The organism is Parendozoicomonas sp. Alg238-R29, from assembly GCF_947331445.1.
Classification (GTDB): domain Bacteria; phylum Pseudomonadota; class Gammaproteobacteria; order Pseudomonadales; family Endozoicomonadaceae; genus Sansalvadorimonas.
Genome location: NZ_CAMZOG010000018.1, coordinates 1 through 57,671 on the forward strand (window position 1 = coordinate 1; position 57,671 = coordinate 57,671).

The following is a 57,671-nucleotide window of genomic DNA, read 5'->3' on the forward strand; positions in this document are numbered from 1 at the left end:
TATCTGTATCTGAAAATTCGACAGGAGGCTCAGAAATGATCAGCCAACCTGCGAAAGAGCCTTATTTGATTGGTTTATAGCAATAGAATCAAGAGAAGGGAAAGCAGGAATAGCCAGGGAGAATAAAAGGGAGAATAAAAGGGAGAATAAAAGGGAGGAGCAGACACCCCTCCCAGACGAGCTTAGTTCTTGGCCTTATCAACAATCTTGTTGGCAGCGATCCAAGGCATCATTTCACGCAAACGGGAACCGACCTGCTCAATTGGGTGAGCAGCATTGTTACGACGGTAAGCAGTCATTGATGGGTAGTTCATTGCGCCTTCTGTGATGAACATCTTGGCGTATTCACCATTCTGGATACGCTTCAGGGCATTACGCATGGCCTGACGAGATTCGTCATTAATAACCTCTGGGCCAGTTACATACTCACCATACTCCGCATTATTAGAGATCGAGTAGTTCATGTTGGCGATGCCACCTTCGTACATCAGGTCAACAATCAACTTCAGTTCGTGCAGACATTCAAAGTAGGCCATTTCTGGCGCGTAACCAGCTTCAGTCAGAGTTTCGAAACCAGCCTTAACCAGTTCAACAGCACCACCACACAGAACAGCCTGCTCACCAAACAAATCTGTTTCTGTTTCATCTTTGAAGGTTGTTTCGATAATACCGGAGCGACCACCACCAACGCCGGAAGCGTATGACAGGCACAAATCTTTAGCTTTACCAGAGACGTCCTGGAATATAGCAATCAGGTCAGGAATACCGCCGCCTTTTACAAATTCAGAGCGAACAGTGTGGCCGGGAGCCTTAGGGGCGATCATAACTACGTCCAGGTCAGCACGAGGAACAACCTGATTGTAGTGAATAGCAAAGCCGTGAGCGAAAGCCAGAGTTGCCCCCTGCTTCAGATTTGGTTCAATTTCTGCTTTGTAAAGCTGAGACTGAAACTCATCAGGAGTCAGAATCATTACAACATCCGCTTCAGATACGGCATCAGCAACATCTTTAACCTTCAGGCCTGAAGCTTCAGCTTTAGCAACAGATGCAGAACCAGAGCGAAGACCTACAGTAACGTCAACGCCAGAGTCTTTCAGGTTGTTGGCATGAGCATGCCCCTGGGAACCGTAACCGATGATGGCAACTTTTTTGCCCTGAATGATGGAAAGATCACAATCCTTATCGTAATAAACCTGCATAACCCTGACTCCTGAGCGACGTAAACGCTTCTGCTTGTACCGCTGTTTTTTAGCGCAAAATGCTTTTTCGGAGCCAACAATAGCGAGACCAACCCATTTCGTAAAATGATATATTTGAAAAACTATATTTCACTTTGAGAAACACAATCAGAGACAGCGATCTCCAGACCTTTTCTCAACCTTCGCCTCACCACCTTTTTCAACCCAGGCACCAGAGACCCTTGAGTAAGTGACTTTACTAATGTAATCCCAGCCCACCTGCTTTGTGCTGCTGGGCATGGTATGACCACGATTCTGCTCACAGTCGATAGCCTTATGAAAACCACGATTTTCCATATAGAAGATTAACTTCTTACTCGTATCAGAGAATTCTACCAAAGGCACTTTATCCTGACCTTTCGTACCATAGGTTACAAAAGCAGGGTAATAATTGTTCGGCGCCCCTGTTGGCAGAAGCTTGAACCAAGGCAGCTGGCCACCAGAGTAACTGGCAATTGCAGCTATATAATTGGAGCGCATACGTCCCATGGCCGCACTTTGTATACCACCGGCACTGAAACCCATGCTGTAAATGCGCCGATCATTAATATCAAACTCTTCCTCAGCACAAGCCACCAGCTGGTCTGCCAGTTGGAAATCGTTGTGCTTCCATACCAAAGCAGGATTCATAACATGCCAGGGCAGCGCGTCGGGCGAACCTGCAAAAGGGGCGAACACCACACCACCTTCTTTCGTTATTTGATTGATAACACTCTCCCCAAGAACCCGGTAAACCTGCCCCCAATCTTCATTAGAACCATGCCAGAAGAAAACCACTGGCCCTTGCTTCTTTTTTGCCAGTTCCGGTTTTACAAAGACCTGCACCTTTCTCTCTTTGAAAAAGCCGTACTCCATGGAGATTTCACCTTCCACAATGGCAGCACAGCTATCCCTTCTATCCGGCATCATCGGTGAAGCTAACAAAGCAGCTTCAGTAACAGCTGACACAGGAGCACCAGCCCCTCCAAAATTTATTCCTCCGAGGTGACTTCCCTGCCACTTAAGTATCGCAGCAATGGCCTCTTCAAATGTTAACTGCCCGGGCTGACAATCAACCTGCTCACACTCCCGTAATACTTCGCGAACCAGCTCATCCCGGTAAGGCTTCAGCAAGCGTGCCAACTCTTTGTCCGAGAGGTTGTTAAGAATCAGGTCAACTTTCTCTTCTATAAGATCGCGGATGTAATTATCCGGCTGGGGAGGTACGGCATACTGAACACTTCCGTAAACACTTCCCGCTAGAAAAAGAAAGTTCCACGCAACACTTCGAACCCATTGATACACCACAACTCCGCACCCACCTATCTATTCTCTGACAGTGCAGCTATCGGCTGGAGTAGGGATTTTCTGGATTCCCAAAGAACTCTCGGGAGATAATCTCTGACAACATTATCAGGAGAGTCTTGCGGCCATGGACTTCCGCCCACTCAAGCACTTCCTTGCCCTGTCCGAAACACTGCACTTCGGGCGTGCCAGCGGGATTTGCCATATCAGCCCGCCGACCCTGAGTCGGAGCATAAAATCCCTCGAAGACTCTCTGGGAGCAATATTATTTGAGCGGGACAACCGCAGTGTTGTATTAACGGCAGAGGGCAAAGCGTTTCAGAAATATGCCCGGGAAACCATAAGCCAGTGGGAAAGTGTCAGCAGCAATCTGCGCTCTAGCACTCAAGAGCTTAAGGGGGAACTCAGCGTTTATTGTTCGGTGACTGCCAGTTACAGTTTTCTCTACGATATTCTCTATGAATTTCGCCAGCAGTATCCACGCATTGAGATCAAGCTCCACACGGGCGATCCGGAACTAGCCATCTCTCATATTCTTTCCGGTAAAGAAGATATCGCTATAGCCGCCCGGCCAAGCACCCTACCAACGAATCTGGCTTTTCAGGATATCGCCGTTTCACCCTTACTGTTTATTACTCCACTGGGAGACTTTAGCGCACCAAAAACACCTGATGAGTGGGCAAGCACGCCGATGATTCTTTCCGAAGAAGGTGTCGCCCGGCAACGAGTGAACAAATGGTTCGCTGACAAAAACATCAAGCCACACATCTACTCACAGGTTGCCGGCAATGAAGCTATCGTCAGCATGGTCAGTCTGGGGTTCGGTGTCGGCGTTGTGCCATTGATCGTTCTGGAGAACAGCCCTCTGGCAAACAAGGTTCAAATCCTTGATAGCAAACCAGAATTAAAATCTTATGACGTGGGGTTGTGCGCACAGGAGAAAAAACTGAAGAACCCTTTAATTCGCGCATTCTGGGAACAGGCTGCCAACCAGATTTAAAACATAAAAAAGCCGATTTTGCTTTAGAGCAAAAACGGCTTCTAATTACACCAATAAGATTAAAGGCTCAAGAGATTAAAGACTCAGTACCTTTTCACCTCTGGCAATACCGGTTACACCACTGCGAGCCACTTCCAACACAGAAGTTTCACCCACCGCATCAATAAAGGCATCCAGCTTTTCACCGGTTCCTGTTAACTGAACTGTGTAAACACCACTGGTGACATCAACAATCTGGCCCCGGAATATATCAGCAGTGCGCTTAATTTCCGCCCGCAGAGCTCCGTGAGCTTTCACCTTAATCAGCATCAGCTCACGCTCAACATGGGAACCTTCCGTCAGATCCACCAGCTTCACTACATCAATCAGTTTGTTCAGCTGTTTGGTGATCTGCTCAATGGTTTCCGGCTTGCCGTCTGTCACAACTGTAAGACGAGACAATGTTTCATCTTCAGTTGGGGCAACAGTCAAAGTTTCAATGTTGTAGTTACGCTGAGCAAATAGACCAACAATACGAGACAGGGCACCGGGTTCGTTTTCAACGAGTACAGAAATAATACGCCGCATCAGGTACGCTCCGTTTTGGTCAGCCACATATCCCGCATAGAACCATCCTTGATTTGCATCGGATAGACATGCTCATTGGTATCAACAGCCACATCGAGAAATACAAGGCGATCTTTCAAAGAGAAGGCTTCTTCCATGGCGGGAGCAAGATCCTTCACATCCGTGACCGTAATCCCAACATGACCATAAGCCTCTACCAGTTTCTTAAAATCTGGCAGTGATTCCATATAAGAATGGGAGTAACGGCTGCTGTACTGCATAGTCTGCCACTGCCGTACCATCCCCAGAGCCTGATTATTCAGGTTAATAATCTTCACATTCAGGTCATATTGCAGACAAGTAGACAACTCCTGAATATTCATCTGAATACTGCCTTCACCCGTCACACAGGCTACGTGGGCATCTGGGTTATGGAGTTTCACCCCCATAGCGGCAGGTAAACCAAAGCCCATGGTTCCTAAACCACCAGATGTAATCCAACGATTCGGCTTATCAAACAGATAGTGCTGAGCGGCAAACATCTGGTGCTGTCCGACATCTGTCGTTATGTAGGTGTCGTCATTCTTAGTGGCTTCATACAGAGCCTGAACAACCTGCTGGGGCTTAATGACACCTTCGGCAGTTTCGAACGGGAACAGGCTACCCTGCCCATCTCTCCACTCATTAACTTGCTTCCACCAGTTTCCTAAAGCTTCTTGATCCTGAGAAGCTTTAGTTGCAGCCACCAGGTCATTCATTTCTTTCAGGACACTGTTAACCGGCCCAACGATGGGAACATCAACAGGGATGTTTTTGGCAATACTGGCAGGATCAATATCGACATGTACGATTTTGGCTGTGGGGCAGAACTTGTTAGTACTGTTGGTCACACGATCATCAAATCGAACACCGACAGCCAGAACAAGATCACTATGGTGCATAGCCAAGTTGGCAGCATAACTACCATGCATACCCAGCATTCCCACAAACTGCTCATCAGTACCCGGATAAGATCCCAACCCCATCAGGGTATTGGTAACCGGAGCACCACTCTGCTTCACTAGTTTGGTCAACTCTTCCGAGCCATTTCCCATAACCACGCCACCGCCAGCATAAATAATCGGGCGGCGAGCCTTCATCAGCAGATCAACAGCCTTGCGAATCTGACCACTGTGTCCTTTCTGGGGGGGGCTGTAAGAACGAATCTTAACTTTGCCCGGATACTCATAGGGATACTTTTTAGTGAGATCAGTAATATCTTTTGGAAGGTCAACAACAACAGGACCAGGACGGCCTGTTTGAGCGATATAGAAGGCTTTCTTAATGATTTCCGGAATATCTTCGGCACGCTTCACCAGAAAGCTGTGTTTCACGATAGGACGGGAGATACCCACCATATCGGTTTCCTGAAACATGTCTGTACCAATAAACTGGGAAGGCACCTGACCTGACAGAACAACCATGGGAATGGAGTCCATATAGGCAGTTGCAATACCTGTTATTGTGTTAGTTGCCCCTGGCCCGGAAGTGACCAGAGCGACACCGGCTTTACCGCTGGAACGGGCATAACCGTCTGCCATGTGTGTGGCCGCCTGTTCATGGCGAACCAGTACGTGTGTAATTTTGTCCTGGCGGAAAATGGCATCATAAACGTGCAAAAGAGCACCGCCGGGATAACCGTAAATGTATTCGACACCCTCATCAGCGAGCGCCCTTACCACCATGTCCGCACCGGACAGAAGTTCGACCTGCTTACCCTCAGTCACGGAACCACCGTTATTTATTCTGCAACCCGATTAATCTGAGCCCTTAAAGAGCACCTGAAAAAACCCAGGTTGAATTGTTAGTACTTTTCTGGTGAAACGCTAGACATATGCATAAAAACATAGAGTCTGGCATTCACCATCTCGTAACACGTTCTTATTATGGTTAGCCAGTTTGTACCGACATATGCATTCCAGTGCAGATTCTGCCTTGAGGAATGGCTCCGGGCAGGGCGGATAATAATATCCCGGAGCGAAAGAGAGGTCGCGATCAATGCTCCCATCTCCAACATACAACTAAAATAAGCGCTCTGTTATGTGCGTTCCGGCTCATTGTTGACTTTCAACCCCGGTGAGTCAATAGCGCAGCAGCCCCGGCACTTCAAGCCAACCCCATATACATGTACAGTAGCCCTCAAGATAAATAAGAAAGATATGCCCGGGGCATAGATGAAAAAAATCACACACTTTCTTCTGGTGATGGCTATGGCGGCCACCTTTAATGCCAGCGCACAAGATACTGTATACAAATGGACCGACAGCAATGGCACTGTCCACTTCGGTAAACAGCCTCCGGAAGATGCTGAATTTACCCAGTTCAAAACAACAAAGGTAAATACTGCCGACGGACGACACACTGAACGCAGCGAGTCAGAGCGTGAGCCAAGATCAGCAGAGAGCAGTAAAACAGAAGAATACGATCAGCAACTCAGCAAGCTTGCCAAGCAACAACAGGAGGCCTGCCGTAAAGCGACTGAAAACAAAGAGCGACTGCTGAGCAGTCACCGTATTCAAATGAAAGATGCTGACGGCACAGTGCGCACACTTTCTCATGAAGAGAAACTGGAGCAGCTCAAGCGCGCAGATGAAGGAATTCAGGAATATTGTGAAAAATAAACCTTGAGACATGCCCGGCACACATTCGTGAACCGGGCATTAGCGCCTTAATAGCGCTTCACCTCACCTTTCGGCTCATAAGTGCTCACCTTGATGGGCGAAACTTTCTGAATATAATCCTTCAGAACCTCACCATCTATATAACCGGTATTCACATAACCGGGTTTATTATCGAGTTGAGGGTAACCATCACCCCCGGCTGCGGAGAAACTGTTTACTGCCATACGGTAGATTTTGCCGTCTTCAACTCTTTTACCACCAACAGTAATTTGCTTCAGCTTGCCACCTTCAATAACCATGGCAACGTTAGAGAAATGGGCAAAGGCACCACTGTCTGGAGGCATACTGCCAACAACCTGCAGATAGTTCTTTAGATCTCGACCACTGAGCTCCATATAAGCCACCTGATTACCAAATGGCTGCACAGTCAACACATCACGATATGTAATCTGCCCCGCAGGAATACTTGCCCGAATACCACCACTGTTCAAAACTGCCAGATCAGCCTTGGCTCTATCTCTCTGAGCTTCGGCAATTAAACGACCAAGAGCTGTTTCATGAAAGCGCACCTCCGACCGTTCACCAGGCAGGCGTTTATCAACAGAGCCCACTACAACATTAAGCAGAGCTTCACCTTCTTTTCTATATGGCTCCAGCAATTCCAACATGGCTTTATTTTCAGAAATAACCGGGCCAACGTTCACGTACTCCGATTTGCCACCGCGTATAACCTTCTCTTTCAGGTTTACAGGAATCAGCGCGTAGTTGGTCATTTTGAGGATGCCATCCTTGTAGATGAAATCTGCACGACCAACATACTTACCCCATTCAAAGGCCTGCATGATGTAGGTTGAGTTAATAATATCCGGGCGGAACAGAGGATCCTGAGAATGACCACCGGCAATGATATCAATACCATTTACCTTTCTGGCCAGATTCACATCCCCTGGAGCATTCACCCCATAGTTACCCCGGAAGTACCAGCCAAGGTGGGTAGCAGCAATAACAATGTCAGCCTTGCTGCGCATTTCCGGCATAAGTGCTTTGGCTTCTTTCACCGGATCGGTGAACTTCAGCCCACGGGTTACATCAGGATTTGATGTTTCCACTGTATCCAGTGTTGTTAAACCAATAATGGCAATTTTCAAACCGCCTGAGTCGACCACAATGTAAGGCTGAAACAAACGCTTGCCGGTTGATTTATCGTAAACATTAGCGGCAAGGAAGGGGAAGTTTGCCCAGCGAGCCTGCTTCATCAGTACAGGTAAAGGGTTATCGAACTCATGGTTACCTACAGCAGATGCAGTGTAACCAATCATGTTCATACCTTTAATATCAGGCATGGCATCCAACATGTCAGATGTGGGTGTACCCGTATTGATATCACCACCAGATAGCAAGATGACTGAGCCACCCTGCTTGGCAACCTCGCCTCTGATCTGGTCTATTAACGTTTTACGGGCAGCCATCCCCCCTTCGCCTTTTCTGTTTTTCCAGAAGTGGCCATGGTTATCGTTAGTATGCAGAACGGTTAACTTATAAGTCTTGTCATCTCTCGAATGATGTTTTGGAGGGGCGTGACACGCAACCAGAAAAATCGCGATGAACGACAGAAGCCAAAAACGGTGAAACAACCAGCCGCGGCAAACAAAAGAGTCAGACTGCATTACAAACCTCCGGGGAACCCGCAAAAACGCAGTCAAGCAATTCTAGACTCTGATTTCAGGCTCCGTTGCAGATTTCCCCCAAAAGGTAAGCGACGCTATATGTCTATTAACTCATAGCCTCATCAAGGCGACCAATAATCGGAAACAGGTTCACACCATCGATATGCATAGCGGCAAACGCCTCTTGTGCATAGGGTTGAATCTGCGACCCAGTAGGCAGAGGTGACTTGTGTTCGATCATAGCTCTGAGGCGTGGGATATAAATCCATTGCAACCACTGTGGAAACGACAATGTATCAATACAGAAAGGCTCATGACTGGACAATGCTTCAGCACTTGGGGGCGTAGCAACCCAGTGGCCTTCAGAACGTAAAGCCTTTTCCAGATCATTCAGCAGAGCGGAAACGTCGGCACTCAAAACCATACACTCCAAAAATAAAAGTCCGCCACACTATACCGGCATACCGAATGACTCAATATGAAATTAATCACCAAGAGATTTACTTTCGATATCACTCAGTAGCTTGCGCAATTGATTCTGTAACGAAGGATTTTTAGCAAAATACAGCCCTCTTCGTGCAAGAGATGCAGCCTCTTCGGGATTACCAGAATTTCCCTTAATACTGGCAAGGTAGAAGTAGATCAATCCATCATCCGGCGAGATACGTAAAGCTCGCCCCAGCTTCTGCAAACTCTCGCCATCATTCCCGGCCTGCCAGGCCATACGTCCTTCTCTTAACAGTTGGCTTGTAGCTTCCGGGCGCCCCTCCGATGTCATTTGCTCCAGACGAGCATAGAATTCAGCTTGATTAACACTCTGAGGCTGCAAAAAAAACTGGGAGCACCCAGACAAAATGGATAATAAAACCACCAGAACAAGATAACGCCCCAAAGCTCCCCCTCCGTCAGCTATGAACAGCTCTCCCCTCAGAGCCAGCATGATGACACAAAACCCTCTACCAACCACAAACCAGCTCAAAAATAAGCAGCTTGGGAAACGTATTTACCGAAGAACCCCAATGATAATAATTCGCGCTCAACTCGGATCAATAACAATTTTCATTTGCGTCTATATATTCACCTGCCATAAGACGATCATGCATCAGGGAATGGTGCGAGATGCCATTCTCCCTTCTTTTAACAACTCTGTTAGTGATTACAAATGCCTAATGCGATGTGATGCCAAGTTTCCACTGGGCAGAGCAGGAATATGTTTAATGTTGGCGCCATGTTAAATGGAGGTGATAGCTACGGTGGAAGCCTCCGGGTCTTGGCGAAACGGTTAGAGCTTGGTCATTACGCCCAACCCAGCGCAGAACAAGATAGCAGCCAGAGCTCTACGCCGGCAGGACGAAGTGTACGCAAAAGAACCTCCTCAAAACTTCTATTACCTCCAGAACACGATTCAACTTCAGTAAACAGTCCCGACGATGATGCCCCGTTCACTCCAATAAAAAAAAGAAGAAGCGCTCGCCGGCTCCCAGAATTGAAATTAGAACCAGAACCAGCTTCAAACTCTAACACCAGTTTTTATGATACAGATATGGAGGATGAGCCTTGCATATCTGGCGTTTCATCTTCCCCGGCCCCATCAAGCCCCGTATCTACATCTACGCCCTCAGAATCCAAGCCGACGAAAAAGGCAAAAGTTGCGATCTACAAAACACTTCCCCAAAAAGACCCGCCATGGAAAAAACAATCGTTAAAGAAAAGAGCCATGGCTCAGGTTTGTACTATCAAGAACGGCATCGATGTTCGTAAAAGCACTATCCCAAATGCAGGTAACGGTCTTTTTGCCCAAAGAGCTTTTCAGGAGGGGGAGTTTATTACTTGGTATGACGGAATAGTTGAGGATATTTCACAAGAACGGCGCAAAGAGTTGCAACAGTGCGAGGATCATGAAGTTTGGAGCCATATTCGGGGAGTTAATCAGACGCGGGTCGTACATGGTTTACAAGAGCCAGACGAAGGGCGTGGTGGTGGAAGCTTTTTAAACGATGGGTTTAATGCTTTTCTCCCAGCTAACGTGGAAATTATTCCCCTACCATCAGAAAACATTCCTCCCCTGCCTGGGGAGCATGAGCTTTATGTAAGGGCCAAACGGAATATAGAAGAAGGAGAAGAATTCTTTTACAACTACAAAAGTGACCACTGGAACCGATTTGCCGATGATTTCCCTGAGATTTACCAAAAGCACTTTGACAAACAGATTCGCAGAAAGGCGCAACTCCGCCAAGCCCTTAAGGAATGCGAAGAAAAAAACGGCCGAATACAACCTTTACTCGATCTCCTCCAAGATACACCCGTTCCTTATTGGCCAGAGCTAAAACGCCACCACAAAACATGGTCTGTCGAATTGTGTCGCTATGCATTGTATAGATGTGACTCATCAGATGCTCACGTATTAACACAGAGAGCCCTGGGACTGCTGAAAGAGGAAAGTAACGCCTATTTCACGGCCATGGGTGACTATATCTGCTACCTGACAGAAAAAAGTAATCATGCTGAAGAAAAAAAGGGAATAGCTAAAGGTCTTGCATCAGAGTGGAATCGCAGACAGAGAGGGCGATCAGGTAAGAAAATATACCCTGTAAGAGTTCCCGCAAATGGCGTTTTTCTCCAGCCAGAGGATAACTGGACACTTGCCCATATTCAGGTCATTTATTGGTTGTTTGAGCGCCCTCAGAACCTCAGCATTGAAGGCGATACATTTATGCATGTACTCCACGTTCTTCACCCTGCCCACCCTCTTTATGAAGAGCTTATTACCCAGTACATTTTTCAGGCCTTTAATGTACAACCGGGGGATAAGCTGGATTTTAATGACTCAGCAGTTATCGATTCAAAAGACTCGTTAATGGCAGCCTTATTGAACAATAAACTCTGGATGCCCACCTCCAACGACACTCCCAAAGAACAATGGCGCACCTGGGGTGCCCGTGAGCTAAGAACATTCCTCAAAAACAAAGACGTAGTTGTCATTGATCCAGACCCTGCCAAAAACAGCCCATGGAAAATTCTGGATGATCTCTTTGAGAAACAAGGAGAAGAGGCAGAAACAAAATACAACGCTCACTTCCTTGCCGAATGCCGAAAACGGAAGTGCAAGTTTGCCAAAATGGCCAAAGACAGCAAAGGTTCCCGTTGTAAACGACCTATTCGCTTCAGAGCTATTCCAGGTCTGAAATACACAAATGCAGACTGCAATAAACATGCACTGTTTATGCAGTATGTTCACCGGGCAGGATTTGATTACCAAGAAGTCTACCAGCAGGCTACCAATGAAACTCTCTACGCCAGCCTGAAAATGATGGAGAAAGAATACTTGGAAACAGTCGAAGGAAAAGCACTCGCACACAATTTTCTGGCAATGGCTATGGCTCGAGTTACACCCGACCCGGAAAAAAGGAAGGTACGAAATAGTATTTTCAGAAACAACAGACATGCTTTACGACCCGACTTGTTGCCCATGAAGAATCCTGAGCGTTTTCAAATACTGCGCCTCCATGGAGAAACACTTCGCGCACAATACCAAAAACTTCCTCCCCTGCCAGATGACAGTAGAACTAACTCAGATGTTGCAGAAGAAACGTAAAGCGGTGGTCTAACAACCTTTCACAGTTACGAGAAAGGTTAAAACTATGGCTTCACCATGCGGGAAAGTGATTAGTGGCTTATACGGAGATGCATTCCGGCAAGATAGAGCAGATTCCCCAACAAGAGAGTTGTCCGGTGTTCAGGATTTGTATACACGAGCTTTTGCAAAAAGTGTGTCTGTCGCCAAGCCTTCTGAGCCCAATATCTCGGAGAAAAGCTCGGCAGTTTCCTCTTACCATACAAGGCGTGTGACATCTACCTCAGGCACTGTGAACTATTCCGACGAATATCTGCTGGATGCCACAACATTTAGCGATGGTCGTGGATACCCGGAATTTCATGATGTAGTAGAGATGGCCCACGAAATCAATATCGGAGATGGTGTTCTTCGCGCCACGGATTACACCCAAGATGTAGCAGAGCATATTTCTCCACGCAACTGGAATATGTTACTGCGATATGCACAGTTTATGGTTAAATGCGACGATTATTTTTCGTACAACCACCATGAATTAAGTCAACAGATTAAAGAAACAGATGAAGAACTCCACCAATGGTTAGGCAAAGTTAATAGACAAGATAACTTCTCGATACATGAGCGCAATGTTCTATATGTTTTACTTCACCACATTACCGTTTCTAAAATCGAAGAAATTAACCGATCAAGCCGGGTGTTCAATCCTTTGTGTGTTGAAGGTGCACCAACTTCACCTGGCCCAAGCTGCTCACAACAAGCCACTCCTCAGACCTCTCTTCATACTCAAACATCATCTGAGACAGGAGCACAAACAAGTGCAAAGCATAGCCCTATAGAACCAGAATATTATTTCCTTGAGAGAGGCAAATGGGATGACTCATTATCAGGTAGCAAACACGACAACCTTAAACAGGAGCTAATGGATCTCACCCATGCTTCTGTCTATTTAACAGAGTTTGAACGTACAGGCTGGCCTAGTGACAACGATTACAAGCAGTTAAGAACGAAAGTTCTTGAGGCAAAAAAGTATTCAAGAGATGTGATTAACTACTTTTATTCTCCAAACGACTGGAAAAATGCCAATACGCTGAAAACCATGATGCAAAAGAAATTCAAGCGAGCCCCTGACCGCATGGTACAGAGGGTTAAAGAAGGGGGACAACCTATTGCAGTAGAGGCAAAAGATTTTATGAACTGGTTGTTTAGAAAAAACGCAGATGTATATGGCTGGTTAACAAGCGCAATGTCCTCAAAGCCCGCCAGCCAGACTGCATTTGCTGGAGCCTTGCCATGGATAAAATATCACCTTGCCAGCTCTGGATTTAAGTTTGTTCCCACCCCTGACAACAAAACAGCTGAACAGGCCGCTACAGGTGTAGAGACAGTGGAAGTATCAGAGGACTCTATAGTCAGTGGAGACTTTGGAGTCGCTGAAGAAATTGTATTCACTAAAGAAATTGTAGCCACTGAAGAAACTTATACACTAACGCCTAACAACAGAGAGAAACAAAAGAGGAGAAGGGGTGACCGGGAATATAAAAGTTCACCCTACAACCAACCTCCCAAAGGCGGAAAATCATCTGACTCTTCCGAAGCCAAAATGCAACCAGCTTCTCTCCCTGGGTACTCACAAAAACGTGCACGTCTGTTCTATATTGAATTATGCAAAATAAAAAATTGGAGTCATCATCAAGAACAGCAATCAGAGCTAGCAGCCAGAATTATGTACGGGCTCGGGATACCAGATCATCTCAAGCATATAAAACTGGACTGGACGTCCTAAAGTCAAAACAGAGAAAGCTTCAGAGACTCATTCAAGCTCGGTTCTTTTATTTAACAGGCTCTGGTTAGGAAAACGATCAAGCCTGTTAAAACCTTTCTGCAATGTAACTGTCTTACTTGTTTCTCCAGTAAATAACTTGAAACAGGGAAGTTTTACCCATGAGTGAACAATTACGGTTTCATGCAACTTCGGCACAGAGCAGTAAAGTAAACGCTCCCCAAAAAGACGCAGAACAACAAACCACTGAAGCATCTTACCGAGGAGGAAGTGTTACGCCGGCTCATCAAAGAAAGAAGATGCTATCAGAATCCAGTGACACGGATTGTTTGACGCCTAAAGCGACCGAAAGAGACGTTTTCGTTCTCCCTGCATCTACTTCTGTTCGAGGTGAGCTTAAGCCGAATGACAAAACTATAGGAACAGTGAAACAAACAGACGCGGGAAGACCTGCAAGCCAAGAACCTCCCGCAATGGCCCAGCAAGTCTTCAACTTCCCGAACTCGATGGTTGTTGAGGTATTGCAAACTGCTGCTATTCCAGAAGGTATCCAGATAGGAAACGAGCTGGCACAAAAATATGAAGGATTTTCCAGACAGGTCAGTAAGTTTCCAGCAAATGCATTCGCAAAAGAGTCAGAAGCCACGGCCTACAAAACCAGAACAGAGGCTTCGATTTCTTCAGTTGCACGTTTTTATTCAAGTGATGAGCCTGAAGATACCGCTCATGCAGAAACAAACACCTCAAGTATGAATCATGCTGAAAAAGTTATGCGTTCCCACCAAGATCGCGTGAGCCTCATTTATTTAAAGTCGATTCTAGCAAACCGATCCCCAGCTCCCCCCAAAATCAATGTTTCTTTAAGAACAGACCCTCTGCCTGTTGAAAAGGGAGCGTTTTTTATTCCTTTCGATAGTGACGTTGTAATCAACGGAAAAGATGTCACATCATCCGACCCCAAATATAAAGACTGTTCACGCAGCAGTTCGGTGTGCTCTCTAGTGCCCAAACAGTCTCAAGCAACGAGCTGTAGGCGAGATCCCAGTTTACATCTTGAGGCTGTGAAGAACTCTGACGTCGTTCTGCAGTTACAGCTATCGGACACCGAGTTTCTGCCTTTCTATAGCAGCCGTTATCACATGACTTTGGAGAGTGAGGAAAAGATTGATGAGTATCAGGCTGCAAGTTGTATTCGTGCTTATGTTGAAAAGTTTGCGCCTGGAGCATCCGTAGTTATTGATACATTAGCTACCGATGATGCCTTTGATGAGCTTGTTGATAACTTAAAAACAGTATACCAAATACAGCCTGACACTTCGGGGCATAAAGGGACTGGCAGTGAGATCAAAATAACTCTGATTAACAGCGACAAAATAAGAATTGATGCAAGGGTTGGTTTTGACCGTTACTGCATCGCAGGTAATGATGAAGTTCACAAAGGGTTTATCCAGCTAAGGCGCAGTTTGGAAATATCCAAAATCAGGGGTGTTTGGGTTCCTGGCTGGTGTAACTGCGTGTATGACATAACCACCAACCGTAGCTCTTATAGAAAGCAGAGACGGGCATCTGGCCTGAGTCCAGGGAGTTCTTCCAGCCACTCATCCAAAAGCAGCTTATCGTCGGCGAAGAGCCGGAGTTTGGGAAAAAGTCTGGATACTCTCAGCCGAAGCTCAACAGCTCTTCATAGAATTGTTGTGACACCAGACCCAGCCTGCTCCTCGAAAGCGCCTCCCCGGCGTTCTGTTTCGATGGAGAAAGATACTCACCTAACTGTCGTACCACTTCACAGCAGGGGTGGATCGGAAGACCTGTCTGCTGAGGGTTTCACAGAAGGGTTATTAGCCCCCCATTCGACAGTATCTTCCAAGTCTTCTGTATTGTCTTCTCCTGAATCTGGTAGCAGCTCTGGTCTATCTCTACAGCCTCTGGCACTCAGCTGTGAAGTTTCTTCAGATAGCAGTGAATTGGACACTACGGTTATTCGCTACAAAGGGGGATGGTGCCATACAAATGTATCACCAACCGAGGCTCTCTACAGGATGCATGTTGCCAGTGAAATAGCTTCATGGTCTGAGGTTACTCATAAGCTGAGTGAATCTGCAGACATGGCTAAGCAACTTCGACAAATGAATACCAAAATGCCATTTCCTCATCACTACGGGAAAATGCAGGAAAAGTCTTTAGGTGGTGTCGAAAATATATCTGAAAGAACCAGTTTAAAGGAAGAAGCTATCTCTTCTGAGGTACAAAAAGAAATGCAGGCCAAATTCGAAACAGCATGGTACAAAAGTTTGGAAGAGTTGGAGAGGAAAGTTACTGCATACCGATGTGAGATGGATATGCAAAAGCCTCCAATGAAAGGGCTTTCTCCAGATCAGGCCAATGCCGTAGAAGATTTTTTCACAGAAGTTCGAAAAACTCGGAATGAGTTTATGGAATCATCTGCAAAGTTAGATCACCTCTTGAAAGGAGGAAGTCACTCTTTTGGTGTGTACAGGGAAAAAATCTCAGAACTTGCTGCGCTGAAAGTGCAGCTGAATCAGCTGAATAAAAGAAACCGGGCTGATCAAACCCAAAGAGGAAAAACATTCTTTCAGAAACTGGAAGCAAAAGTTGGAGTGAGTCCCAAGTCTGCTTTGGGTAGGTATATGGAACTGCGTAAACAGGAGTTTTATTCAATCGGGCTCCTCTGTGCTGTGAAGCTCGATCTCGCTATTTCACGTTTATCTATAAATGCCCAGCTAGGAACAGAAACAGAAACGCAGGACTGTGTGAGAGAGGCTGTTTCAAACGGGTCACACTTGAACATGGAAGGTATGCAGTATGCTTTGGAAACAGTTTGGGGCAGTTATCTGGAGCGAGACCTGGAATGTAGATTCGACGAGAAAGTGGCTGACTTAGCAGGAACAATGAAAAGAAAAGGTGGGCAATACAAACAAATGTTCTCTTCTCATGGAAGAGTCACTTAAAGTCAGTGAAACATGGCGCACCCTAGAGGATTCGAACCTCTGACCTCTGCCTCCGGAGGGCAGCGCTCTATCCAGCTGAGCTAAGGGTGCATGTCACATGTTGACTTCCTGAAGCGAGCTCCGGAAAGCGGCGCCAATAATACTCAGGAGACTTGCGCAAGTCTACGGCTTTTTTGAGGATACTCAAGCGCTTGAACGCTTTTAGAGCCACGACTTACCCACCTCTTCGGCTTTTACCTTCCGGAATGCGTTTTACTCATCTTGACTGGGCTCCCGCATCATTGTTGCGAAGGTAGCATTTGTCTATAATCGCAACCGGCGATAACAAATGGGCCAGTCTTTTACGTTCCTGCGCATGCCAAACCCGAAGAACAAAAACCTTGGGGGATTAACAAAACATGCCAGGAAAACTAAGGCGGATTCCCGAATAAGTCCGTGAGCAATAATGAGGAAAGGCGAGTGGCAAACGTCAACAGGATGCGTGCTGTGAAGGTAGCTGTTTTGCTGGGGGGCATGATGACAGGTCTGGTGATGGCTGCACCGGCTGAAGTCGATAAGATTACCCGTGAAGAAATTGCCGAGCGTATCGCACCTGTTGGTGAGGTATGCCTGGAAGGCCAACCATGTGCGACAGCGGCACCTGCTGCTGCAGCCAGTAGCGGCCCTCGCAGCGGTGAGAGCGTTTATAACTCATATTGTACAGCCTGCCATACAGCTGGCATATTGGGAGCTCCCAAGAAGGGTGATGGTGCAGCATGGAAAGAGAAACTGGCTACAGCCGGTTCTTATAACCAATTGCTGACTAACGCCATTAACGGTATACGTTCCATGCCTCCTAAAGGAACCTGTGCTGACTGTTCTGAAGATGAAATCAGTGGTGCAATTGAGTTTATGAGTGGCCTCAAGCCCTAACGTAACTCATACGTTCTATGAAGAGCTGTTTGGATGAAAATCTAAACAGCTTTTTTATTGCCTGAAAAGCCTTGAACCCCGTTATAAAGCTGTTATTCTCCGCCGCCGTCTCAAACTCTCTTTATACTTCCTTTCCACTGTTTTCTGGAGAACCCCTGCCATGGTTCGTATTTCCAGTGCGCTGCGGGCAACCTGCCTGCTCTCTGCCCTTGCTGTTATTCCCGGTTTTGTTCAGGCTGAAGAAAAAAGTAATGCCGGTGAGCTCTATATCTACAACTGGTATGACTACATTTCACCGGAAACCATTCCAGATTTTGAGAAACAGTCTGGCATCAAAGTCACTTACGACGTATACGATAGTAATGAAGTACTGGAAGCCAAGCTGCTATCTGGCCGCAGTGGTTACGACATTGTTGCCCCATCCCATGACTTCCTTGCTAACCAGATTAAGGCCGGTGTGTATGAGCCTCTGGATAAGAGCAAGCTAAAGAACTACAGCAACCTATCCCCAGAAGCCATGAAGCTGATGGATGCCGTAGACCCTGGCAATAAGTACGGAGTCCCTTACCTGTGGCAAACCACTGGCCTGGCAATCAACCCCGCCAAAGTGAAAGAGTACGCCGGCAAAGATGCGCCTATCGACAGCTGGGCTCTGGTTTTTGATCCTAAATATATGAAGAAGCTTGAAGGCTGTGGTGTTGCATTTATGGATGCGCCGACAGAAGTCTTCCCGGCGGCTCTGCGCTTCATGGGCAAAGACCCTAATTCCCGCAGAAGTGGTGAATACCGCAAGGCTACGGAAATGCTCTCTAAAGTCACCCCTTACGTAACTTACTTTAACTCTTCCAGAGCGTTGTCTGATCTGGCGAACGGCGATATCTGTGTGGCGATTGTCTGGTCTGGCGACGCCTTGATTGCCGATGAACGCGCTCAAAACGCTGGCAACGGAGTACATGTTGAGTATGTGATTCCTAAGGAAGGTGCTGCTGTTTCCTATGACGTTATGGCAATTCCAAAGGATGCCCGTAACAAGGAGAACGCTTATAAGTTTCTGGATTACATTCTTGAACCCAAAGTCATTGCCGGCATCACTGACTATGTTTACTACGCCAACCCCAACAAGGCCGCCACTCAATACGTAGATAAGGAACTTCGTCAGAATCCCGGCGTTTACCCTTCTGGCGCTATTGAGAAGAAGCTGTACATCTTTAAACCTCTGGACAGCAAGTTACGTCGTCTGGTTTCCCGTGAGTGGACGCGGATAACCACCGGCCACTAGTCCAGCTCTTCCCAAGTTAACCGTTGCTTCCACGGAGTACAGCCATGGAAGCAATGGTCGATATATTTTCTGTCGGGACATCTTACGCTCAGGGAAGCTGATGACTTTTTACAGGAAAGCATGGGATTTTCAGGTATCGGGAGAGGCAACTCAGGCATGACCGATGAAGGTAAAGGGCTGACTCTTCTCGTAGTTGAAGACAACAACTTCCAGCGAGCTATAGCTACAAAGGTTCTCGAAGACCTGGGTTGCGAATGTGTTCTATCCGCAGCTGATGGCGATGACGCCCTGAGACAGATGGTTGCCCACCCCGACCCCGTTCACATCGTGCTCAGTGATCTTGATATGCCCGGCATGGACGGCGTTGAATTTCTGAGGCATGTCGCAGAACAAAAACTCGCCGGCACAGTCGTCATTGCCAGCGCCCTTGATTCAGCACTGATACATACCGTTGAAGATATGGCCCAGGAGCATGGGCTACAGGTTCTCAGCAACATTGAGAAGCCAGTCACCCGCGATAAGATGCGCCGAGTTATTGAACAGTACCGAAAAGAAGACAGGGCAAGAAACCCAGAAAAGTGGTCTGACTCTTTCTCGGAAGAAGATATCATCCATGGTCTGGATAACAATGAGTTCGAAGTCTGGTATCAACCCAAAGTAAGAATGAGCGATGGTGCCTGGGTTTCTTCAGAAGCATTGGCTCGCTGGAACCATCCGGAGCACGGAATTGTTTTCCCGGCCCGCTTTGTTCCGGTTATGGAAAAGTCCGGCATTATCGACCAGCTGACATGGAAGCAGGTTCACGAAATCGTTGAGCACCTTTGCCAATGGCAAAGAGAAGGGAAAGACATTTCTGTTGCGGTTAATCTCTCACCCACACTCCTCGAAGATATGGATATGCCTGGGAAGTTAGAAGAGATTATGGCCCACCATGGGGTTTCAACTTGCCGTATGACTCTGGAGCTGACTGAAAATGTTGTGATGAGAAATATGGCTCGAAGTCTGGAGACTCTTGCCCGACTGCGTATAAAAGGATTTTCCTTATCTATTGATGACTTTGGTACCGGCTTCTCCAATTTTCAGCAGTTAAACCGCATCCCATTTTCTGAGCTAAAAATTGACCAGTCCTTTGTTATGGGGCTTGGTGTAAAAGAGTCCTGCAAAACCATTGTTCTCTCAAACATTGAGCTGGCTTCCCGTCTGGGGCTAAAGACCGTGGCTGAGGGGGTTGAAACGCCTGAAAGCTGGCATGAACTCAAATCCATGGGATGTGATTACTCTCAGGGCTATCTCATCGCACGCCCAATGCCCTTCAATAAACTAGCGGCATGGGAAAAAGACTGGCGGCAGCGCTACCAGTCTTTAACTAAATAACAGGAGTCGAAAGCTCTTCAGCTTTCTTCAGTTTTTCCAGGCAAGTTTTACAAAGACAGGATTTCTCAGATAATCCTTCAGGTCTGGTTCCCAAACGGGGAAGATCAAAACACCAGCACGTGTCCTTTCCTGCCACAACACCACACCCCACTGCATCACCACACCCTACTGCATCACCACAAAGTGGGCAGGTATCTTTTTTTCCACGGTTACTCATAAATGCTCCTGCCAGGAACCCTTCGATTTGCATAAAAAAAAGGGCTACTTTCATAGTCTGCAGTGTAAAGGGAGCACTTACATCAGGGAAATATCGGATTATCCCGACCATATTCAACACCACTTCGGGACAAATACAGCGCCCAATTCGCTTGCGTGGCTCTGCCCCCTTCTCTAAAATGCCCGGTTCCTGTGATTTTCAGTGGCGACACTGTTCTCACAGATACATTTCCCGGAAATATCCTGAAGGGTATTTCCATTACTCCTTGCCTTACCTAGCACCGAAAACTGGATTCAGCATTTCGACGCACAAGGAAGGCTGATAACCCGTAAGGAGCAGTCATGCGTCATTACGAAATTGTGTTCCTTGTACACCCTGACCAGAGCGAGCAGGTTCCCGCAATGGTTGAGCGTTACAAGAAGCTCATTGAAGAAGATAACGGTTCTGTACATCGTCTGGAAGACTGGGGTCGCCGCCAACTGGCTTTCCCAATTCAGAAGATTCACAAAGCTCACTACGTTCTGATGAACGTTGAGTGTGGCGATGCAGCTCTGGCTGAACTGACCAGCAACTTCCGTTTCAACGACGCTGTTATCCGTAACATGGTTATTCGTCGTAACGAAGCTATCACCGAGCCTTCCATCATGATGCAAGCTGATGAGCGTCAAGAGCGCCGCGACGACCGTCGTGAAGATCGCCGTGAAGAGCGTCGTGAAGCTCCTGCTGCCGACAAAGCTGCTTCCGAAGAAGCTGCAGAATAACCCAGGTTTAAGGCCTGATTTCAGGATAACCGTCTAATAAGGAGACGTTGCAAATGGCACGTTTTTTCCGTCGTCGCAAGTTCTGCCGTTTCACTGCTGAAGGCGTTCAGGAGATCGATTACAAAGATCTGAACACCCTGAAGGCGTACATCACCGAAACCGGCAAGATCGTACCTAGCCGTATTACTGGCACCAAGGCTCGTTACCAGCGTCAGCTGGCTACTGCCATCAAGCGTGCTCGTTACGTTGCTCTGCTGCCTTACACCGATCGCCACTAATCGATCAGGTAAGACAGAGCGGCAGTTCTTAGTAATCGCCGCCATGGAGTGAATAATGCGTGCGCTGAGTGAGTTCATCATGCGTGGAAGATTACAGGCTGCATTTGTTGCAGTGCTGGCTTCTGCTACACCCATGATGTTCTGGCTGAGCGCAGCAGCTGTCGCGCTGGTTACACTCCGGCGTGGTTTTTCAGATGGTTTGCAGGTTGCTCTCTGGGCAATTCTTCCAGCCATCGCCTGGACATGGGCCGGGCAACCTTTAGGTTTGCTCTGCATCGTTATCACAATGGTTTTAGCCATGTGTTTACGACGTACCATGTCCTGGAGCAGTACACTGTTGGGAGTGCTGCCAACGGGTTTAGTTGCCGCATGGTGCGTAGTAACTTACTACGGCCCGCAAATGAACGTCGTTGTTAGTGCTTTCCATAAGTTTTATGGCTCGGATTTCAGTACTGCTTTCGCTCACGGAGCGAAACTGACAGACACCGAATTTCGAACCTTGATTGAAGCCAGTTTTTTGAAAAGTGTTTCCCTTACCGCCTGTATCAGTTCTGTACTGTCACTGGTGCTGGGGCGCTTCTGGCAATCCCGCCTCTATAACCCTGGTGGTTTGCGAGAAGAATTGTTAGAACTTCGCTTTTCGCCCACAGCATCATTCATTATGTTGCTGATGTTAACAGTGGTTTCTTTTAGCCCAGGGTTAGTAGCAGCTGCCATGCAACCTGTTACCATCGTTCCCCTGCTTGTTGCCGGAGCAGTGCTTGTTCACGCTCTGTTATGGAAGCAAGGGATGGGGCAAAGCTGGTTTGTACTGTTTTACATATTGCTGTTAGCGGTTTATCCCGTGGTTGTATTACTGGCCTGTCTAGACAGCCTGCTGAATATTCGAGCTCGTCTCGAACACAGGATGTCGGACTAATCCAATTTCTGGTGAAAGGTAGATACAAATGGAAGTTATTCTTCTTGAAAAAGTCGCCAACCTCGGCGCACTGGGTGACAAGGTTAAAGTTAAAGCTGGTTATGGCCGTAACTTTCTGGTTCCTTTTGGTAAAGCTGTTCCAGCTACCAAAGACAACGTTGCTCAATTCGAAGCTCGCCGTGCTGAGCTGGAAAAAGCAGCTAATGAGAAGCTTGCTACTGCACAACAGCGCGCAGAACAACTGGATGAAATCGAACTGACCATCACTGCCAAAGCTGGCGATGAAGGCAAACTGTTCGGTTCTATCGGTACTCGCGACCTGGCTGAGTCTATCTCTGCCGTTGGCGTTGAAGTTGCCAAAAGCGAAATTCGTCTGCCTGCTGGTCCTATCCGTACCATCGGCGAATTCGACATCGCTCTGCAGCTGCACACTGATGTATCTGCAACTGTTAAGGTATTCGTTGAAGCTGAATAAGTTTCACGGCTTTTAGCAACAACTGCTATCAGCAACGAACGCCTATACAAAAAAGCCGCTGCCATCTTATGATGTCAGTGGCTTTTTTTATTTGTTTTACCCGAGCTGCCCCAGCCGGTAATATAATTTTTCTTCCAGATTTACGTTAGACAGGTTTCCACCACGCTTATGCTGGACACAGAGATCTCCAGAGAACTGCCTATTGATGAGGCTCTGGCCTCCCTCAAAACTCCGCCGCACTCCATTGAGGCTGAGCAGTCGGTACTTGGTGGTTTAATGCTGGATAACGAAGCCTGGGATAAGGTCGGGGATAAAGTCACAACAGATGATTTCTATAACCCCGCCCACCGCCAGTTATTCGAATGCGTACAAGCTCTGGCTCTGGAGTCTAAGCCTTTTGACCCCATTACTGTTGCTGAAGAATTGGATCGGAAAGGTCACCTTGAAGAAAGTGGTGGCATTTCTTATCTGACAGAACTGGTTGAAAGTATTCCCAGCGTTGCCAATCTTCGAGCTTATGCCGAGATCGTTTACGAACGCTCCGTTCTTCGGCAACTGATCAGCGCATCCCAGCGAATAGCAGATGCTGCCTATGTTCCGGAAGGCCGGAAAGCCGATGATGTTGTTGAGATGGCGGAACGGGAAGTTTTCAACATTGCTGAATCCCGAGCCAAAGAAGGTGGTCCGGTAGGCGCCCGAGAACTGCTAAAGAGAACTGTCGAGAAGATTGACGAGCTGTTCAAAACCACCGGTATGATTACCGGCTTGACGACTGGCTTTAAAGATCTGGATGAGATGACATCCGGCTTTCAACCGTCCGATATGATAGTTGTCGCAGCCCGTCCTTCTATGGGTAAAACCACCTTCTCCATGAACCTTGTTGAGAATGCGCTGTTGTCATCTGACGACTGTGTTGTGGTGTTCAGTCTGGAAATGCCTGCTGAACAGTTAATGATGCGGAGCCTGTCATCCCTGGGGCGCATTGACCAAGGTAAAGTGCGTACAGGTAAGTTGGAAGATGAAGACTGGCCCAAACTTTCCAATGCAGTAAAAAGCCTGAAAGAGAAAAAACTTTTTATCGATGACTCCGCAGGTATAAGTCCACAGGAGATGCGTACCCGTTTGCGCCGTATTCATCGGGAACATGGCAAAATCGGCATGGTAATGATCGATTACCTGCAGTTAATGCAAATCCCCGGTTTCAGTGAAGGTCGAACCAACGAGATTTCTGAGATATCCCGCTCCATCAAAGCAATGGCGAAAGAGTTTGAATGCCCGGTTATTGCTCTTTCTCAGCTAAACCGATCTTTGGAGCAACGCCCTAACAAACGCCCTGTAAACTCAGACCTCCGTGAATCCGGAGCGATTGAGCAGGATGCAGACGTCATTATGTTTATTTACCGGGATGAAGTGTACAACCCGGATACCGAACACAAAGGCGTTGCAGAAATCATTATTGGTAAGCAGCGTAACGGCCCTATTGGCTCTGTACGTGTTGCCTTCCTGGGTCGTCTTTCCCGCTTTGAAAACCTTGCTCCGGAGGCTTACGGCAATTTTGTTGATGATTAAAAATCATCGCTATGAAACCACATAACCCAGCAAAGACAAGAACATAGCCTGTTCCATAATTGGTGGCTGTTTTCTCTGCGATATAAGTGGCCAGTAGGGGCGTCATGCCACCACTCAGTGCAAAACCGATATTGTAAGACACTCCTGAGCCGGTATAACGGATATCTGTTGTGAACTGTTGACTGAATATCCACATACTACCTGCGCACATCATTGCCACCAGAATAGAACTGGCTACCAAGGCTAACTGTGGCAGTCGCGACATGTCGGATAAAATAAACTGTGTCATTGGCAGGCTTATACAGATGATGGCCAAATAGGACATAAACGACAGTCGTCCACACCACTTGTCGGCCATAAAACCAAAGAACAAGCTGAGCAAGGCAGCAACAACACATGTTGCTGAGCTCAAAAGAGTTATGAATTCATCATTTGTCGGAAATTGCCTTCCAAGCCAAATGGGAAGGAATACCAGCAGGTAAATAGAAGTAAAACCATGGGCCATGGTAGACAGCATACCGGTAACCACAGCCTTGGGGTGATTGGCAATGAGGTGCATTAAAGGTACAGCGTGTACGCTTTTGTTTTTTTGTATAGCCAGAAAGCCCGCGGTTTCTCGAAAGTGGGTACGAATTAGGTAGCCAATAATCCCTAACCCTCCACCAATCATAAACGCAATACGCCACCCCATTTCCACCATAGTTTCAGGTGACATCAAGGCTTTGAGTAGGGCATGAATCAAATGCCCCAGTGCCAGCCCAAAAATCATACCGCAGACAACCGTACAGGATGCAAATGCTTTCCGAGTCGGTAAAATTTCCTGGGTATAAGTGAGTGCACCACCAACTTCTCCCCCCATTGACACCCCTTGAAGCAGACGAAGCCCCAGCAGCAGAAGCGGTGCGGCAGCTCCCAGAGTGGAATACCCGGGCAGCAAGCCTATAAATGCTGTGCTGGCAGCCATTAACAGAATAGTTACCGAAAAAGGTTTTTTTCGCCCATGTCGGTCACCAATATGGCCGAAAAGAGCAGCACCAAAAGGTCGGGATAGGTAACCGATACCAAAAGTGGCAAACGTCAGAAGAAGTCCGCTAACGTCACTTTCGTTAGGGAAAAAGATTGCGCTGGTGTACGGTGCCATCAGCGCATAAATCATAAAGTCGTAGGTTTCCAGCGCACAGCCAATGGTACATACCAATAGCATGCGATATTGACTGGCGTTGGTTTTCATTGCGACCTCTCCCATTGCAACTTTCCGACATAAGGCCAAAGAAACTAGATCAAGCTTCTATAACTTCCCAGTCGCTTTGATGGGTGTCGGTTTGGATTTTCTTCAATCGAACTGCATTGTTGGCGAGAAAGTAGAGAGCCCCCTGACGCGCATCAACCAGTTGCACGCCATAGGCGTTAGATGTTGTTGCTCCAAACAGGGCATCACGAATACTGTCGAAGAATGACACTGTGCAACCCGTGCAATATCCACAGAAGCGGGCAAGTCTAGCAGTGGTTTGGATTACCATTGTTGAACAGTAGAAAGCAAAACGGATGCAAGCATCTGGAAACCTGCATCCGTTTTAGAAACAACGTGTTCAGGCCGGGAAAGCACCTTCCCAAACAATCTTCTGATAGTTAACCGGGTCAGTATTACCTTCAGTGCTGAGAACAGCCTTACCTTTCTCCTTTACGATTAGATGAAACCCGTGGACCACTGGAAAAAGATCTTGATGTTTTAGCGACCGCCGTCAGTGCTCAACTAGACGCTACAGAGAAAACACTCAGTAATGAATCAAAACCAGTGATGAAAAAGTTAAGAAAGCAGTGGCACTATATAGAGCCACGATTCACTAACTACACTGAAGGTTTGTCGCCATTTATTATTGATCGGATTGGAAGTCAGATGGTCAGCCAGTTGCAGGCTTTGGATAGCTCTTCATAAACAGGGTGTTACCGAACTGTCGCCTATAGTGGTAATGAAAGGCTGCGCTTAATAGTCTTCATTACCACTTGAGTCTCAAACTGCTTTACATTGGCCGCATTCAAAAGGTAAGCCGTCGCAAACCGCTCTTACTCATCCATGTTTTCTGCGCTCAAAATCATCACAAAGTCACTGGCACCCGTTACGTAGTAACATTGAGAAACTAAAGGGTGTGCTCTCATTTCCTGCTCAAAACGTTGGTGATGAATCAGCGATTCTTCATGAAAGGTTACGGTAGTGATAATGGTGAAAGGGCGACTGGCTGCTTTGGGAGAAACAACGACAACTTCCCGCTCAATAACTCCAATCTTTCTCAAGTGCTTTACTCGCTGCAGACAGGCGCTGGGAGACAGCCCAACCTCTTCAGAAAGCTGTTCAGCTGTATAGCGGTTTTCCTGCAGAAAACTATGAAGAGCCAGGGTACTGAAAAGTGGAAGAATAGCGTCTGATACAGAGCATAAAACCTGTAGGGTAGTAACCTTCACAGGTTTTATGAGAGCACATTAGATAGAAGCAGCGAGGGCCTGTTCCAGATCGGCAAGAATATCGTCGATATGTTCAATACCAATTGAGAGACGCACCATATCCCGGCTTACACCCGCAGCTACCAGCTCTTCGTCGTTCAGTTGGCGGTGAGTTGTAGAAGCTGGATGGCAAGCCAGCGACTTGGCATCACCAATATTTACCAGTCGCGTTACCAACTGGAGGGCATCAATAAACTTAGCTCCCGCTTCCTGCCCACCTTTGATACCAAAACTGAGAATGCCTGAAGCCTGGCCATTCATATACTTCTGGCACAGCTCATGATCTTTTGAGTCTGGCAAACCAGAATAATTAACCCATTCCACCTGAGGGTGATTCTGCAACGCATTGGCAACCGCCAAAGCATTGAAACAGTGACGCTCCATGCGTAGAGAAAGGGTTTCAATACCCTGCAAAATCTGGAAGGCATTCAGAGGGGAAATTGCCGCACCAGTATTACGCAGAGGAACAACACGGGCACGACCAATAAACGCAGCCTCGCCCATAGCTTCTGTGTAAACTACTCCGTGGTAAGAAGGATCTGGAGTATTCAGAACAGAGAAGCGTTCTTTGTTTTTTGCCCAAGGGAATTTAGCAGAATCTATAATCACACCACCAACAGAAGTACCATGACCACCGAGATACTTGGTTAATGAGTGAATAACAATATCAGCGCCAAACTCAAAAGGTCGCAGCAACGCTGGGGACGCAACGGTGTTATCAACTATCAATGGTACTCCTCTGGCGTGTACAGCATTAGCCAAAGCTTCGATATCAACAATATTGCCCAGTGGGTTACCAACTGATTCACAAAACACTGCTTTGGTGTTGTCATCAATCAGAGCAACCAATGCATCAATATCATCGTGGGGAGCCATACGCACTTCAATACCTTGCTTAGGCAGGGTATGTGCGAACAGGTTATAGGTTCCGCCGTAAAGCTTGTTGATACTCACGATATTGTCGCCAGCTTCGGCAATTGTCTGAATCGCATAAGTAATGGCGGCCATACCGGATGCTACAGCCAGTGCACCAACCCCCCCTTCCAGAGCGGCCATACGCTCTTCAAGAACAGCAGTTGTAGGGTTCATGATGCGGGTATAAATATTACCGGGAACTTTCAGATCAAATAAGTCCGCACCATGCTGAGTACTGTCAAAGGCATAAGATGTGGTCTGGTAAACAGGCACAGCTACGGCCTTGGTTGTCGGCTCGGGTGAATAACCGGCGTGAATTGCTTTCGTTTCTATTTTCATGAAGTCTGTCTGCGGATTTTTGATTGTAATTTTCGCGGAATCAGGTTACCGAACAAAAGCACCGAATTGGAAGAGCTGGGCTAACCTGAAAAGAGGGTTTACTAAGGATTCTGCCATGGAGCCGGGCAAGCACATTCCTCTGAAAACATTTGGTGCAGGCAATACAATACAGCCAAAATTCACCGAGGATCAGGAAACACACTTCTCCCAGGAGGTGACCGCTAAGGGATTAAAGGTCAGTGTCTTGCCTGAAGACCAGGTGAAAGCCTATCTTCCCAAAGAACGGCAGGCATTTTCCGGGATTGCATTGCAGCAACGACAAGTGACCGACAGGCCGATAAAGGCTGGCTTTTTCAATCGTTTGATCAGTTTTATCCGAGGCCAACCCAATGCACAACAGAAAGCTGAACTCTGGGACACCTTTCAAAGGTTGGAAAAGAGCTTCACCATGGCCACTGGTAATACCACGCAATCCATAGAAAAAAGCCACTCTGGAGGGATCACAGTTAACCGTGAATCTGAGGGCGCTAAAGCGTGTGCCTTGATGGTTTCATCAGGGCTCGCAAAGGTTGTGGAACAAAATGATGAGCGCAACACCTTAACCATAGTTTTTCTTAGGCCTGATAATCTGAATCAACAAACCAGAGGCATGGAAGCCCTTGCACAATGCTGCCCGGTTTTCGTTTGTGAAAGTGGTTCCCTTGATTGGGGAAAAATGGTGAAAGTTGATCAATCTCTACCATTGGGTCGATTAAAGCATACTGGAGTGCTATCTGAGTCTGGGCAGCCGATCAGTGATTGGTTTAAGTCCTCGAAAGTCATCGCTGATTTAGAAGATCTGGCCACTATCAGAGCCCCGTTAGAAGGCAAGCTTGCCAAATTTTCACCTCCCAAAGACAGTGAGAATCAATGGGATTTGGCTAGACGAAGAATGAACGAACTGGCAGATATTGCTTTTCATGAAGGGCTACTGGATTTAGTTAATCTGCTGCGGGGCAAGACAAAAACGGTCAGTCTAATGGGTACACAGCAATGGCAGGAGATGGTCGACCAGGTCAATTCTTATCATCCTTTATTTGCGAACAAACTTTCCGAGGTTACACCAAATTATTCTGAATCTTTCACGATGGGCCATGATGTTCAATACCATCAACCACCTGACCATCAACAATTAAAAGACTTCCTGAAGCAACACGGCCTTATGCAAAAAGCAGTTACACTCAAACAAGTAGCCGAAATTCAAGCCAGCCAAGAACAAGCACTATTTCCCATTCAGGCCGCTTTCACCAAAGCGGTTGAGAAAAACATATGGTCAGAACTGAAGGGAGCATTTGTTGCCCTTGATCTACCTGAGGGTAAACCAATTGATCTTGAGCGCGTACAACAGGGAATGACAAAGCTTCGCCGCATTAATCCTGACTTATATGCTCGCTGCCTGGATGACAGCCAGAGAGCCGGAGCTATTGCAGACGCGGAAGCTCGACTGGAGCGTTTTGCAACAACAAAAAAAGAGCTGGCAAAGGAACATAACCTGGATAAAGACCCTGACCTGATTCGCTTAATGGCAAGAGAGCTGGTTGTTCCTGACGAAATTATTCCAGGAGCTGAAGGCGATTCAGCTCCACCGAAGAGTGTAGATAAAGAAATTATGAATCCCGCTAAGGAACTTAAAATCGTCAAAGCCTATGACATGATCGTGAACTATCTACAGGCCAGTAAAAGTGGGAAGGCTTCCATGGAAGATATGCAGGATCAGGCCATTACAGAGGCTCTGACCAACGGTGTAACTCTTTCTATGCAGAATTGGCAAAGCGGCATTACAAAGGTTCCGATCAATGCTTCAACGCCAACTCCCAGAGGTTAAGATAGCAGCCCCAACGAGTCATTGGGGCTGATGCTTTTAAGCAATTTTCTCCACACGGGCTGGCACATATTTGTGCCATGGTGTGCCAGCAAAGAAATCCCTATCTGAAGATGAAGTCAGCTCGTTAGGTGAAACCCCAACCCGAACCTCTTCACCATTTTCTTTTCGGTAATCCAAACCAACGCCATTTGGCAGAGAGATAAAACCAGGCCGCTGGATAGTAGTGATTTCTATATGGGTTTCAGCAGTGCCGGTTTTGGTAGTGATCTTTACATCTTCACCATTCTCCAGCTCCAGTTTCTCCGCATCTTGCGGGTGAATATAGAGGCTGGCGATCTTGTTCTTCTTATCCCAGGATGCGTCCCGAATAATTGTGTTGGCGGTTTCTGCACGACGCTGCCCCGCTGTGAGTACCAGTGGGAACTCTACTGTAGGTTTCAATTGTGCGACATCCAGTGAAGTCATCTGTGGATACAGCTCTTTCAGATACAACTGAATCCGCTTATCCGGCTGGCGCATACGCTTCCAGCTATCTTCATAGTTTCTGGAGTCACTGAACACAAAACCAGATGCTTTGTTTAGAACGGCATCAAACATCTTTTCACCAGCCGCCCACTTGGAACCGGTAAATCCAGCATTGGCTGCATACTGTGAATTCTTGCGCACAAACTGATGACTCAATGCCCAGAAGAATGCAGTCGAAGCGGCTTTACCACCTTTCAGGGTTGGACCAAGAGTTCTGTACATGAGTGGTGCAGCAACCTTCATTAATTCCGGTTTCATTGCCAGTAGTGGCATAAACACTGCTGCAAAGGCTTTGTGACCTAGTTTTGCGGCAGCCTTGAGTATGCGAACGTGAGATTTTTTCAAACCACCCAGTTCTTCCAGAATCCGCGTGTGGATCTCTGCTTCCATCAATGTTCCAGGTAATGGATCTACAACAGGCTGACGCAACTGGAAGAAGTTCCTCGGGAATTCAACACTGAAGAACACACATTCATACTTCTCATAAGAACTCGAAGCTGGCAGAACATAATTGGCCTGACGGGCGGTCTCGGTCATTGCCACATCAACAACAACCGAAAACTCCAATGCCTGCATGGCTTCACGCATACGAACACTGTTTGCATAAGAATGAACGGGGTTGGAGCTTTCTATAAACGCCGCCCGGAAACGGTTAGGGTGATCAGTAAGAATCTCATCCGGAATAGTATTGCAGGGAATCAGGCCAGTAATAATCTTTGAACCTAATACTGGGCTAACCTTTTCAAGCTTCACCTTCTGGTTGCCACCTGCAGACACATCCCCTTTACTGGCATCAGTCACTGACACAAACGGCACAGCAATATTATTAGCGCCTTTCTTGGAAAAGTTGCCGGTGATCACATACATAATGCGCTGGAGATAGCTGACTACTGTTGAGTTCAGGTTTTGCTGAACACCAAGGTCTTCGAATACCGCTGCAGATTGCGCTGTGGCTATACGACGGGCGGTCTTACGAATCAGTTCTTCATCCAATTCACAGATGGCTGCATATTCCGCAATGGAGAGAGTTTCAAAGTGAGAGCGAATCTCTTCAAAACCTTTAGTGTGCTGTTCAATAAAGGCTTTATCTTCTAGACCTTCCTGAATAATGGTGGCAATCAGTGCTGATATGCACCATGCATCAGTGCCGGGTTTCAGTTGCAGGTGGAAGTCTGCCAACTTAGCGGTATCGGTCAGGCACGGATCCAACACAACCATGGAACGCTTTGGGTCTTTAGCGATTTCTCTTAGAACCTTACGAGACTGAGGGAACCCATGAGCCTGCCATGGGTTCTTGCCGATGAAAACGGCGACTTCAGTATGATCAAAATCACCGTGAGGGCCACCACCAAACATCTTGCCAGCCACCCAGAACTCACCAGTTTTCTCCTGAGCCAAAGCGTTGGTGCGGTACTTCACACCGAGGTATTTAAGAATGGCATCACTGTATGCACCACCAAGGTGGTTACCCTGACCGCCGCCACCAATAAACAGAATCTTCTCACCGCCATATTTTTGCTGGATACCCTTCAGACCAGCAGCAACTTCTTTAATAGCAACATCCCAACTTACAGCTTCGTAAGTGCCATCAGGTTTTCTACGCATGGGGGTATTCAGGCGGTCAGCACCCATCTGGTAATAATTCAGGCGCGCAGCTTTGTTACAGAGATAACCTTCAGAGGCAGGGTTATCTTTATCACCTCGGATTTTCAAAAGCTCGCGGCCATCTTTGCCGCCGGTTTTGATTTCCAAACCACAGTTGATACTACACAGGGCGCAGGATGACTTTTTAAACTCGGGATCTTTCACAGGCTGGGCAGTTGCGTTGGCCATGGGCTGCAGGCTCCGCTTGATGATGCAGCTGCTTTAAGTGCAGATGCTGATTATTGTAATAATTATTATGTGACGCTTAATGAGTGATATTAAGCGTTCCATAATGGAACCTGTCAAATAGTTTGCAAACGAACCATATCAAAACAAGATAGTGGGAGGCTATGTATGCGTTGGGGTGAGGTGAGGTGAGGTGAGGTGAGGTGAGGTGAGGTGAGCTCACAGTCTTGCTCAATTGCACGATCAGTCGCAATTTTCGGTGACCGGTGGACGCTGTTAATTCTGCGAGAAATCTTTGTGAAGGTTTGCCGTTTCTCAGAATTGCAGGCAACGCTTGGCATAACCAGGCACCGCCTTTCAGAACGGCTGATACGTTTGATGGAAGCCGATATTCTTTACAAAGAACTCTACGACGAAAGCCGTAAACGCTATCAGTACAAACTCACTGAAAAAGGTCTGGAGCTATATCCCATTCTTATAGCTATTGCTCAGTGGGGGGGGATAAGTGGGGGGATAAGTGGGAGTCAGACGACGATGGTGCTCCCATGGAGTACATTCACAAAGACTGCGGCAAACTCACGAAACCAGTACTGAGCTGCAGCGAATGCGGAGAACAAATGCATGCCCGTAATACTATGGCTAAACCAGGGCCAGGTATTCTTAAGAAAATTGCCCGAGGAGAGAGTACGGGTCTGGATATAGAGCTCTACTCAAAGAAAATACTTCATTCGAAATAAGCCTTGAGAGCTACAACTATGACTTATGACGAGTTCAACGCATATTGCCAATCACTCTGTCTGACTTAGAGTTAATCAATCAGCTAAGGGGACAACTATCCTGACACAGCGGGCTATCCTGACACAGCGGGATAGCGTGCAGTTGTTTTTTAGAGCACACGAATAGAGGGGAGGAGTTGTTTTATTCAGGTATAAAAAAAGCCAGCTTCAAAGAAGCTGGCTTTTTGGAATTTGGTGCCCAGAAGAAGACTCGAACTTCCACGCCCTAACGGACACTAGCACCTGAAGCTAGCGCGTCTACCAATTCCGCCACCTGGGCACTGCTGGTTTTAAACTTGTCAGCCAAGTTTAGCCTTAAAGGCTTGCTGAAGAGATGGTGCCCAGAAGAAGACTCGAACTTCCACGCCCTAATGGACACTAGCACCTGAAGCTAGCGCGTCTACCAATTCCGCCACCTGGGCATCTTTTCAGCTACTCATTGCAAGAAACATTTCGAGTCGTCTCCTGCGAGCGAGGCGAATATTAGAGAGAATGGTTTTTGGTGTCAACAACTTACCGGCACCTTACTGGGGTGGCAATTACCTAAACAGGAATATCCATAACAGAAGATGACCTTTAGGCTGATTTCCAGTAGCCCAGATCCTGCAATGAAGGAACAAAGGGAAGCGGTGTATCCCAGTACTCTCCCGGATGCCGGATTCTGTGGGTAAAGCCGGACATTGCAAACTTCTCAACTATACCAGAAGGCTTCCGCTCTCCCGCCAGTCTGGCCACTTGGCCTATTTGCGTATACTGCCTTTCTCTGTATCGCTGCAGATCCCGTTCAGCTATGCCGCTGTCTCGCTAGGTTTGTTCCTGCCATTTCGATGCCCTGAGCATATTTTCTGGAGTTGGAAGGTTGAGCTTCCCAGCAAAAATTTTAGCAAGCCCGGAAATACCCGCACCAATTATTGCGACAGAGATGTTTTTGTTTGAATCCATAGAATCCAACAGTTTCTAATTTTTTATCAAAGATAGACAGGGGTTTGATAACAGTCCTGTAGAAAAGGTCTCAATAGGTTTATGGATAATTTCTCTGGTAACAAAAAATGTACATAAATTACAAAGCTACACATATAGACTCGGCGCAGTTACATACATTGAAAGCGAGCGCCCTTCTTTCATTTGTTCGCTTTATCTCTTTTTAAATAGAATCCTTTCGGAGACGTCATGATTAACGCCGCTCGCCGACGTAGTCTGCTTGTTGTATCTTCGCTTGCAATCGTTGTTTCTAATCAGGCTCTGGCCAGTGGTTATGAAAAAGCCACCATGTGGGATGCTAAATACAGTGCATTGGCTGGTGCCGCAACTTCATCTGTTGGTAACTCCAGTGCGATCTTTTTTAACCCTGCGGGTTTAGCATTTGCTGATTCCAACGACTTTTCTCTCCATGTTTCTCCCACTTTTTCCCGGATAGATAGCCCGGCTAATGGCTCCGACACCTTTACTGAAGGTGAGGATATGTTCGCCATGAATGGCGGTTTTACCGGCCTCTATCAACTGAATGAAAAGTTCACCCTGGGTTACGGCATTTATGGAGCTGGGGGTTCCATGTCTGAGTATGGGGATATCACGACTGGAATGGGGTCATTTGCTCAAACCGGAGATCTTTCCACCACTATAAAAATTATTGAAGCTGGTTTGGCACTGGCTTATCGCATCAATAAAAACTGGTCTGTCGGTGGTACTTATCGCCTGACCTATGCGATGGCTGATATCAATATGGCTTCAGCTACTGGTCCTGGCGATGCTGTCGGGGTGAATGTTCAGTACGAAGAAATGGATGACTGGAATACTTTTGGTGTTCGCCTGGGTGCCATGTTCCGTTCTGATAATGACCGCTGGGGCTGGGGTATTGACTACCGTTCAGAAGTGGAAGCTGAGGCAGAAGGCGAAGCCGCTTTAGATGTAGGCGGACAAAACCAATACCGTGGCAGAGATATTACGGCGAAAACAACATTGCCATTCCAGATTTCCACCGGTGTTGACTACCAGATTACTGATGATGTGACTTTGTTCGGTGAAGTGACTTACAGTAATTACAGTACCAACAAGAGTATTACATTCTCTTCTGATGACACGAATTTGCCCGTGAACGAAGTTAACCAGGAGTGGGATGATCAGTACAACTACCGGGTAGCTGTTGAGTACACAGGTCTGGAAGACTGGGCGCTGCGTGGTGGCTATATTTACACGACATCTATCGTACCTGAAGAGTATGCCTCTCCTACTTTCTCAACACCGAGTTTTGCCCACACTATCACCTTTGGTGCAGGACGAAGTTTTATGAATGGCAAGGTTGATCTGGATCTGGCCGGTGAATACAACATTGTTGAAAACGATGATGTGAAAGGCGGCGCTATTGTTACAGACTCTGGTGCAGTTGCCCCTTCCGGCAGATATGAGTCCAAGGCTTATGCTGTGCATATGTCTCTGAGATATTACTACTAAGAAACACTAAGAAACACTAAGAAACACTAAGAAACACTAAGAAACCTTGGTTAAGAGATTCAGGCGGAAATCACATAAGCCTGAATCTCTTTGCCGATCCGCATACAATGCTGTTTCCACACCTATAACTTCTAACAGGAATCAGTATGACTCCCGCTGTTCTAGCAGCCCGTAAAGCCGGTATTTCTTATAAGGTTCATGAGTATGGGCATGATTCGTCGTGTACTTCTTATGGAGAAGAAGCTGTAGCTGCATTGGGAATCGAGCCGGAGCGCGTATTTAAAACTTTGTTGGTTTCCCTGAATGGCGATCCGAAGAAGTTGGCGGTGGCTATTGTTCCTGTTCCCTGCAAGCTTGATCTCAAAGCCTGCTCACGAGCGTTAAAAGCCAAGAAAGCAGAGATGGCTGATCCGGCAATTGCCGAGAAAACCACAGGCTATGTGGTTGGTGGAATCAGCCCATTGGGGCAGAAGAAACGTCTACCGGCTGTTATTGATGAAAGTGCCAATAACTTTGAAACCATTCATGTGAGCGCCGGTAAAAGAGGTTTGGAAATAGAGCTTTCGATGAAAGACCTTTGCACGTTGAACGGTGCGAGTTCAGCTTGCATAGCGCGCAAGGATTAACCTGCTTTTGGCCATTTTCTGCGTCACCCAAAGTGCATTGCCAAGAGCCTTTGGCCGCGTTGCGGCATTGCCCAGGAAAGCAGGAAGGTTGGCCATGAAGGCTGGGAAATTCCTGTAAGCAACGCCAGGTTATGCTTGGCTCTTCACGATTCTTAACCTTGCGGTATTGGATCACGGGCAGAAAACTGTTGGCTTCGATAACTATGCGATTATTTTTCTAAACATAAAGCCCCGCGCAGTGCCCGGATGCCCACGCCCACTGAAAGTTAAAGCCTCCCAAGTGCCCGGTTACATCAACAACCTCACCAATAAAGTAAAGATTATTCTGCAGGCGACTGGCCATGGTTTTGGAAGAAAGCTGGTCGGTATCTATGCCGCCAATGGTAACTTCTGCTTTTTTATACCCTTCAGTACCGCTGGGTTTAATTTGGCATTCGGTGAGAATTTGTTCCATACGCTGCATGCTTTCCCGGCGCCACTGGCTTGCTTCTTTTTCTTCACCAATCCAGCCTGCCAGAGCTGCAGCTAAACGTTTTGGCAGATGCTCACAGAGAATGGTTGTGAGAGACGCTTTCGGGCGGGCAATCTTCTGTTCTTCCAGCCATCGGGAAACATCCACATCTGGCAGCCAGTTGATGGAGATTTCATCACCTGGGCTCCAATAACTGGAAACCTGCAGAATAGATGGGCCACTCAAACCTTTGTGAGTAAACAGCAACGCTTCACGGAAACTGGTGCCGTTACACTCGGCCACTACCTCAGTGCTGATGCCAGAAAGACCATCAAAAGTAGCAAGTTCTTTGGGGTCAAGGGTAAATGGAACCAGAGCCGGACGCACTGGAACAATATTGTGATGAAATTGTTTGGCAATCCGGTAGCCAAAATCTGTTGAACCCATTGTCGGGAAGGAGAGGCCGCCAGTGGCAATAACCAGAGAACTGGCTTCAATAGTTCCCTGGTTGGTGGCGACGGAAAAACGCTCACTTTCCAACGCTTCTACCGATTGAATATCTACTTGGCTTTCGATAGTAACAGAGGGGAGATCGCACTCAGTCATTAGCATAGCGAGAATGTCTTTGGAGCTGTTGTCGCAAAACAGTTGACCAAGAGTTTTTTCGTGCCATGGAATACCGTGTTTATCCACCAGAGCCTGGAAATCCCACTGGCTAAAACGGCTAAGGGCTGATTTGCAGAAATGAGTATTACTGGAGAGGTAATTTGAGGCCTCGGTGTACATATTGGTGTAATTACACCGTCCGCCACCAGAAAGTAGAATCTTGCGGCCGGGCTTCTTGCCATGATCCAGAACAAGAACATTACGCCCCCGCTGACCAGCAGTCAGCGCGCACATCAGGCCTGCGGCACCAGCACCAATAATGACAACATCGCAGGATTGAGGCAGAGACATAAATTCGGATTCCAGAATAGCAAAAGCGGCGAACTATAAGGGCATATGCCTTTCTCTTCTACCGGTAATTCTATCGTCTGAGTATCGCTATCCACCGGCCAAGATTGAGAAGGCTGGCAAGAGCTGCGGCAACATAAGTGAGAGCTGCTGCTTTCAGTACCTGACGGGCAGCAGGTTGATCGCTGATCATTAGGTAACCTTCTTCAAGAATCGGCATAGCTTTGTTAAAGCTGGCGTCGTTTTCTACGGGTAGATTCAGGACTTGCACCCAAACTACGGCAAGCATCCCTATGGCTCCAATAACGATTGTAAGTGCCGTACTTTGGGGAACACGTGTCAGCAGGAAAACAGCTGGGCTGATCATCAGGGCAATGGCACTGAAGCGTTCAATGACCATTGCTGTACGGATTCGTCTTTGTCGGCGCATAAAGCCGGGGTGTTGTTCTTTATGTTGTAGAGCGTGCCCCACTTCATGGGTGGCAACAGCCACAGCAGTAATAGATTGGCCTTCATAGTGTTCTGGAGACAGGGAAACTATGCGTTCTTCCGGGTCATAATAATCCTCGCCAGAAGTTCCCATGCGAACCTTTGCGTCTAGCTCAAAACGCCTGATAAGGTGTTCTGCGAGTTCACCGCCGGTTCCCTGTAAATCTGCTCTGTGGCGACCATGACGCTTCAGTACGTAACGAATCCAGAGTTGCGGGCCAAACACCAGGGCAAGTATCAGTAGTGCTGGTATTGCCAGAACCATCTTTATTTCCTGTTATTGATTCTGTTATCTACTACGCACCTTAACGCTGGAAAGGATGTCAGTACAGAGTTTGTCGAAGTTTGATGTATCACCAACAAACTCTGTGGATGTTTAGGGTTTAAAAGGAAGGTTAGCTATCTGTTTCTCTCAAATAGAGCATTCCGCTGCCCTTGGTGCCGGTGGTGGCACTCTGCTCATTGAAGATGCCTGTCACTTCTGCAGTACCAGGTTCACGCTGGGTTTTGGAATAGAAGATCAGAGAAGGCAAGGTAACACCTTCTACTGATGGCTGAAAAGTGTAGGGGTAGTACTCAGCGAATGTGCCGTTGTCGCGGAAGGTTTTCTGGGGAATCTGCTGCATGGGAGGGACTTGGCTGAGTTCACCCGTGAGCTTTACAGTTTTGCCGCGAAGATGACCAACAAGCAGACTGGTTACGTCCTGCTGTGTATGTAGGGCTATCAGATCATGATTTTCCACACTTTCTACGGGTGCTGAAAGATTGCTGGCCAGTGATAGCCCTGATGTCGTTAATGCCGTGCCAAGAAATAACGCCAGAACCGTTTTTCTGTAAACCATGACAAACCTCATATACTTCAAAGATATAAGCGCTTAGGCTCTGGGACTATCCCAAAACCGAAACACAGCATTGAAGGGGTTTGCAGAACTGTCAAATTCAGCGAACCAAAAACCAGAATCAGGACAGGAATCCATGGAAAAGCCGGGTCAAAAATGGTGGAGCGTACCGCTGGTGGTTTGCTGGCTGTTAGTTTCAGCTGCAATGGGTATTGCTGCCGAACGCAGTGTTGTTGTTCTGCCGCTGAAGCACATAGTTCCTGATCAGGTGTTACCACCGGTACAGGCGATTTTGCCAGAAGGGGCAACGGCCACGTCTTATAACAATCAATTGATTCTTAGGGTTTCAAAAGAAGAACTATCAACTGTTGAAAGTCTCCTGCAGCAAATTGATAAAGCTTCTCAGCAGTTATTAATTTCAGTGAGAACACCAAAAAAACAGGGAACGGCTAATGACGGAATCTCCGTGAATGGTACGTTTTCTGATGGCCGAGTGCAGATTGGTGATAGTAGCCAGCCTGGCCGGGTAATCATTCGCAGTGATAACGCATCGACAAAACAGAATGGGTTGCAAAGTGTCAGAGCTACGGAAGGTTTGCCTGCTTATATCACGGTGGGAACATCAAAGCCGATTACAACCTATCGAACAGATAGTCTTGGGAATAGGCAGTCAGTTACGGAATACAAAGCAGCAGATCAGGGTTTTTATGTAACGGCACGCATTATTGGGGACAGCGTTCAATTGAATATCAAGCAGACTGATGATGAACACGAAAATCGCTCCATTAATACCCGTCACCTTTCTACGACAGTTTCCGGAAAACTGGGGGAATGGATCACTATCGGTGGTTCGGGAGTCAATTCATCCAATAATAACAGTGGGCTGGTGGTTCGTAGTTCCTCATCAAAAAACAGTTCAAGCTCTGTTCAACTTAAAGTTGAGGCCATTGGCGAATAGTCTTGTGTGATGTGAAGTATGGGGTGCCAAAGGCATCCCATAGGCAGTTTACCCAACAGAAAAATCCATGGAATATAATTTGAGCAAGTTTAATAATTAACTATGTAAGGAATCTCTAATTTGTACTTGAATGTGTTGGATTTTACCGTTGTGAATAATCACGTCTTCCAGGCCAGAATACACTACCTTTTCCCCTGACAGCGTTTCACCTTTAAAGTCAAAAACAAAGTGAACTATTCCGGGCTTTATTTCGGAAACACTCTCTACCAGCCACCCTAGCTTGGTATACATACCATGATGGATTCTCTGCATATTCATGATGTCTTTAGCTCCCAGAAAAAGTTCTCCCTTCCCAGAGCGAAATGTGGAGCTTTCAGAAAAAAGCTTGGTAATTTCTTCAAAGTTACTGTCATTCGAAAGCTTGAAATAATACTCAGCAATTTCTAAAGGACTCATAGTTGTCACTCTCCTCATAACACAATTGCAATGTAGTTCAGGTTGTATCGGGAACATAACAGTTTTGTTATGCAGAGAAAGGATATAAATGATTATTCATGACTCTGAAGTCTTCTTTACAGAATATTCCAGAGGCGTGGGCAGACAATGCATGGGCAAACAGTGCGTGGGCAGACAATAGCAGTACAACAAAAAAGATGTTTTACAGAAGATCATAGGGGCACCTCTGATACTTCAACTTCCTCCCCCGAGTCACCACCTAAGCGTGCTCGGATGGGATCGACATCTGTAGAAACCGTTGATGCCACTACGGGTATTTTTGACATTCCTCCAGAGCTGCAGGCACATGTGATGAGCTTTCTTCCCGTAAAAGATATATGTATTGCTGCCCGTACGGGTACTGTGTTGGCTAAAGCCACCGACCAGTATCATGTGGTAGAGAATGCAATGCCTTCATCAATGAAAGACAGTTTTCCTCTTTTCACTCTAACTAAGTACAAAGCGGACTTTCGTCCTTGGTTAAAAGCCTTTCCAGAAAGGCCAGAGGAAATTCTTGATTTTCTCACCGGTTATAATTTCTTTCCTGGTGCACTGTGCAGCACTGTTAACAGAGTTGTGGAAGATAGTGAACAACTTGAGTTAAAACCTCGGGGTTTTATTTTTTTGCCGGAGGTGAGCAATCGTATCTGTTCCAGCTTAAACGGAAAGTGCCTCATTCTTCTGTCAGAAAACAACACTGTGCGGGCGCTCTCTGTAGGAAGTGATTTCAAGTTGAATCGCCATGGGAGTGTTACTCCTGATAATTATCATCCTCATAAAGTTGATCTCAGCCCTAATGGGCAGTTTGTGGTGACAACATCATTTTCTGATGAGAAGCAGTTTGATATCTGGACTCGTGAAGATGAAGGCCAGTGGCAATGGAAGCAGTGCACATTCACCTGTAGAGGAAGCGATAGTAACGCTATAAAAATCAGCAATGTTTGTTTTGGTGCTGATAACAGAACACTGGTTGTCAGTTCTGAAGATGGCTATGTGAAGATTTTCACATTAAATGAAAGCGCTGAATGGAAAGAAACCTGCTCATTGTCACATCAGGACTCTCCTCGTTATGCCTGCCTTAGTCCTGATAACAAACGGTTGGCAATCTCTACTCTGAATGGTGTTGAATTCTGGAAATTAGATAATAAAACATGGGTGTCAGATCAGATCTTCCAAACAAGAAATACAACCAAAACCCTGCACTGGAGCCCTGATTGCCAGTATCTGGTGTCCCGATCCATTTCAGGGTTACCGCAAAAGTGGAAGTGGAACAGTGACAAACAAGCATTTGAAGATCAGGGTTTTGTTCAACTTGAATCCACTACACCTTCTATGAACAAGGGAATTCGGTTTAACCCGAGTGGTAAGCTACTTGTAGTATCGGACGGTAGTAAATTGGAACTACAAAGAAGAAGCCCATTGAAAAAAGATGACCAGTCCACAAAGGTTTCTAAGGAGCTGGGGAGTGAGATTACTGATGGATGTATTCTTCCAACAGGTAACCAACTGATTACCGCTTCTAAAGATAAGCAAGTGACTCTATGGGCCATAGAACCTAAAAGTGAAGCTGCTGTGGAAGCAAGTCCCCCCGTAGCTTCACTAGAGTTAAGAGTCAAAAGAAAACTGTTTTGATTTGCTCCCCTTTAAAAGCTACAGATGCCATCCAACATTGGTTCTTGGGATATTGCAGCTTTTTAAAACGGCGCTGTTAGTACGACAATTTGTACAGGTTAATCCGGCCAGGCTTGCTTCGAAATCAAGAATCCCGCAGTGCTCTGTATTCAGTGAAAACAAATTGATAGCTGATACCGGGCCATCAGGGTTTAATTTATCTCTTATTAACATGCCAGAAATGACTGCGCCACTGTTGTGGATAACATTCTTGACTTCAGGCGTACCAAGCTCATCAGCTTTGGCAGATACGCTGAGAGTGAGAATAACAAAAGATAACGCACTGAGCAGTGAACCGAAGCTTGCTGAGGTTTTATTTTCTTGCATTGCTGACTCCATTCCCAATGGTATGACAGTGATTCTGTTATCAGGCTGGCTTAAGAGTGTGTTGTAAGAATAGCTTCCTTAAGAAATATGTATAACCGCCCCCTAGGTTTTTACACTGTTACTTCTAAGGACTCTGAAAGTAACGTTACTGGCCCTAATGGTAACGCTTATAGTGACTTTTTATTGAATCGTTTTACTTACGAAGCGCTTAACTTTTTGTTAAATAACAATTTTTTATTTATGGCACAGCATGTGCTCTATCTGGATCAAGAGCAAGGGCATAACAATAAAAATAAAATGCCAGCTCCAGTAGCCCAATAATAAGAATAAAAACGGGCTGCAAATGGATCAGTTTGGTGGTTGATCTTCCTGAAAGGGAAGATGTGATAAACAACAAGGATGACCGCAATCAAAGGGAACAATAATCGCTGAATCACATAGCCGGTAAATTAATCTGTTTGTGAAAAACCTCAAAGCGCAGCTTGCTCAAGCTGCGCTTTTTTCTCTTAAGCTGAGTGATTTTTTCCTGTGCATATTTAAGGAAAAAACTGTGTTTCTCCACGAATAACTTGTGGATGAGCCCTGTTTTCCCCTGTCTGCTTTTCGAGAATATCCACTTCTTTGTGTTCATAACTTACCTGATGCCTTTCATGTCAGTGCTTTGAAGCAAATTGCTCATTGTTGGTAACTCTTTTTTTGCAAGTTTTCGAGAATTTTCCCAGAGTGCGTATTTCTCACGATTTGAAATTCTGAGCTGATTTTTACGAAAAATAACTGTCTGTTTTTTGAACAGATTGGCATTTTATAGCCTATCAGAGACTTATCTTACTGATTTGCACAGGCTGTAAACGCTTTAACACAGTCTATCCACGTGGTTGCCCACAGATTCTGTGAATAAAATTTAACCAGAGAGTTATCCACAGAATACTGTTTGTTTCCAGTAGACAATAAGTTAATAACAGGGGAATAGGTTGTTGATTGGCTATTGTGGACAAAAAAAGGCTCCCTCAGGGAGCCTTTTATGGAAGTGTGGATAACAGCGCTTTATAAAGGTAGCCGATCTTCCTGAATCACTCCTGATCTTCGTGCTTCCAGGCAGCAATAAGCTCCTTCTGAGTCACAGCTGAAACTGCTGCGTAATGACTGAGGCTGAACGAGTACTGGCCTTCTCCCCCAGTAAGAGCTTTCAGCCGATTACTGTAACTGCTGACACTGGACAGTGGCGCACTGGCCAGAATGGTGAATTCATTACCATTTCCCGCTTCAGTACCAGTGACCATTCCACGGGAACTGGCGAGGTCACCGGTTATATCGCCCATACATTGTTGTGGAGAGCGAATCTCCATGGAAACATGGGGTTCAAGAATAACTGGGCCTGCCTGCTTCACGGCTTCAATAAATGCCTTCTTGCCTGCGGTAGAAAAAGCGATTTCTTTGGAATCAACCGGGTGATGCTTGCCATCGTAAACAATGACCCGAACATCGTGCAGGGCGTAACCGGCAACGGCCCCTTGTTGGAGAACTTTGCGAACGCCTTTTTCTACAGCTGGAATAAATTGGCCGGGAATAACGCCACCAACGACTTCGTCCACGAATTCAAACCCAGCACCACGTTCCAAAGGTTCTATACGCAGGAAGACTTCACCAAACTGACCGGAGCCACTATTCTGTTTCTTGTGACGGTGATGGCCTTCAGCTTTTTTGGTAATGGTTTCACGATAAGCAATGCTGGGCTCGGATGTTGTCACTTCCATATTGTAAACCGCAGTCATCTCGTTCATCACTGCTTTCAAATGAAGCTCGCCCAGACCAAGAAGAACAGTTTCGTTTTGACGTTCACGGAATTCGATGCGAAGTCCGGGATCCTCTGCTGCGATACGCTGAAGAACATCAGACATTTTCTGTTCATCACCCTGATGAGCCGGAGCAACGGCAATGCTGGCCATGGGAGTTGGGAAGCTCAGGGGCCGAAGATGGAAATTATCTTCTTCATGGGAATCATGCAGGACTGCATCGTAGAACAGTGAATCAGCCTTAGCGATAGCACAAATATCACCGGGGCCAGCTTCTTCAATGGATATATGTTCACTGCCCTGAAGTTTGACTAAATGGGTAATGCGCAGAGGCTTTCGGCCATCACCAACGAAAAGCTGGCTACCATTGCGAATCAGACCTTGGTGAATTCTGAAAATGCCCAGTTTGCCCATGAAAGGATCCATGGTCAGTTTAAATACATGGGCAACAACATGATCATCAGGAACAGGGCGAATTGAAACTTCTTCTGCCTCTTCTCCTTCTCCTTTCATAAAGAGTGGAGGATTACCTTCAAGAGGTGTTGGCATAAGTTCCGAAATAACCCGCAGAAGCAGATCGATTCCAGCGCCGGTTTCAGCTGAGGTAAAGCAAACGGGCACTAAATGATTCTGGCAAAGAGCAATTTCAAAAGGTTCATGCAGCTGCTCAACACTGATGCTTTCACCTTGTTCGAGGTAAAGCTCCATCAATTCATCATCAACCTCTACAACCTGATCAACCAGATTGCTGTGAGCCTCTTCAATAGATGAGAAGGATGTATCAATTGTTTCGTCAGGATTGAAATAACAATCCGTTACCAGCCCGGCTTCTGTGGGAAGGTTAACGGGCAGGCATTCTTCCCCCAAAGACTCCTGAACATCCAAAAGAACGGATTCAAGATCATCCGCTTCATCTATGTGGTTGATAATGACTAACCCACACTTATGACGCTCTTTCAATTTTTCCCAGGCTTGCCGGGCAACAGGTTCTACACCATTTTTTGCGTTAATAACCAGAGCTACTGTTTCTACCGCAGGTAAGGCTGCCATAGCTCTACCAAAAAGATCTGGGTATCCGGGGGTGTCTAGCAGGTTAATACAGCAGGTTGAATTGGGAATATAAATCAGGGAGGTTTCGAGGGAGTGTCCAGCTTGTTTTTCCAGGTTTGAGTAATCTGAAACTGTGTTGCGCCCTTGTATTGTCCCGGGCGCTGATGTACTGCCGTTGTCGTGAAGCAAAGCCTCGCAAAGTGTGGTTTTACCACTACCAGCATGACCAAGCAGAGCAATATTACGAATCTGGTCGCTTGTATAGCCGGCCATCACCTTCCCTCCTGTTCGAGTGAATTATGTGAGTTGTGACGGATAACGCTGATAATTCGGAAATTACTATGTTCAGTATATGGAGGGCGTAATGTGGAAAACTTGTTCCCGGTCAAAGGAATCGAAAATCAAGGAAAGTACGCCTTCACAAATGAAGGCGTAATAAGAAGAAGGTAATTAAGGGGCGAGTCGCTCGATGTTCCAATCATTATTATCTGCTTTTTGGTAGCAGAAACGATCGTGTAATCGGCTTGGGCGACCCTGCCAGAATTCAATCTGTTCTGGTTTCACTCTATAACCACCCCAGAAAGAAGGAACGGGCACTTCTCCCTGTTGAAACTTGCGTTTCATCTCATCCATTTTTAATTCCAGTATTTTACGTCCCGTAATCACGCTACTCTGATGAGAAACCCAGGCACCGAGCTGGCTACCGTGGGGGCGACTAAGGAAATATTTCATGGTTTCGGCCTTGCCGATTTTTTCGGCCTGACCGCGAATCACAATCTGTCGCTCAAGCCCCAGCCAGAGAAACATTAAAGCAACGTTGGGGTTGCTCTCAATATGCTGGGCTTTGTTACTGGTGTAGTTGGTGAAGAAAACAAAACCTTTGTCGTCGTAGTATTTCAGCAGAACGGTACGAAGACTTGGTTGCCCATCGGCGGATACCGTGGCCAGACTCATGGCATTGGGTTCTGCAATCTGCATGGTTTGAGCCTGCTCAAACCACTTGGTAAATTGCAGCGTAGGGGTAGGAGCAAGAGAATCTGAGTTTAACCCATCTCGGGTGTACTCTTCACGCAGGGCGCTAAGGTCCATAGCAATGGTATCCAGTCCAACTTCTGATTCCCTGATGATGGCACTGTTACCGCTTTTTATAAAGAACAGTACAGGCTGATGTTACCGGGTGTTACCTGGGGTGGGGGAGTGTTACCTGAAATGGGATGTTTCCTGTAACTGCACAGGGTTTTAGGAAAGCACTAAAATACAGGATTGTTTATAACCATCTGATTTTAAACAATTTATAGAAGTTGGCCTGCTACCTGCTATTACTCAATTACAATAAAAATAATAAGTGTGACTAATAATAAAAATAATAAAGTCAGTTCTTTCCGAAAAATAAAAATAATAACGGCATGCGAACGGATTGTTTTGGAAGATGCTTTTTTGTGGCTAACCGGAAGCAGCAACCGTGTGTTTTAAGAGAGGCCGTTTAAACGGTTCAGAAAACACAGGAAGCAGGGAGGCAGGCAAGCCATTAACCGCACATCTTATAAAGCAATCCGCTTGAGAGAACCTTAAAACGGAGCCGATTGGCTCCGTTTTTTTATGGCTGGATTTGCTCAGCTTTACATCACAACTCCACATCTATAAGAACTGGATCGTGGTCACTGCAGCTGAATGGCCCTGGTGATTTAGGCAATGTTCCAGAGTATTTCGAGCTGTATTCAAATAGTGAGTTTTCCAGAGAATTGATATGCCAGTCGATCACATTTTTGGTTTTGGCTGCCAAAGAGGGGCTGCCCAATGCATGATCCAGACTGCCTAGCTCACCATCGTAAACATAGCTGTAGGCTTTATCTCCATGAAGTTTGCGGGGTAGCGAAACATACTTGTAGCCCTGAGTTATGGTATCGCCAGGGTTGGGAAAAGTCTCCCCTGCTGCAGGTGCTGGGAATGTAGCAGCAGAAGATGTTTTTACGGTACCTTCTACTTTGTCTGCTTCAAGAATGTAAACAGGGTCTTCCATGCCATAAGCATTGTAATCACCAAGAAGTATGACATCTTCATCGCCATAAGTTGCCTTGATATGCTCACCGAGCCTAACAGCGGCCGAAACCCTCAAATTGTTACAGCACCCCTGAACGCCAACATCATCTTCATCTGCAGGATCATCCTTACAACCACTGCAGCGCTTGGATTTAAAGTGATTCACGACGGCAGTTATACATTTCGCAGCGTTATTTTTCATACAGAACTTCTGCACGATAGAGTCTCGCTGACCAATAGTTTTTCCATCCTTCGTTTCCTTAGGCATTTCCAGAACGGTCAGGTCTCCAGAAGGAGTAAAAACAGATGGGCGATAAATCAGCCCAACAGAGATGGCGTCTGTACCAACCTGTGTACCGGTTGATGGGAAAACAAAAGCGAAGTGCTTACTGGAATCCTCTTCTTCATAGTTCAGGCTGGTCACAAGATTGCCAAGCGCGGACTGAACCTCTTTGCTATTGTTTCCAACTTCGAGCAAGCCAATGAGGTCAGAGTCCATCCTGCGGATTGCCAGAACTGTTTTACGCCGTTGCAGGGCAAAATCATTGGAGGTGTCCGCTCCTCTGCTGTTCATGCCAGAAGGCAGAGAAGGTGCCCCCTCTACAACATCGTTAGTGAAAAAATTAAGAAGATTCAGGCCTGCTATTCGTGTTAATCCTGGTGCTCGGGGGGCTGGGGCGTCGATTCTTACGAACTCTTCATCCGTAGAGGGAACAACTTGATCATCCGACCACGGGGCTGTCGGGTAAAAGTAATAGTCACCATACCCATACCCTACAACAACAGGAATATCCTTAACCTGAGTACCAACTCTCAGGGGATGTTTGTAAGGATCGAATTGAGGGTAATATTCAATTTCCCCATTGGTTTGACTGAAGGCAGATTTCAAGACAATACGATTGTTCTGGTTTTGCGTGACCAGGTTGGAGCACTCTGTGGTACCAGGACGATAGATTTGCGAAGGCTTGTACTGAACGTTTTTAGAGAGGAATAAATCGTTCTTACGGCTGTCATAGTTATAGCTATAGGATTTACTGATTGTGCCGGAGAACTTCACCTTCATCCCCTCATAAGGTTCCATACTGCCGGTACCGGACTGCCATTTTTGAAGAACTATATCCGCAGGAAGAGTTCTCTCTTTTATGGCAAGGTTGTGTGAACCGGCAGCCTTGCAGACCTTACCGTTTTCCAGCTCCTGAACCCGTGTTTCGTTGTAGGCCTCAGCAATTTTTCCCCGGATTCTCACCAGATCATTGACTGCAATACTGGCAACCGTACCATTAACAAAAATGCCTTCCGATGTTGCTTCGTTGCCATCTTCCCGGTCAGCTGGCTCCTGAATAAAGAAACCGTTATCGGCAACCAGTGTGACGAGACCTTCCAGCGTTACGATAGTTCCGACCTCAGGGCTTGCTGACCCTGTGCCTTGAACTGTGTGAATCGCAGTCAGAGTGCTACTGGAGCAATCAACAGGGGAAATAGAGTCTATAGGATTGAAGCTGCCGAACTGGCTGAGCAAATCTGCAGGAGGAGGCGATGTGGTGATTTCTATGGATTCCCATTCAGCAGGATCATAGGTTGTGCTGGGTTGAGGTTGTCTGCGGCGTAACAAGCGGTTTTTGGCAAAGTGGGTACCGCCGGTTGTGCCAACCATGTCGATTAAAGTTTCTCCTTTAAGGATTTGAATCGGATCATTGCCGTTAAAGTAGGTAAGTTTGGTTTCCGTTATATTGGCCTTGTCTTTTACTTCCTGCTTTGCACTGTTGTGAACAAACACCAGTGCCGCTTTGGGGGCAAGCGTTCTCAGGCTTGCATCAACATCATTCCAGTTGAGAATGCCACTTGTTGAGCTGCAGTTACCGTTATAGCAACGCTTGAGGGTGTACTGGGTCAGGTCCAGAGATTCAGTACCTGTGTTATAAACTTCCAGTGCTTTGTCATAGCTTCTCCCTTCCAGGTATTCACTGATGATCAATTCAGCTTGTACTTGGCAGGCGAAAGCGAAAAGCAGGAAAACAGATGCGCGATATCTGGCGCAGTTGAGAATGGTTTTCATGATCTGCACCTCTTAAAACTCATAACGAATCCGGCCAATAAAACCGACATCGGTAAAACCATCCCGCCAGATTCCGGTAACATCAGCGGTGTAGGTTAGATTGTTGTGCAGGTAATCAAGTCCGACCTGGCCAGTCAGGGTAAAGCGTCCTTTATCGGGTGCTTTCACCTTGATAGTTGGGCTGGTACCGATGGTGTATCGGGTATCAAGCTTGTCATCTTTCAAGTCATACCAGCCCATAACACTGGCGTGGGGTTGTATATGGTTTGGCAGAACTTGCGAGACATACTCAACACCAGCTCCCAGTTCAAAGGCGGTAGCGTCAGCATCTTTGATTCTTTCGTCCAGATATGGACCTTTAAACTTGTAGCTTTCGGTATCGGCGTAGGTCACATTGATACCTCCTACAACTGCCAGTGGAACAGTGTCGCAAAGCAGTTCAGCGTTTTTCAGCAATACCTGAATGTTAAGCAGGCTCGAATCGTATTTGGCTTTGTGCTTGACACTGTTTACGTAACGACTGGACTCACTGTTGGCATAGCCATAACTGAACTGACCTCTTAGCTCGCCGTACTCTGTAAACATATTGCGATAGAACGTGAGCATGTGCAGGTCAGAATTCAGCCTGTTTCTGCTCTTCTTGTATTTAACTTCGGAGTCTACAGCGGTAAAGGCGATTCCAATCGTTTCATCGGAGTCTCGCAGGCGTGTATCAAAGCCGACAGTAATTCCTTTTTGATCGCCATCGTAACCAAGGTCATCTTTGTTTTTATCCTGATCACTGTCGTCTGCATGAAGTTGTGCCCAGAAACCTTGGACAGTGTCTGCTCCATCACCCGTGCTTACACCAGTAGATGACAGTCGTGTGTTAACACGGGTGGCAACATTCTGGGCACTGTTCTGCAGCGTTGCAGAGCTTGTTTGTGTTGCCGGGGTTAACTCACGGGACAATACCTCAATAGTTGATGGGTTGTTCCCCGCCTTCATAACCAGTTCCTGCATTGCTGATGGAGCGTATTTGACAGAGTTCATCACGGCAGCGCTCTGGTTTCTGGAAATCCTGTACTTCCTGAATTGCTGGTCAAGCTCCTGATCTGATTTCAGGGAGAAAATTGCTGCATATTGGTTTGATGCAGGCGTGGAGGTTGAGGTGTTCACCATCATATTGTTGCTGGTGAGCATTGCCGGTTCGCCACTGAATGTACCGGCGGTGAACAGTGTATAGGGTGTATCCAGCTTTGGATTTGGAACAGAGAGTGCTACTTCGCTTGTTGCTCCAAGGGTAAGGTTTCCCGTGGTTGTTACATAAGGCGACGATGGAGATGAGGTCGTGTCCAAATTTAGCCCGATCTTGCCATCAACTGATAGTGTGTTTGCTGATAGTGGCTGAGTGAGATGAAGTTCTGCACCGTTGCTGACAGAGACACTGTCAATATTCGCTAAACGGCCACGAACAGTACCACCATCAATTTCTACTACCGCCCTGTTCTCGGTATTACCAAGAATTCCTCCGAGTGTTGAGCCTTTTTCCTGCCTGTAAGTGAGAACATTTGTCGCTTGTGAGAAGTCGACAGCAATTGCCGATGGCGTTAATGCTGTTATTGTTCCCTGATTCACTAGTTTTGCTGTGATATCACCAGCACCAGAAATTGCTGTTTTGCCTCCTTCCACTGTTCCCTTAATGATTATTTGTCCATCGAACCTGGCATAGCTTGTACCATCGACGGCTTTGCCGAGCCGTATGCCTGTATCCTGACCGGTAACGCGACTGTTTTCCCCAAGTTCAATGCTTAACTTCCCGGCCGGGTCTGAAGACGTCAGTTCACCATGAACCAAAGCTATACCGGTTTTACTGCCTGAAACCGTGCCATCGATAACTATCGTGCTGAACTGATATTTGGGCAGCGCTGAAGCGATATTGATATTGGCTGGTGAACCAAAGCGGATCGCACCATCAAAAAGATCTGTTGCTGAGACAGTGCTGTTCTTACGGATTGTGAGAGTGTGGCTGCCAGGAGCATCGTTTTTTAATAAATCTGGTGTTGAGGTGTAGAGAATGGCTCCACCCTGCTGACCTATAATCTTTCCGTCTGTGCTGAGAGTGCCAGAGGCGCTCCCATCAATACTGATAGCTGGCAGAAACTCGGATTGGGTCTGGACTTTACCGTCAACAGCCAGGAGATATGTTGCCTTTGCTGACACTTTTGCGGCATCTCCAAACTCTGACGACAGCGTACCAAGTACATTCGCAGTACCTGCGGATGAGTCTGGCTCTAGATGTAGAGCTGTATATTCAGCATCAACTGTTCCACCTTCTTTTATATTAAGGTTAAAGGAGGGGTTCTTGCCGGTTATTAGGAAGGCTTCGTTTCTGGTCTTTGCACTGACTGAGCTAGTGACATCTACCGTTCCTGATGTGCCAGCCGGAACAGTATAAAGAGGACCTTTTCCTGACTTGGGGGAAGTAATGGAACAACTGCCGTTTATAGTACCCTGGCATTCTTCAGCCAGTGCACCTGATGCCTGAATGGCAGCGCAGAGCGGCAACATGCAGGACACAAATGATCTGTTCATTGGGGCTACTGCAGCTTATTGCTAGGAAAAACAGCAGAAAGAATAGTCATAACTCGAAGGGGTGCAGGTGAAAAAGAGGAAACCTGCTGCTAGCTGACGATGCTTATACCAGCAGGTTATCTATAAGTCTGTGGTTATATAATTTACAGCCAGTCAGTCAGCATTACCCCAAGACTGAACCGGCTGACACTGGCGTTATAGTCAATCAGGCTTTCACCATAACCGTTAAAGTACTGCACATAACCTCGCAGCTTGGTCTTGCTACTTAAGGGGAAAGACCAGCCCAGTTGCACAGCGCCTTTATTGTCTGAACGAAGATTGTTACGCAGCATCATGCTGATGTTGTGCTCGCCAAGCTTGTAGAACATGCTGGCTTCACCATATCCCAGATATTTAGTGATATCCGGGTTGTCGTCACCATCTGGATCGGTTGGCGATTTCTTTTTATCTTCCGGAATGCGCCACCAGGGTTTCAGGTGCAGGTAGAAATTGTCTTTCTCCAGCAGTATCGAAGCAAAAACACGGTTCCAGCTTCGTGATAATTCATCACCACGACCATTGGACTGGTGGTTCAACCCCAGCTGTAGATTACGAACTTTCATGCCAAGCAGGTCGTAATCCGTTGCCATAGTGTAAAAGATTTCCGGCTCATGGTTAGTCTCACGAAACGGGCTGGAAACATCTTTGTTATAGGCCTGCCACCATGACTGGTTGGTGTAGGCAACATAGATATCACCCTTGTCTGAAAAAACACCTTTAGCAACAGCTGTTTTTAAACTGAGCTGAAATTTAACTTCCATTTTGTCATAACTGGAGGTTCGGGTTGCGAAAGGCTTCCAGTTCGGCTGGTCGTTGTAAGACAGAGGCAGTACATAGTTTTGCCGGTGCGGGGAAATGACAAACAGTTCGTCCCGGGTTTTGCTTTCAATGGCTACCCGGTTTTCAAATGGGGTTGATTCTTCTATTTCTTCAGTTTGCGAGACAAGTGCGGAATCAGAGCTTTGAGTGGCAGAACAAATAGATTTTATTGTGGCCACAGTTGTATCGGGAGCCACTTGTTCCAACTGTTTCAGGAGACAATTTTGATAGCTGTCTGCGAATGAACTCTCAACAGGCAGGAGTGTCAGGCCGCCAAAAGCAAATATGAAATACGGGGTGGCTTTGCTGGTAGTCATTGGTGTTTATTTTTTATTGTTAATGTTTCGATTATCGCAGTCTTTAATCGTATGAATCCAATTATTCAGCCAACTCTTAAGTGTTTAATCCCACAAACTCTTGAACCAGTCTACAGCACCTTTGACTGGTGATTTAACAGCACAGGGCGCACTTTCAAGAGGTTGAGAACCCTTAATGAACGGCAATGAAATGTCGTCACTGCACTCTTCGCCACCCAGCAGACCAGTTGTTCGATCAATACTGTAGAAAGACACGTTGGGTGATACAGGTGGAGTCAAAGACTGTAATGGACGTTTATTCATAAAGTCGGTCCATACCCGCAATGCCCCGCTGCTTCCGCTGTATTTGGTTGGGCCATTATCATCCCTTCCCATCCATACAACGGCTAACGTATCGCCAGAATAACCTGAAAACCAACTGTCTCGGCGGTCATCAGTTGTTCCGGTTTTGCCAGCGACTCTGAGAGAGGAGCGCAGCACACGGTAAGCACTTCTTCCCGTTCCTTCACGCATGGTTCTTTGCAGGGCGAAGTTGATCAGTTCTACCTGGGCTTTGGGAAACGCTTCTTCAACGGAAAGGCTGTACTGGCTTAATGGCTGTCCATAAGCATCCATAACTGCATCAATTGAGCGTAATGGAAGGCGATAACCTCCGGATGCCAGAGTCTGATACATAGCGGCAACTTCTACCGGGCTTAAATCCAGTGAGCCCAACAACAGTGAGGGGTAGGGTTGAATGGAGCGGCTGAGCCCCATGGTTTCTAACGTATCAATAACCCCAGGTAGTCCGACATCCAGCCCCAGTCGAGCAGTGGCCTGGTTATAAGATTTGGCCAGAGCCAGATAGAGTGGCACATCACCGTGGGAGCGCCTGTCATAGTTCTTGGGTGTCCACTCCCGGCCATTTTTCTCAGTCAGGGTAATCGGCTCATCTTTGATGGGAGTGGCGAGAGTATAACGAGAGGGTTTTGAGAGTGCTGCCAGATATACAGCAGGTTTTATTAACGACCCTATTGGGCGGCTGGCATCAAGGGCACGGTTAAAGCCAGCAAACCCTGCATCCCGGCCGCCAACAATGGCCTGCACTTCACCGGTACGGGAAGATGTAACAACCATTGCTGCTTCTAGCTCACCGTTTTTATCATCCAGAACGCGAGTCAGCTTCTCAACACTTTCCTGAGCTTGCTGCTGAATAATCGAATCCATGTTAGTGAAGATGCGCAGACCTTCACTGGTCAGGTCTGCATTTTTGTAATCCTGTCGTAGCTGACGTTTCACCAGATCTATATAGGCCGGGAAAGCATTGGCCTGCAGACGATCTTTGGAAACTACGCCTAAAGAGCGCCGTTTCGCACGTGCAACTTCTGATGCAGACGCTATTCCATGTTCTTCGAACATATCCAGCACCAGATTGCGACGCGCTTTTGCGCGCTCTGGGTAACGCCGTGGGTTGTAGTAGGAAGGGCCTTTTACGATGGCGACTAATAAAGCCTGTTTGGAAAGGTCCAGTTCACTGAGAGGGCGAGCGAAATAAAACTGGCTGGCGAGAGCGAAACCATGGACAGAACGCTGTCCCTGTTGACCCAGATACACCTCGTTCAGATAGGTCTCAAGAATCTGGTTTTTGCTGTAATGGAATTCCAGCAACAAAGACATAAAGGCTTCTTCGACCTTACGGGTGAATGTGCGCTGGTTGGAGAGATAGAAATTTTTCACCAGCTGCTGGGTCAGGGTGCTTCCGCCCTGAATAATGCCACCAGCCTTAATATTGGTAACCATGGCCCGGGCAATCCCTTTGGGAGAAACGCCCCAGTGTTCATAGAAGTCTCTATCTTCAACGGTGACCAGACCTTTGGTGAGTGCTGCGGGCACTTCTGCCAGACGCACCAGAATCCGGTCTTCATAACTGGCGGGATAAATGCCGCCCATAACTTGAGGGTCAAGGCGAAGCACAGGAATCTGCTGGCCACCCAGATTTGTCAGACTGGCAAGAGTATTGCCTGAAATCGAAATACGAACTGTCTGGGCATCCTGAGGGCCATCAGGAAACAAGAATCCACGAACATGCACCTCGAAGGTGTTTCCGGCACGGGAGAAGGTTCCCGGGCGACTGATTCTTTCTACCGGTTGGTAACCTTGCCGCTGCAATTGAGCTTGGAGAGTTTCTGCCCGGATAGTTAGCCCGCTATAAAGTTCTACCGGGCGCGCGTAAACTTTGGCTGGAATAGCCCACTTTTTTCCATCAAAGGTTTGGGTGATAACGCCGTCGAGATAGACCAGCCATGCAGCCAGTATTACAAATCCGCATAGCATGAATTTACAAATCAAGCTCCACGAAGGAAGCCAGCGTTTGATGCCGGTTTGACTCTTTTTCGCCTTTCTGGATTTGCGCTTAGGAGAGGTCGATTTTCTAGTAGAAGGTCGTTTTGCCATTGCCGGATTATATGTATCCCTGTTGCGCTCTGGAACAACTCATGTCAATTCAGCCAGCTCTTTATATTCATCGTCTTATATTCTTCGTCTATCATTACAGTAATAATAATGACTAACTGTTCTATCTGTATGCAAAAGGATTTGCCTTGATGGAGCTGATCGAGATGAAGAACCTCGGCAAGACTTCAGTTCAGTGGTTGAATGCCGTGGGTATTCACAGCCCCGAACAATTAAAAGCTGCTGGAGCCGCAGAAGCCTATCGTAAGGTGAAAGCGCGCGGCTTCAGAGTATCCAAAGTTCTGCTCTATGCATTGGAGGGTGCTTTGCTGGATGCCCACTGGAGTGAGCTCAGCCAGGAACACAAAAATCGCCTGCTGCAAGCCGTCGAAGGACCTTCAGTACCTCCAATGTGAAATTTTTTAAATAATTTTCAGAAATATTTGCGAATGCAAATGAGAATGATTACTATTCTTTGCAGCTGATTGACTATCAGCTGCTGATATTTACCGGCGATGGTACCCAAGGCCAAAGCAGGAAAATATCTCCTCATCAGGCAATTCACGGCATTCTCCCCGGTCTCCACCGGGGATTTTTTTGTTCTGATGTTTTTGTTCTGAGTTTGTTGGAAGAGTTACTGAAACATCGCCCACCAGATAACCAGCACGACCAGCCCTGGTACAAAGAAGCCGACAAGAGCTCCTGACTCCCTGTCTCCCCCACGTTGCTCAGTCACTTCACCTAACCACCAGGTAAGCCCGAGCCAAGCCACAACAGCTGCAAAGATTCCAACCCACTGTAACAGTGATAATTCAGAAAAAAGTGCCAGCAAGTCCATAGAACCCTACTCCTCCCCATCATTCGAATATTTCTGTGGGATACCAAAAAGCCCCTCCAAGTATGGCAAACAGATGCCATATCGCTGGAAGTTCGACTAAAAGAGCGGAAAAGGGTTCAACAGCTCGAAGTGAAGCGCGGATTCTGCCGAGAAAATGTCAGCAGAATCCGGAGGGCAAAGGAGGTTTCAGGGCTTTTTCAGTTGCCTGTTTTTGAACATTTCACAGTAATCCGGGCGGGGAATGCCCTCAGTTTCCCAGACAATGTCATACTCTTTTTCCAGAGCCAGATAGTTATCCACGGGGCGTTCAATCATACCCAGAGATTGGATGCGCGCATCAGGTTTAGAAGCCCGAAGGTATTTGGGAACGCCAATGTCTTTACGGGCATGCCAGCTACCGGCGAGCAGTACAGAGCCACTTTTTACCGAAAGCATGCTGGCAGCCATGCGGGCATCTCTTGCGACCTGTACCCGCAACATGGACTCCTGCCTTGTTCTGTCTATATAACCACAGTGGGACTCTTTGAACTGATCTTTGTGGATTTTCAGTCCTGCGCTTCCCAAAATCTCTGTTCCCACTCGCTGAGGCTGCTGACGAATGATTTCCAGTTCGCTTTTATTGAGATTTGCGGCTTTGATAGGAATGTCTTCCGAGATCGCCCAAGTAATGATTGGGCCGTATAGTTGCCAGTCCCAGCCTTTCTCCCACTCCAAAACTTGCTCAAGACCATAAAAGTCTGTGATCTTGCGGCGAACGACCATATTTACATCGTGCTGCTGAGATGTGGTTAGCATTTCCATAGATATCTGCTTCAGCCAGCCGCGAGTATGAAGTTCTTTCAGAATATCAAGCTGAAGATCGTGATGTTCTGGATTGTCGTGTTTTTCGCCAAGAATGATGTAATCATTTTGGGCGAGTTTGCCAACCAATTCTTCAAGATGCTCTTCATATGTACCAGGCTGGTTAACGGTATTGTATAGCGGCATCGGTTTTGCCGGTTGCAGAAGTCGTTCCAGCATTTTCTGCGAACAGCCTGCTAGTGCAAACAAAAAAAAGGCGCTGACAATTACGCCGGATTTCCGAGTAATCATTAAATGGCTCCTGCCATGAAATTTTTCCATGAGGGGGCATTCTCAATTAAGCATCACCCCAGTGATTTAGAGAGTCCTCAGGCGTTAGAAAGGCTTGTGAAAATTGTAGTTA

The 57,671-nt window shown here is 46.8% G+C and carries 49 protein-coding genes and 3 tRNA genes; 22 read left to right on the forward strand and 30 right to left on the reverse strand.

Annotated elements, in window-relative coordinates; translation table 11 throughout:
* Nucleotides 1-182 precede the first annotated feature (182 nt).
* Together ilvC and QMA35_RS06570 are read right to left on the reverse strand one after the other, a co-directional pair.
* A complete protein-coding gene (gene ilvC / locus QMA35_RS06565) occupies nt 183-1,199 on the reverse strand; it encodes a ketol-acid reductoisomerase (protein ID WP_281646342.1) in 1,017 nt (338 codons plus the stop codon).
* A gap of 147 nt (nt 1,200-1,346) precedes the next feature.
* Nucleotides 1,347-2,522 carry a hypothetical protein gene (locus QMA35_RS06570; protein WP_281646343.1) on the reverse strand — a complete coding sequence of 392 codons (1,176 nt, stop codon included), beginning with the start codon at nt 2,520-2,522 and terminating at the stop codon, nt 1,347-1,349.
* A 127-nt stretch (nt 2,523-2,649) separates the two neighbouring features.
* On the opposite strand from QMA35_RS06570, the gene ilvY reads away from it, so the two are divergent.
* The gene (ilvY, locus tag QMA35_RS06575) at nt 2,650-3,522 is read left to right on the forward strand and encodes an HTH-type transcriptional activator IlvY (protein WP_281646344.1); all 873 of its coding nucleotides are present in this window, start codon (nt 2,650-2,652) and stop codon (nt 3,520-3,522) included.
* Nucleotides 3,523-3,597: 75 nt separating this feature from the next.
* Here the strand turns inward: ilvY and ilvN are convergent, their stop codons facing one another.
* The gene (ilvN, locus tag QMA35_RS06580) at nt 3,598-4,089 is read right to left on the reverse strand and encodes an acetolactate synthase small subunit (protein ID WP_281646345.1); all 492 of its coding nucleotides are present in this window, start codon (nt 4,087-4,089) and stop codon (nt 3,598-3,600) included.
* The gene (locus QMA35_RS06585; RefSeq protein WP_281646346.1) at nt 4,089-5,834 is read right to left on the reverse strand and encodes an acetolactate synthase 3 large subunit; all 1,746 of its coding nucleotides are present in this window, start codon (nt 5,832-5,834) and stop codon (nt 4,089-4,091) included. The genes ilvN and QMA35_RS06585 overlap by 1 nt, the downstream gene beginning before the upstream one ends.
* A 447-nt stretch (nt 5,835-6,281) precedes the next feature.
* On the opposite strand from QMA35_RS06585, the gene QMA35_RS06590 reads away from it, so the two are divergent.
* Nucleotides 6,282-6,728: a DUF4124 domain-containing protein gene (locus QMA35_RS06590; RefSeq protein ID WP_281646347.1), complete on the forward strand. Its 447-nt coding sequence runs from the start codon at nt 6,282-6,284 to the stop codon at nt 6,726-6,728.
* Nucleotides 6,729-6,775: 47 nt separating this feature from the next.
* Here QMA35_RS06590 and ushA read toward each other — a convergent pair whose 3' ends face one another.
* From ushA to QMA35_RS06605, 3 genes are all read right to left on the reverse strand, one after another.
* Nucleotides 6,776-8,395: a bifunctional UDP-sugar hydrolase/5'-nucleotidase UshA gene (gene ushA / locus QMA35_RS06595; RefSeq protein ID WP_281646348.1), complete on the reverse strand. Its 1,620-nt coding sequence runs from the start codon at nt 8,393-8,395 to the stop codon at nt 6,776-6,778.
* 106 nt (nt 8,396-8,501) lie between these two features.
* A complete protein-coding gene (locus tag QMA35_RS06600; RefSeq protein WP_281646349.1) occupies nt 8,502-8,813 on the reverse strand; it encodes a YqcC family protein in 312 nt (103 codons plus the stop codon).
* Nucleotides 8,814-8,879: 66 nt separating this feature from the next.
* Nucleotides 8,880-9,374, reverse strand: a complete 495-nt coding sequence (locus tag QMA35_RS06605; RefSeq protein WP_281646350.1) for a hypothetical protein — start codon at nt 9,372-9,374, stop codon at nt 8,880-8,882.
* 738 nt (nt 9,375-10,112) lie between these two features.
* Here QMA35_RS06605 and QMA35_RS06610 point away from each other — a divergent pair.
* The 3 genes from QMA35_RS06610 (at nt 10,113) to QMA35_RS06620 (ending at nt 16,718) form a co-directional block, all read left to right on the forward strand.
* A complete protein-coding gene (locus tag QMA35_RS06610) occupies nt 10,113-11,990 on the forward strand; it encodes an SET domain-containing protein-lysine N-methyltransferase (RefSeq protein ID WP_281646351.1) in 1,878 nt (625 codons plus the stop codon).
* A gap of 46 nt (nt 11,991-12,036) precedes the next feature.
* Nucleotides 12,037-13,752, forward strand: coding sequence for a hypothetical protein (locus tag QMA35_RS06615; protein WP_281646352.1), 1,716 nt, complete (start codon nt 12,037-12,039; stop codon nt 13,750-13,752).
* 158 nt (nt 13,753-13,910) lie between these two features.
* Nucleotides 13,911-16,718 carry a hypothetical protein gene (locus QMA35_RS06620; protein WP_281646353.1) on the forward strand — a complete coding sequence of 936 codons (2,808 nt, stop codon included), beginning with the start codon at nt 13,911-13,913 and terminating at the stop codon, nt 16,716-16,718.
* 13 nt (nt 16,719-16,731) lie between these two features.
* Here the strand turns inward: QMA35_RS06620 and QMA35_RS06625 are convergent.
* A tRNA-Arg gene (locus QMA35_RS06625) sits at nt 16,732-16,808 on the reverse strand.
* A gap of 369 nt (nt 16,809-17,177) precedes the next feature.
* Here QMA35_RS06625 and QMA35_RS06630 point away from each other — a divergent pair.
* From QMA35_RS06630 to QMA35_RS06640, 3 genes are all read left to right on the forward strand, one after another.
* Nucleotides 17,178-17,630 (forward strand): c-type cytochrome, encoded by a 453-nt coding sequence (locus QMA35_RS06630; RefSeq protein ID WP_281646354.1) that lies wholly within the window; start codon nt 17,178-17,180, stop codon nt 17,628-17,630.
* A gap of 160 nt (nt 17,631-17,790) precedes the next feature.
* Nucleotides 17,791-18,909, forward strand: a complete 1,119-nt coding sequence (locus QMA35_RS06635) for a polyamine ABC transporter substrate-binding protein (RefSeq protein WP_281646355.1) — start codon at nt 17,791-17,793, stop codon at nt 18,907-18,909.
* Nucleotides 18,910-19,029: 120 nt separating this feature from the next.
* A complete protein-coding gene (locus tag QMA35_RS06640; protein ID WP_281646356.1) occupies nt 19,030-20,283 on the forward strand; it encodes an EAL domain-containing protein in 1,254 nt (417 codons plus the stop codon).
* Here the strand turns inward: QMA35_RS06640 and QMA35_RS06645 are convergent.
* Nucleotides 20,276-20,500: a cysteine-rich CWC family protein gene (locus QMA35_RS06645; protein ID WP_281646357.1), complete on the reverse strand. Its 225-nt coding sequence runs from the start codon at nt 20,498-20,500 to the stop codon at nt 20,276-20,278. The two genes, QMA35_RS06640 and QMA35_RS06645, sit on opposite strands and share 8 nt — an antisense overlap.
* A gap of 341 nt (nt 20,501-20,841) precedes the next feature.
* Here QMA35_RS06645 and rpsF point away from each other — a divergent pair, with 341 nt between their 5' ends.
* The 5 genes from rpsF to dnaB all read left to right on the forward strand — a co-directional run bounded on the left by rpsF (nt 20,842) and on the right by dnaB (nt 24,502).
* A complete protein-coding gene (rpsF, locus tag QMA35_RS06650) occupies nt 20,842-21,261 on the forward strand; it encodes a 30S ribosomal protein S6 (RefSeq protein ID WP_281646358.1) in 420 nt (139 codons plus the stop codon).
* A 53-nt stretch (nt 21,262-21,314) separates the two neighbouring features.
* Nucleotides 21,315-21,539 (forward strand): 30S ribosomal protein S18, encoded by a 225-nt coding sequence (rpsR, locus tag QMA35_RS06655; RefSeq protein WP_281646359.1) that lies wholly within the window; start codon nt 21,315-21,317, stop codon nt 21,537-21,539.
* 55 nt (nt 21,540-21,594) lie between these two features.
* On the forward strand, nt 21,595-22,458 hold the full coding sequence (locus QMA35_RS06660; RefSeq protein WP_281646360.1) for a hypothetical protein: 864 nt from the start codon (nt 21,595-21,597) through the stop codon (nt 22,456-22,458).
* A gap of 28 nt (nt 22,459-22,486) precedes the next feature.
* Nucleotides 22,487-22,933, forward strand: coding sequence for a 50S ribosomal protein L9 (gene rplI / locus QMA35_RS06665; protein WP_281646361.1), 447 nt, complete (start codon nt 22,487-22,489; stop codon nt 22,931-22,933).
* 168 nt (nt 22,934-23,101) lie between these two features.
* The gene (gene dnaB / locus QMA35_RS06670) at nt 23,102-24,502 is read left to right on the forward strand and encodes a replicative DNA helicase (RefSeq protein ID WP_281646362.1); all 1,401 of its coding nucleotides are present in this window, start codon (nt 23,102-23,104) and stop codon (nt 24,500-24,502) included.
* Here dnaB and QMA35_RS06675 read toward each other — a convergent pair.
* Nucleotides 24,411-25,733 (reverse strand): MFS transporter, encoded by a 1,323-nt coding sequence (locus QMA35_RS06675; protein WP_281646363.1) that lies wholly within the window; start codon nt 25,731-25,733, stop codon nt 24,411-24,413. The two genes, dnaB and QMA35_RS06675, sit on opposite strands and share 92 nt — an antisense overlap.
* Before the next feature lie 49 nt (nt 25,734-25,782).
* The gene (locus QMA35_RS06680) at nt 25,783-25,962 is read right to left on the reverse strand and encodes a hypothetical protein (RefSeq protein ID WP_281646364.1); all 180 of its coding nucleotides are present in this window, start codon (nt 25,960-25,962) and stop codon (nt 25,783-25,785) included.
* Nucleotides 25,963-26,300: 338 nt separating this feature from the next.
* Between QMA35_RS06680 and QMA35_RS06685 the strand changes: the two genes are divergently transcribed.
* A complete protein-coding gene (locus QMA35_RS06685) occupies nt 26,301-26,438 on the forward strand; it encodes a hypothetical protein (RefSeq protein ID WP_281646365.1) in 138 nt (45 codons plus the stop codon).
* Nucleotides 26,439-26,566: 128 nt separating this feature from the next.
* Here the strand turns inward: QMA35_RS06685 and QMA35_RS06690 are convergent, their stop codons facing one another.
* On the reverse strand, nt 26,567-26,962 hold the full coding sequence (locus QMA35_RS06690) for an Lrp/AsnC family transcriptional regulator (protein WP_281646366.1): 396 nt from the start codon (nt 26,960-26,962) through the stop codon (nt 26,567-26,569).
* A gap of 18 nt (nt 26,963-26,980) precedes the next feature.
* On the reverse strand, nt 26,981-28,255 hold the full coding sequence (locus tag QMA35_RS06695; RefSeq protein ID WP_281646367.1) for a bifunctional O-acetylhomoserine aminocarboxypropyltransferase/cysteine synthase: 1,275 nt from the start codon (nt 28,253-28,255) through the stop codon (nt 26,981-26,983).
* A gap of 115 nt (nt 28,256-28,370) precedes the next feature.
* Between QMA35_RS06695 and QMA35_RS06700 the strand changes: the two genes are divergently transcribed.
* Nucleotides 28,371-30,119, forward strand: a complete 1,749-nt coding sequence (locus QMA35_RS06700) for a hypothetical protein (RefSeq protein ID WP_281646368.1) — start codon at nt 28,371-28,373, stop codon at nt 30,117-30,119.
* Between the two features lie 36 nt (nt 30,120-30,155).
* Here the strand turns inward: QMA35_RS06700 and QMA35_RS06705 are convergent, their stop codons facing one another.
* On the reverse strand, nt 30,156-32,477 hold the full coding sequence (locus tag QMA35_RS06705; protein ID WP_281646369.1) for a molybdopterin-dependent oxidoreductase: 2,322 nt from the start codon (nt 32,475-32,477) through the stop codon (nt 30,156-30,158).
* Nucleotides 32,478-32,687: 210 nt separating this feature from the next.
* Between QMA35_RS06705 and QMA35_RS06710 the strand changes: the two genes are divergently transcribed.
* Nucleotides 32,688-33,068: a helix-turn-helix domain-containing protein gene (locus tag QMA35_RS06710; protein WP_281646370.1), complete on the forward strand. Its 381-nt coding sequence runs from the start codon at nt 32,688-32,690 to the stop codon at nt 33,066-33,068.
* Nucleotides 33,069-33,443: 375 nt separating this feature from the next.
* Here the strand turns inward: QMA35_RS06710 and QMA35_RS06715 are convergent.
* From QMA35_RS06715 to QMA35_RS06725, 3 genes are all read right to left on the reverse strand, one after another.
* Nucleotides 33,444-33,530, reverse strand: a tRNA-Leu gene (locus QMA35_RS06715).
* 55 nt (nt 33,531-33,585) lie between these two features.
* Nucleotides 33,586-33,672: transfer RNA gene (locus QMA35_RS06720), tRNA-Leu, on the reverse strand.
* Nucleotides 33,673-33,826: 154 nt separating this feature from the next.
* Entirely contained in the window at nt 33,827-33,985 is a 159-nt protein-coding gene (locus tag QMA35_RS06725) for a hypothetical protein (protein WP_281646371.1), read from the reverse strand.
* 435 nt (nt 33,986-34,420) lie between these two features.
* Between QMA35_RS06725 and QMA35_RS06730 the strand changes: the two genes are divergently transcribed.
* A complete protein-coding gene (locus tag QMA35_RS06730) occupies nt 34,421-35,701 on the forward strand; it encodes an outer membrane protein transport protein (RefSeq protein WP_281646372.1) in 1,281 nt (426 codons plus the stop codon).
* A gap of 146 nt (nt 35,702-35,847) precedes the next feature.
* Nucleotides 35,848-36,327 (forward strand): Cys-tRNA(Pro) deacylase, encoded by a 480-nt coding sequence (ybaK, locus tag QMA35_RS06735; RefSeq protein ID WP_281646373.1) that lies wholly within the window; start codon nt 35,848-35,850, stop codon nt 36,325-36,327.
* 217 nt (nt 36,328-36,544) lie between these two features.
* On the opposite strand, the gene QMA35_RS06740 is transcribed toward ybaK, so the two are convergent.
* From QMA35_RS06740 to QMA35_RS06750, 3 genes are all read right to left on the reverse strand, one after another.
* Entirely contained in the window at nt 36,545-37,735 is a 1,191-nt protein-coding gene (locus QMA35_RS06740; protein ID WP_281646374.1) for an NAD(P)/FAD-dependent oxidoreductase, read from the reverse strand.
* Between the two features lie 70 nt (nt 37,736-37,805).
* On the reverse strand, nt 37,806-38,486 hold the full coding sequence (locus QMA35_RS06745; protein ID WP_281646375.1) for a zinc metallopeptidase: 681 nt from the start codon (nt 38,484-38,486) through the stop codon (nt 37,806-37,808).
* A gap of 130 nt (nt 38,487-38,616) precedes the next feature.
* Nucleotides 38,617-39,063: a hypothetical protein gene (locus QMA35_RS06750; RefSeq protein ID WP_281646376.1), complete on the reverse strand. Its 447-nt coding sequence runs from the start codon at nt 39,061-39,063 to the stop codon at nt 38,617-38,619.
* 133 nt (nt 39,064-39,196) lie between these two features.
* On the opposite strand from QMA35_RS06750, the gene QMA35_RS06755 reads away from it, so the two are divergent.
* Nucleotides 39,197-40,018 (forward strand): hypothetical protein, encoded by an 822-nt coding sequence (locus tag QMA35_RS06755; RefSeq protein WP_281646377.1) that lies wholly within the window; start codon nt 39,197-39,199, stop codon nt 40,016-40,018.
* 96 nt (nt 40,019-40,114) lie between these two features.
* Here the strand turns inward: QMA35_RS06755 and QMA35_RS06760 are convergent, their stop codons facing one another.
* Nucleotides 40,115-40,474: a hypothetical protein gene (locus tag QMA35_RS06760; RefSeq protein WP_281646378.1), complete on the reverse strand. Its 360-nt coding sequence runs from the start codon at nt 40,472-40,474 to the stop codon at nt 40,115-40,117.
* Nucleotides 40,475-40,747: 273 nt separating this feature from the next.
* Between QMA35_RS06760 and QMA35_RS06765 the strand changes: the two genes are divergently transcribed.
* Entirely contained in the window at nt 40,748-42,145 is a 1,398-nt protein-coding gene (locus tag QMA35_RS06765; RefSeq protein WP_281646379.1) for a hypothetical protein, read from the forward strand.
* Between the two features lie 18 nt (nt 42,146-42,163).
* On the opposite strand, the gene QMA35_RS06770 is transcribed toward QMA35_RS06765, so the two are convergent.
* Nucleotides 42,164-42,511, reverse strand: a complete 348-nt coding sequence (locus tag QMA35_RS06770) for a hypothetical protein (RefSeq protein WP_281646380.1) — start codon at nt 42,509-42,511, stop codon at nt 42,164-42,166.
* Between the two features lie 87 nt (nt 42,512-42,598).
* Here QMA35_RS06770 and QMA35_RS06775 point away from each other — a divergent pair, with 87 nt between their 5' ends.
* Nucleotides 42,599-42,832, forward strand: a complete 234-nt coding sequence (locus QMA35_RS06775; protein WP_281646381.1) for a hypothetical protein — start codon at nt 42,599-42,601, stop codon at nt 42,830-42,832.
* A 749-nt stretch (nt 42,833-43,581) separates the two neighbouring features.
* On the opposite strand, the gene fusA is transcribed toward QMA35_RS06775, so the two are convergent.
* The 6 genes from fusA to mrcB form a co-directional block, all read right to left on the reverse strand.
* Nucleotides 43,582-45,627 carry an elongation factor G gene (gene fusA, locus QMA35_RS06780; protein ID WP_281646382.1) on the reverse strand — a complete coding sequence of 682 codons (2,046 nt, stop codon included), beginning with the start codon at nt 45,625-45,627 and terminating at the stop codon, nt 43,582-43,584.
* A gap of 177 nt (nt 45,628-45,804) precedes the next feature.
* On the reverse strand, nt 45,805-46,443 hold the full coding sequence (gene pdxH, locus QMA35_RS06785) for a pyridoxamine 5'-phosphate oxidase (protein WP_281646383.1): 639 nt from the start codon (nt 46,441-46,443) through the stop codon (nt 45,805-45,807).
* Between the two features lie 535 nt (nt 46,444-46,978).
* A complete protein-coding gene (locus QMA35_RS06790) occupies nt 46,979-49,450 on the reverse strand; it encodes an ExeM/NucH family extracellular endonuclease (protein WP_281646384.1) in 2,472 nt (823 codons plus the stop codon).
* A gap of 12 nt (nt 49,451-49,462) precedes the next feature.
* Nucleotides 49,463-52,024 carry an autotransporter outer membrane beta-barrel domain-containing protein gene (locus QMA35_RS06795; protein WP_281646385.1) on the reverse strand — a complete coding sequence of 854 codons (2,562 nt, stop codon included), beginning with the start codon at nt 52,022-52,024 and terminating at the stop codon, nt 49,463-49,465.
* A gap of 143 nt (nt 52,025-52,167) precedes the next feature.
* Complete coding sequence (locus tag QMA35_RS06800; RefSeq protein WP_281646386.1) at nt 52,168-53,199, reverse strand: phospholipase A; 1,032 nt, start codon at nt 53,197-53,199, stop codon at nt 52,168-52,170.
* A gap of 84 nt (nt 53,200-53,283) precedes the next feature.
* A complete protein-coding gene (gene mrcB, locus QMA35_RS06805; protein ID WP_281646387.1) occupies nt 53,284-55,512 on the reverse strand; it encodes a penicillin-binding protein 1B in 2,229 nt (742 codons plus the stop codon).
* 269 nt (nt 55,513-55,781) lie between these two features.
* On the opposite strand from mrcB, the gene QMA35_RS06810 reads away from it, so the two are divergent.
* A complete protein-coding gene (locus QMA35_RS06810; protein ID WP_281646388.1) occupies nt 55,782-56,045 on the forward strand; it encodes a TfoX/Sxy family protein in 264 nt (87 codons plus the stop codon).
* Nucleotides 56,046-56,263: 218 nt separating this feature from the next.
* Here QMA35_RS06810 and QMA35_RS06815 read toward each other — a convergent pair whose 3' ends face one another.
* A complete protein-coding gene (locus QMA35_RS06815) occupies nt 56,264-56,467 on the reverse strand; it encodes a hypothetical protein (protein ID WP_281646389.1) in 204 nt (67 codons plus the stop codon).
* Nucleotides 56,468-56,653: 186 nt separating this feature from the next.
* Nucleotides 56,654-57,559: a ChaN family lipoprotein gene (locus tag QMA35_RS06820; protein ID WP_281646390.1), complete on the reverse strand. Its 906-nt coding sequence runs from the start codon at nt 57,557-57,559 to the stop codon at nt 56,654-56,656.
* Nucleotides 57,560-57,671: the final 112 nt, after the last annotated feature.

Excerpts from the sequence above, each read along its gene's own strand:
- QMA35_RS06755 (WP_281646377.1), top strand. The coding sequence starts at position 39,197 with ATGGAAAAGCCGGGTCAAAAATGGTGGAGCGTACCGCTGGTGGTTTGC.
- mrcB (WP_281646387.1), bottom strand. The coding sequence starts at position 55,512 with ATGCTATGCGGATTTGTAATACTGGCTGCATGGCTGGTCTATCTCGAC.
- QMA35_RS06695 (WP_281646367.1), bottom strand. The coding sequence starts at position 28,255 with ATGAAAATAGAAACGAAAGCAATTCACGCCGGTTATTCACCCGAGCCG.
- ilvN (WP_281646345.1), bottom strand. The coding sequence starts at position 4,089 with ATGCGGCGTATTATTTCTGTACTCGTTGAAAACGAACCCGGTGCCCTG.
- QMA35_RS06800 (WP_281646386.1), bottom strand. The coding sequence starts at position 53,199 with ATGACTACCAGCAAAGCCACCCCGTATTTCATATTTGCTTTTGGCGGC.
- QMA35_RS06635 (WP_281646355.1), top strand. The coding sequence starts at position 17,791 with ATGGTTCGTATTTCCAGTGCGCTGCGGGCAACCTGCCTGCTCTCTGCC.
- QMA35_RS06590 (WP_281646347.1), top strand. The coding sequence starts at position 6,282 with ATGAAAAAAATCACACACTTTCTTCTGGTGATGGCTATGGCGGCCACC.
- QMA35_RS06770 (WP_281646380.1), bottom strand. The coding sequence starts at position 42,511 with ATGCAAGAAAATAAAACCTCAGCAAGCTTCGGTTCACTGCTCAGTGCG.
- QMA35_RS06645 (WP_281646357.1), bottom strand. The coding sequence starts at position 20,500 with ATGAGTAACCGTGGAAAAAAAGATACCTGCCCACTTTGTGGTGATGCA.
- QMA35_RS06610 (WP_281646351.1), top strand. The coding sequence starts at position 10,113 with ATGGCTCAGGTTTGTACTATCAAGAACGGCATCGATGTTCGTAAAAGC.
- QMA35_RS06790 (WP_281646384.1), bottom strand. The coding sequence starts at position 49,450 with ATGAAAACCATTCTCAACTGCGCCAGATATCGCGCATCTGTTTTCCTG.
- QMA35_RS06745 (WP_281646375.1), bottom strand. The coding sequence starts at position 38,486 with ATGGTTCTGGCAATACCAGCACTACTGATACTTGCCCTGGTGTTTGGC.
- QMA35_RS06740 (WP_281646374.1), bottom strand. The coding sequence starts at position 37,735 with ATGTCTCTGCCTCAATCCTGCGATGTTGTCATTATTGGTGCTGGTGCC.
- QMA35_RS06705 (WP_281646369.1), bottom strand. The coding sequence starts at position 32,477 with ATGGCCAACGCAACTGCCCAGCCTGTGAAAGATCCCGAGTTTAAAAAG.
- QMA35_RS06815 (WP_281646389.1), bottom strand. The coding sequence starts at position 56,467 with ATGGACTTGCTGGCACTTTTTTCTGAATTATCACTGTTACAGTGGGTT.
- QMA35_RS06620 (WP_281646353.1), top strand. The coding sequence starts at position 13,911 with ATGAGTGAACAATTACGGTTTCATGCAACTTCGGCACAGAGCAGTAAA.
- QMA35_RS06700 (WP_281646368.1), top strand. The coding sequence starts at position 28,371 with ATGGAGCCGGGCAAGCACATTCCTCTGAAAACATTTGGTGCAGGCAAT.
- ybaK (WP_281646373.1), top strand. The coding sequence starts at position 35,848 with ATGACTCCCGCTGTTCTAGCAGCCCGTAAAGCCGGTATTTCTTATAAG.
- dnaB (WP_281646362.1), top strand. The coding sequence starts at position 23,102 with ATGCTGGACACAGAGATCTCCAGAGAACTGCCTATTGATGAGGCTCTG.
- fusA (WP_281646382.1), bottom strand. The coding sequence starts at position 45,627 with ATGGCCGGCTATACAAGCGACCAGATTCGTAATATTGCTCTGCTTGGT.
- QMA35_RS06795 (WP_281646385.1), bottom strand. The coding sequence starts at position 52,024 with ATGAACAGATCATTTGTGTCCTGCATGTTGCCGCTCTGCGCTGCCATT.
- QMA35_RS06750 (WP_281646376.1), bottom strand. The coding sequence starts at position 39,063 with ATGGTTTACAGAAAAACGGTTCTGGCGTTATTTCTTGGCACGGCATTA.
- rplI (WP_281646361.1), top strand. The coding sequence starts at position 22,487 with ATGGAAGTTATTCTTCTTGAAAAAGTCGCCAACCTCGGCGCACTGGGT.
- QMA35_RS06675 (WP_281646363.1), bottom strand. The coding sequence starts at position 25,733 with ATGAAAACCAACGCCAGTCAATATCGCATGCTATTGGTATGTACCATT.
- ushA (WP_281646348.1), bottom strand. The coding sequence starts at position 8,395 with ATGCAGTCTGACTCTTTTGTTTGCCGCGGCTGGTTGTTTCACCGTTTT.
- QMA35_RS06685 (WP_281646365.1), top strand. The coding sequence starts at position 26,301 with ATGAAAAAGTTAAGAAAGCAGTGGCACTATATAGAGCCACGATTCACT.
- QMA35_RS06730 (WP_281646372.1), top strand. The coding sequence starts at position 34,421 with ATGATTAACGCCGCTCGCCGACGTAGTCTGCTTGTTGTATCTTCGCTT.
- QMA35_RS06765 (WP_281646379.1), top strand. The coding sequence starts at position 40,748 with ATGGGATCGACATCTGTAGAAACCGTTGATGCCACTACGGGTATTTTT.
- ilvY (WP_281646344.1), top strand. The coding sequence starts at position 2,650 with ATGGACTTCCGCCCACTCAAGCACTTCCTTGCCCTGTCCGAAACACTG.
- QMA35_RS06820 (WP_281646390.1), bottom strand. The coding sequence starts at position 57,559 with ATGATTACTCGGAAATCCGGCGTAATTGTCAGCGCCTTTTTTTTGTTT.
- ilvC (WP_281646342.1), bottom strand. The coding sequence starts at position 1,199 with ATGCAGGTTTATTACGATAAGGATTGTGATCTTTCCATCATTCAGGGC.
- QMA35_RS06640 (WP_281646356.1), top strand. The coding sequence starts at position 19,030 with ATGGGATTTTCAGGTATCGGGAGAGGCAACTCAGGCATGACCGATGAA.
- QMA35_RS06760 (WP_281646378.1), bottom strand. The coding sequence starts at position 40,474 with ATGAGTCCTTTAGAAATTGCTGAGTATTATTTCAAGCTTTCGAATGAC.
- QMA35_RS06660 (WP_281646360.1), top strand. The coding sequence starts at position 21,595 with ATGCGTGCGCTGAGTGAGTTCATCATGCGTGGAAGATTACAGGCTGCA.
- pdxH (WP_281646383.1), bottom strand. The coding sequence starts at position 46,443 with ATGGACCTTAGCGCCCTGCGTGAAGAGTACACCCGAGATGGGTTAAAC.
- QMA35_RS06810 (WP_281646388.1), top strand. The coding sequence starts at position 55,782 with ATGGAGCTGATCGAGATGAAGAACCTCGGCAAGACTTCAGTTCAGTGG.
- QMA35_RS06615 (WP_281646352.1), top strand. The coding sequence starts at position 12,037 with ATGGCTTCACCATGCGGGAAAGTGATTAGTGGCTTATACGGAGATGCA.
- rpsF (WP_281646358.1), top strand. The coding sequence starts at position 20,842 with ATGCGTCATTACGAAATTGTGTTCCTTGTACACCCTGACCAGAGCGAG.
- rpsR (WP_281646359.1), top strand. The coding sequence starts at position 21,315 with ATGGCACGTTTTTTCCGTCGTCGCAAGTTCTGCCGTTTCACTGCTGAA.
- QMA35_RS06775 (WP_281646381.1), top strand. The coding sequence starts at position 42,599 with ATGTATAACCGCCCCCTAGGTTTTTACACTGTTACTTCTAAGGACTCT.